This is a genomic window from Bartonella sp. OC16QHHD, assembly GCF_042194035.1.
Classification (GTDB): Bacteria; Pseudomonadota; Alphaproteobacteria; order Rhizobiales; family Rhizobiaceae; genus Bartonella.
Genome location: NZ_JBHIMJ010000080.1, coordinates 1 through 57,671, shown reverse-complemented (window position 1 = coordinate 57,671; position 57,671 = coordinate 1). Strand labels below are relative to the sequence as shown.

The following is a 57,671-nucleotide window of genomic DNA, read 5'->3' as shown; positions in this document are numbered from 1 at the left end:
AAACTGAATTATATACTACAAATTAAATTATAAAGATATCTTGCTAAATCATAGCTGTTAAATTTAGAACTATAAATAAAATGAAAAATAATACCGTTTTGAAAAAGTTATTTTAAATTAATTTTAATAAGAAAATAAATAATAAAAAAACAGTTTTATTTAATCAATATATTTTTAAAAATTTTTATTGTTAAGTATAATATTAAAAATAAAATCATCTTTGGAACCTGTTAGTAACACAGAGGTTAATGAAGTGTTGTTTCAACAAATGGTAACAAGATGACACTAAATAATTTTTTGAAATTAAGTACTTTTTTTATAATGATTGCATGTGTCTCGTTGATAGTCACGACTTCAATAAGTGAAGTTTTTCACCTTCCTTATTGTCAAACCTTTACCTATAGCTCTACTCAAAAGGTCACTAAAATAGGTCAGAACTCATTTACTGCCTCACAAGTTAAAAATTGTCTTATGCAAAATGGTTTTGAGAATATTAAACGATTGCGCTTAGATGACAATGGTATCTGGCGTGCTTTAGTAAAATTTAAAAAGTCCCATTTTTTCGTATCCGTTGACTATTCAGGAACAGTTAGCATTCAAAATGAAAGAAAAGAATATGATTGATTTAAAAACTTACAGCAACGTTTCTTTTCACAGCTGTAAGAAAAAAAAATTAAAAAAGTACTGCCATTCTATTAAAGAATTTGCTTTCATTGGCGGTTTAAATGGTAGCATATCAGGAGCTATCGCGGCAATTCTTGCAGCTTATGGTTATATTGCTCTTCCTGGATTTGGTCCAGTTATCGCAATGGGTATAGGAGTAGCACTTTCTTCTGGAATAATAATAGGAGCACTGATAGGATCAGGAATGGGAGGGAGTGTCGGTATATGCTGTATTTTATTGGGAAATTTATATGAATCATAATAATTTTTTCTCTTATAAATTACATAATGCATAGAAATTTCTCGTCATTTTTTCTATGAAAAACAATTAAATCATCAACAAATTATATGTTCTTTTTTTGATGAAACGATTATCATATTATAAATGAAATAACATCTAACTTACTAAAATTCCTTATTTAATTTCTTATTATACCTCAAAAAGTAGATTTTTTAAAAACATCTCTTGAAGAAATGTAAGTGAGATATAATTATCCATCCATAAAAGCTGTATTTTTTATAGATCAAAAAATAAAAGTTATGTTCAGAAATATATATAAACATACTTTAATTTATTTGCTCTTTATAAAAACTAATATTTCTATGTAAATTATTTTTCTTAAAGTTCAATTTAAGACACTTATATAACATATAATTAATATAGATTATTATTTATAGATAATAATCTATTTAAAGATAAGTATAAAGGTACTTCATGAAAAAAATATTATTATCATTATTGTTTTTTATGGCATTTTTAATTCATAAAAATTCTGCATTAGCACTATCAAAACAAGTAAATATTTATAAATTAGAAGATAACAATTCCAAAAAGGCTATTGGTAGCATTAAAATTGAAGAAACCACATACGGTTTGATTTTCATCCCTAATTTATCTACTTTATCAGAAGGAATGCATGGTTTTCATGTACATGTAAATCCTTTATGTGATACAAAAGATGGTATAATTGGTGGAAGCGCAGGTGGACATTATGATCCGGAACATACCGGAAAACATTTAGGACCTTATAATGTCAATGGTCATCTTGGTGATTTACCAGCACTTTATGTTGATAAGCAGGGATATGCCATAATGAGCGTTCTTGCTCCACGATTAAAAAAAATCTCTGAAATTAAAGGGCGCTCTTTAGTCATTCATTTAGGGGCTGATAATCAATCAGATAAACCATTACCGCTTGGCGGAGGTGGAGCACGTTTAGCGTGCGGTATTATTGAAAAATAAAGAGAGTATTGTGGCAGACTGCGACAGTACACACTCCCTTTACCATAAGGTGTGAGAGAAATTTATTTTTTTAATCTATTTCAAGAAATTGAGTAAACTATGTGAATATTTTATAAAATTAATGTTTTTTTGAATGTTTACTTCGGATAACAAAAAGCTTAATAATCATCAAAATGAACAGTAATGGAAATTAAAGAAATAGTAGTGTAAATTCTCCGTAAGAAGACTTCAATATGAGGAAGTAATATTTTCCATGCTTGATGTAAACAAAGCAAAAAAGTCGAATTTCACCCTCTATAATAGCAAATTTATAATAAATTATAATCATTAAGTCTAGTATCTAATGGAATCACGCTCAATGCACAAAATAGAACAGGACTAAAACAGAATTTTTACTCTTCCCCTACTCAACCCTACTCATGAGGTACGTGAGAAAAATTTTAATTGATACAATATCAATATAATAAGTCAAACAAAATAGTTAGAGTAATTTTTCATCACTCTGAAAAAAGGCTTTTAAACAATAGAGTCTTTTTAAAAATACCCCTTATAGATACATATGATCCCAATCTAGTGGACGTATCTCACCAGTTTGATAAAATTGACGAATGAGCTTAATATAATCAAGAAAATCTTTGTTTTCCTCCACTAATCTATTAGCAGTATCCCAATCAATATCACTACGTTCTTTGGCAGGAATTAAGATCTCACTCTCGGAAGAGTTTTCCTTATTAAGTCTTATAAATCCAATTCCATGCAAACTTGAAAGCATCCGAAGCTCTTTTAATGTATCAACTCCTTCAATTTCACTAGCAACTAAATAACTCAAATTAGCCCATGAAGAATTACTAACTGTTTGAAAAAATGCTTTTCGTAAATTTGAACGATTGATGAGAATTTTTACTTCAAAAGACCAAAGCTTTGTCTTTTTATCAAAATATTGCAAAACACAGTCTTTGATTTCACGATTCCATTCCTTGCTTAAATCTTGCATCCCTACGAGATCTGGATAAAGCCATTTATTTCCGCCTGCACCATGTTTATTACGAGAACATTTCTCATTAATGCGTTTGCTATAAACTGCAAGTTCTGACCATAAAAATTTAGATAATAACGGATAAAGATCATGCTCTTTAACAGAGCCATCTTCTGTTCTACTCTTTGCATTGTCCTCTATTGCATCAATTTCAGCACTATCTGTTTGTTTAGTAAAATAATATTGTCGCGGTCGTCCTTCAGTGGTTTTAATTTCTGGATAACGCTTTTGTAATTGAGGGCGCTGCGATCCTATTTCAGCAACAATTTGCTGAATAAGAGCTGCATCACTATTAAGGGGATTGATTATCGCCGTTGAATGCTTTTGTTTTTGACGGCATTTTTCTGGGTAATTTTCAAATATCCATTGAGCAATTTCTCGAGCTGTAAACTTTTTTGTCGGGTTTTTCTTTAAAAAATTAAAAACAGTGTTTGTTAAATTTAAAGTCATATGAAAAACTCCCCCTTTTATCCTCTGAGTATTTCATTATATTCAGGCGTTTTAAATGAAAGAACAATAAACTGTTTAAGTTTTTTAAAAAAAGAACATTTATCAAATTACTCAATAAAATTAAAGTATTTTTTTAATTTATGACTATAACTCAAAGATCTTTTCACATAACGAAAATAAGATTGTACTTTTATAAAAAATTGTAAATGTACTACAAATCACCATAAAAAAGCATAATCTTGTGTAACTTTTCTATACATTTTTCCTTTTATTTTAACGTCGTTAGAAAAAAGTTAAAAATAATTATTCAAACATTTGATTAAACCTCACACCCGTCAATTAAAAAAACTTATGTGTTTTATTTTTGAAGCAAAAAGTTATAAGCTCTCAAGTATAGATTCTGAAATGGTAAACTCTGCACACAAACCTTCAAAACTACTATTTGCTTTAATAACATCATGGGGAATAAGAACATAATACCATTTTTTATCGCCATAAGTCGCTGCATAGCGCGTTGCATGACAACACCATTGAACTGCAGCTTCTCTCTTTTTTAAAACAATAGGATTTTGCATTTCAGAGGCTTTTTTAGGCTCACAAAGATATTTGGCATCCTTCGTTTCTACAACAAAGTCTGGTTCATAGATTGATCCTTTATCATATTCTATCTTGAAAAAACCTCGAGCGGGTTTCATCCATTTCAAGACTTGTTCATCATCCTCTAATATTTGAGCAAATCGTAATTCCCCTTCTACTGAATCAAACTTTTGTAAAGGATAACAGCATTTTCTAAAGCCGCTGAATACAAGTTTTTTAATATCGCTTTTAATGGCAGGAATATTACGAAAATAAAGAGGAGACGTCCCTTGCGGCAACACATAATGGATAGGTTGTAAAGTTGTAAAACCTCGTGTAACTTTAACCGCATAATCTTTTTGCGTTTCCCATTGATGTTCTCTTAATTGCGCAACAATAAAACTAGTAAGCTTGTGCTGATAGTGAATTAATACGTTCTCAACAGCTGTATCATTGGGTAAATAAGATCGGAAATGTTCTACTATCTGACTAGCTAATTTTCGTAATAAGAGCGTATGGTTATCATAATCGACAAAGTCATTATCAATCAAACCACGAATGATGTAGTTTTCAAGATAAGGCTCTTTGACATATTCATTCTTAGATGTGAGAAAAATGCTTTTATGGGTACGCAATTCTCGAATTAAAAGTTCTTTACTAACAGGTTGAAAATTTAAGTTTTCTAAATTTTCCAAATCAAAATCATAAAAACCATAAGTAACATCACGCGAAGGTATGAGTATAATATTTGGAATATCTATTATCAGTTCTGTTAATTGTTTTGTCAGAATTGTCACCACTTTTGATACAAGAGACTTTTGTGATGAAGGCTTAATATTCATAACTTTATTAGCAATTTTTTCTTGTATCTGTGCAGAACAAAGCATTTGAGAACTTGGCAATTTATCATTCTCTTTGATAAGATCCCACGCGATCGCTGCAATATCTTGCTCTTCAGGCGTTAATGTAGGGGAATCTGTATGACGTAATATGATACCTTGTAAATCAGAAGATGCTCCATTTATATCGGAATTACGTGTTACCATCGTTTGCATCAATAAAGCTTCTACTTGACTTGGAACTGTCATTATATCTGTCTTTTCAGAGGATATATCACCCCCTGTTCCAATCTCAATATGCTTTTTTATAATTGAGTTTGGATCGTTCCCACGATCAATAATATCTTGAAAACGATCATGCGCAATAATTGTTAAACGATCAATAGCTTCCACGCCTGTTCTATACCCATAAGGCAAACGCAATCCACGCCCAATTGTTTGCTCTGTTAAAATTTCTGAAGCCGATGCACGCAACGGTACAATAGTATAGAGATTCGTAACATCCCACCCCTCCTTTAATTTATTAACGTGAATAACAATTTCTGTTGGGTCATGAGAATCTTCAATTGCAATCAGCTTTTGAATATTTTGATCTTCTTCTATATTCGACTGTTTTGTATGAATCTCTATAACTTTTCCCTTATAAGCTCCTGCAAAAAAATCATCTGATTCCAATAAATCACACAATTTCTGTGCATGATTTGTATCTTGAGCGACAACTAAAATAAAAGGCTTAACAAACTTTTTGTTATAATCTTTGGCATAGGCAATTAAATCTGCTTTCACGTTTTCATGGGCATGAATTGCATCTTGTAATTTGATATGTTCTAATTGTTCAGATGTATAATTTTGAGGTTGAAAATCTTTACGTGTAGCAACAGCAGGCTCTTTTACAAAACCATCTCTCATAGCCTCTGCAAGTGAATAACTATAGACAACATTTTTAAAATCTACGGGTTTTGCACCTATTGTTTTTGGTGTCGCTGTAAGCTCTATTCCTAAAACAGGTTTTAACTCATTAATTGCTGCCGCACCAGCAGAAGCTCGATAACGATGTGCCTCATCCATTAACAAAACTAAATCAGGAAGATTTGCGAGATAATCAAAATAACTTTCGCCAATTGTCTCTTGTAAGCGTTTAATCCTCGGCATACTAGATTTTAGTGCGCCTTTTTTATTATCTGTTGTATTAATTTTAGAAATATTAAAAATATTGATAAAGGCCGTATCTCTATTCTCAAACAAACGCTTTTGTCCTTGAAAATGGTGTTCATCAACGCGAATACCTTTACCACTTTCATAATCTTCACCTGTAATAATAACGGGTCTATTGGCAATAAATTCACTCATTCCACTGAAAACATACTTCGGACTTTGGGGACTAAAATCCTGTTTTAACTTTTCATAAATAGTCAAATTTGGCGCTAAAACAAAAAAATGGCGACTGCGACCTGTTAAATAAAGATAGCTGATAAAAGCCCCCATAAGTCGCGTTTTCCCAACACCCGTTGCTAAGGCAAAACAAAAAGAGGGAAAGTTTCGTTCAAAATCTTGTACAGAAGGATAAAGATTTTTTATCACTTCTAACTCTGCAACCAAATCAGCATTTTTAGAAAGCTCTATATTTTCTAAGATTTTTACCAAAATATTTAAAGATTCACGTTGAGGATTACGTAACGATAAGCGAGCAGAAATCCTTTTTTCAACAGTGTTCATGAAAAACTCCGCTTTTTATATATTATTCAAATAGATCTAATTCTGCTTGCGCAATATCTTTATTTTTGCTGTTTTCTTTTACCACAATCACTGGTTCAAGATTGGCTACATTTAAACTGTAATCGTCCCTTCCCCATTCGCATTTTTCTAATATTGCACGGGGGATTTTAGTGAGTGTCAGATTTTCAAAGGATGCTGATTTTGTATCAAAGGCTGTACCACAAATCAGCAACGTGCGATGAGAGCCTACCTCTTCACTCATTATACGGAGTTGTTCATGGGTCATAGCGCTTGTTGTGACATAAATATAATCTGTTTCGGTTGAATACCCTTGCATCCAATAATGATTTTCATCAGGTGCATAGGTAAATCCCATATGTTTACACATTGCTTCTGAAAGCATCGCAGCATTATATTCGCGACTAATAATCCATTGTCCCCATGGATCTTTTTGCAACAGAGAAGGTGCAAGGCGATAATAACGGAATCCACCGCCACCTTGCCAATTGACACTTTTGGAAATTCCCCCTTGATCAGTTCCATCAATGACTTGTTTTAAACGAGGGATAATGTGGGTGTGACAATGCTCACCAAGTTCAATCATAATCCACTTCCTTCCCATTTTATGGGCAACAGCACCGGTTGTGCCAGAACCAGCAAAAGAATCCAGTACAAGATCACCGGGATTAGTGGCAAGTTGAATAATGCGTTCCATTAAACGTTCCGGTTTAGGAGTTGTAAAGACACTATCAGAATTGAAGACTTTGGCTTCTTTTTTTGCATCTTGATTATGGCCAACTTCCTGATAAGGCCAAATGGTCATTGAAACCATACCATTTTTTACCTCTGATAAAAAACGTTTCATAGAAGGAACATTACTTCCTGTTGGACCAAACCAAATACGATTATCATTCAATAATTCAAAGAATTTTTTTTTATTCATAGCCCAACTTCTACCATTAGGAGGCATTACCTTGCGTCCAGAAGGTGTGATGATTTCATAAATATCCTTAGGTGTTACTCTTTTTACAGATAAATCTCCAGATTTCCAAGGACCGCGAGGATCATTATCAGGATTTTTATAGCGCGCATCCATATCGTTTGAACGAGGAAGCAATTGAGGGCGCCAAATCGTTTTGTCTTTGGCATAAACCATTATAAAATCATGATTATCAGAAAGCCATTTTGTATCATTTTGTGGAGCATATTTCTTTTGCCAAATAATATTGTTGATGAAATTTTGGCGACCAAAAATTTCATCCATCATCACTTTAAGATAGGCTTGTTCATCATCATCAATTGATATCCAGATACTTCCATCATCCGCCAGTAAATGATGTAACAATTCTAGCCTGTCTCTCATAAGGCTTAGCCATAGGGAATGCTCCAAACCATCTTCATAATGTTCAAAGGCATTGCCTGTATTATAAGGCGGATCGATATAGATACATTTTACCTTCCCCATATATTCTTGTTCAAGCGCTTTGAGTGCGAGTAAATTATCACCAAAAATGAGTTTATTATCAAAAATATCTTGGGTAGATACTTGGTGCGGAGCGTGATAAGATTTTTCAAGATCTTCCAATAAAATACGAGGCTCTAGTTTTGGGCGTTTTTCTTTTCCAATCCAAGTGAGTTCTAGTTTTTGTTTATTATAACTCATGCGATCGTCCTTAAATTTAAACGCTTATGAAAAGTAAACAGCTTATTCATGAATGGCTAAATTAGAGTCTCTTAACAATACTTTTAGTACCATCCGACAGCAATTTGAGCTTCTTCTGACATACAATCAGGTGTCCATGGTGGATCAAAAGTCATAGTGACTTCAACATACGAAACCCCTTCAACTGCACTGACTGCATTTTCTACCCACCCCGGCATTTCACCTGCAACAGGACATCCCGGTGCTGTAAGAGTCATTTCAATTTTTACTGAACGATCATCGTCAATATCAATACGATAAATCAATCCTAGCTCATAAATATCAGCAGGAATCTCTGGATCATAAACTGTTTTGAGAGCAGCAATAATATCATTTGTCATACGATCAATTTCGTCTGCTGGAATTGCTGATATGTAAGATTTTTTATTTTCGCTTACAGTTTCAACGGATTCTGTAGAATGACGCTCTTCAATTGATTCAGCCATTAAAAAATGTCCTTGTTTCTTGCAATGCTTCTACTAATTGATCTATATCCTCTTGAGTGTTATACATGGCTAACGATGCGCGGCAAATAGATGTTAGACCAAAGCGCTGTAATAAAGGCTGTGCACAATGGGTTCCCGCGCGGATTGCAACTCCTTTTCTATCAATAAACATAGCGATATCATGGGCGTGAATCCCTTCAATTGTAAATGATATAATAGCTCCTTTATTGGGAGAATGACCATAAATACGCAATGACTCAACCATTTTAAGTTTTTCCTGCGCATAAGCTAAAAGGGACCTCTCATGGGCATGAATCGTGCTACGACCTTTCTCTTGTATATAATCAATAGCCGCAGTTAATCCAATAGCTTCAACGATAGGAGGAGTGCCTGCTTCAAAACGGTAAGGAGGAGCATTATAAAAAACCTTATCGGTTGTTACCTCCTCGATCATTTCCCCTCCCCCTTGAAAAGGACGCATTTCTTCTAATCTATCTTCTTTACCATACAAAACACCAATACCAGTGGGACCATAAAGCTTATGACCTGTAAAGACATACCAATCACAATCGAGATCTTGTACATCAACGGTTAAATGTACTGCTCCTTGAGAACCATCAACAAGAACAGGAATAGAATTTTGATGTGCTAGCTTAATAATCTCTTTAACAGGAGGCACAGTTCCTAATATATTGGACATATGCGTTATAGCAACAAGCCGCGTTTTTTCGCTTAAAGCCTTTTGGAAATCTTCAATGTGCAGAACACCATTTTCATCGACAGGAACAAAAATAAGTTTAACACCTTTTTGTTCACGGAGAAAATGCCAAGGAATAATATTTGAATGATGTTCCATGATCGTTAGAACAATCTCATCACCTTCTTTGAGTTTTGGCATCGCCCAACCATAAGCAACAGTATTAATAGCTTCTGTTGCATTTTTCGTAAAAACAATTTCTTCAGCTTTTTGAGCATTTAGAAAAACACGAACGGTTTCACGAGAATTTTCATAGGATTGTGTTGCTATATTGGCTAAAAAATACATTCCCCTATGCACATTAGCATAACTATAGTGATAATAATTATTCATTGCATTGAGTACTGACATTGGTTTTTGGGCAGAAGCACTACTATCAAGATATGCTAATCGCTTTCCATAAACTTGATGGTGCAAAATAGGAAAATCACGCCGAATTTCTTCGACATTATAAGTAAATGTTTGTACGTTATTTTCCATTTTTTCTACCTTAAACATTTTTTTCAAGCCATTTACTAATGATATTCTCCAAAACGATTTGAATATTATCTTGCTTGATGTCATCAATGAGCTCAGAGATAAATCCTTTAATCAAAAGCGCACGAGCCGTTTTAAAAGGGATACCACGTGTCATAAGATAAAAAAGATAATCATGATTAATATTAGCAACTGTTGCACCATGACCACATGCAACATCATCAGCAAAAATCTCCAGTTCAGGCTTTGCATTAAATTCTGCATCATCTGAAAGAATAAGGCTATTACAAGCCATGCGTGCATCTGTTTTTTGCGCTTTTTGAGAAACACGTATTATTCCTTGGAAAACACCAACAGCCTTATCTGTAACCACATTGCGTATAATTTCGGTTGATGTTGATTTTTCTTCCACGTGACGAACAGTCATTGTAAGATCACTATGTGTTTGTCCTGATAATAAATTTATGACGCGTAATTGAAAATCAGATTCTTCTCCCTGTAATTCAATATTGATTTCTTGGCGATTTAATTGACTCCCTATATTAATGACATAAAGTGATAACTTCGCTCTTTGATCAAGAACAGCACAAAATCGACCAAATTGTGTAGAATTAAAATCACGATTGCGAATGAGAATCCACGTAACATCACTATCAGCAGCAACACTTAATGAAAATATTGAACTGACAAAGGTATCTTTATCATTGCCAACCTGATGTTCAATAAACATAACTTGACTATTTTTATCAACTTTTATATCCGAAAAAATATGAGATTGTCCCCCCATTTGTATATTTTGTAATTCAATGGGGATATTTAACTTTGTATTTTCAGGGATGTGAAAAAGCCAACCATCTGTAACAAAAGCTGTATTTAACTGTCCAATAAAATCTTCATCAGAAATGTTTTGATTTATCTGTACAGAATTATCTTCTAATGCGTCTGAAAGGCGTTTTACTGCAATGTTGTCTACCTTTGACTCTATCGATGTTTTTCCATTGTTTATGGAGAAAACAGCACTTTCTGAAAGCAATGCATCAACCAATTGATTGTCTTGAACTTTTGAAAAATTGCTAATAGACTTCAGTAAGGTACGCAGATTGGTATAATGCCAACTTTCTATTTTACGGGAAGGAAGCCGTGTCGTTTGAAACTGCTCAATAGTTTTCTTGCGGATTTCTTGTACAGCTTTATCACCAGGTAAGTGGTTTACATACTGATTAAAATTACTGAGTATATTTTCTTCAACCGTTAACAAGTTTTGCTGTGCATTCATATTTAATAACCTCAAACCGCTTCTCTAATAAGATCAGCATACCCATTTTGCTCTAAATAAAGCGCTAAGGATTTATCACCGCTTTTGATAATTTGTCCTTTATAAAGAACATGTACCGTATCAGGAATAATATAATTAAGCAGCCGTTGATAATGGGTAATCACCAAAAATGAACGTTTTGAATCCCGAAGCTTATTAACACCATCTGCAACAATTTTTAGTGCATCAATATCTAAACCAGAATCCGTTTCATCTAAAATGCAAAGTGTAGGTTCAAGAAGTGCCATTTGTAAAATTTCAGCGCGTTTTTTTTCTCCACCTGAAAAACCTACATTTAATGGACGCTTTAGCATATCCATATCTATTTCAAGTTTGGCTGAAACTTCTTTAACACATTTTATAAATTCAGGAATTTTAAGTTCTTCGTCACCTCGCGCTTTGCGTTGAGAATTCATCGCAACTTTTAAAAATTCCATTGTTGCTACCCCTGGTATTTCCATTGGATATTGAAATGCAAGAAAAACACCATATGCAGCACGTTCTGCTGGATCCATTTCTAAAAGTGATTGTCCATTATAGAGAATATCTCCTTCTGTTATTTCATAATCATCACGACCAGCAAGCAAATAAGATAAAGTTGATTTTCCGGCTCCATTTTGTCCCATGATAGCAGCAACTTCTCCATCTTGAACTGTCAAGTTTAAACCACGAATAATTTCTGTATCGGTTTCAGCAATACGGGCGTGCAAATTTTTGATCTCTAACATAATTTAATCCTGTTTTGGCTGTTTTTCAGATATCAATGCGTATTATTTTACCTTAGCATCCATCTACTTTTGTAATTACCATAGAGGTCATTTTTAGCATTATGTGCTACCGTTACAGCCTTTTTACATAAAGTCTTCTATTTATCTAATTAAATAAAATTATCCAACACTACCTTCAAGGCTAATACTAATAAGCTTTTGTGCTTCGACAGCAAATTCCATGGGAAGTTTTTGAATGACCTCTTTTACAAAACCATTTACAATTAATGCGATAGCTTCTTCTTCGGGAATTCCTCTTTGCATAACATAAAAAAGTTGGTCATCAGAAATTTTTGATGTTGTGGCTTCATGTTCAAACTGAGCTGTTGCATTTTTTGCTTCAATATAAGGAACTGTATGCGCACCACAATCATTTCCGATTAACAAACTATCACATTGCGTAAAGTTACGCGCATTTTGTGCTTTTCGATGAGCTGTGACTTGTCCTCGATAAGTGTTATTTGAAAAACCTGCAGAAATACCTTTGGAAATAATGCGACTGGATGTATTTTTTCCCAAATGAATCATTTTTGTACCAGAATCAATTTGTTGATAACCGTTTGCAACAGCAATAGAATAAAATTCTCCACGCGCATTATCACCACGGAGTAAGCAGGATGGATATTTCCAAGTAATCGCAGAACCAGTCTCAACTTGTGTCCATGAAATTTTAGAGCTATCACCTCGACAATCTCCACGCTTCGTCACAAAATTATAAATACCGCCCTTTCCATCTTTATCGCCAGGATACCAGTTTTGTACTGTAGAATATTTAATCTCTGCATTTTCAAGGGCAATAAGCTCAACAACAGCAGCATGAAGTTGGTTTTCATCACGTTGGGGTGCTGTACACCCTTCAAGATAAGAAACATAGGAATCTTCAGCGGCGATAATCAATGTTCGTTCAAATTGGCCAGTGTTGCGTTCATTAATCCTAAAATAAGTTGAAAGCTCCATAGGACAACGAACCCCTTTGGGAATATAAACAAATGAACCATCTGTAAAGACAGCTGCATTTAAGGCCGCATAATAATTATCACTTATAGGTACAACTGTTCCTAAATATTCTTTAATAAGCTCAGAATGTTCAATAATCGCCTCTGAAATAGAACAAAAAATCACACCAGCACGTGCCAGCTCTTTTTTGAATGTTGTTACAACAGAAACAGAATCAAAGACTGCATCAACAGCCACCTGCCCCGATACAGACATACTATCATCAAAAGTGGAGGGATCAGACTGTTTTCTCACTCCTGCCAAAATCTCTTGTTCTTTAAGGGGAATGCCAAGTTTTTCGTACGTTGCTAATAACTCAGGATCCACTTCATCCAAAGATTTTGGTCCTGTATGATTTTTTGGAGCAGCATAATAATAAAGCTCCTGAAAATCAATTTTAGGATATTCAAGACGCGCCCAATGAGGCTCTTGCATTGTCAGCCAACGGCGGTAAGCTTTTAAGCGCCATGTTAACATCCATTCAGGCTCATTTTTTTTAGCGGAAATAAATTTGATAATACCCTCATTTAAGCCTTTTGGAGCTTTATCGGTTTCAATATTGGTTTCAAAACCATATTTATATTGGTCAACATCTATTTCACGTACTTGGCGTATCGTTTCTTGTACTGCCGGCATAAATTTTCTCCATTTTTTGGCGTCAAAAACCGGTAACTAAAGTCTTGTTTTTTACAAGATTAAAGTAAGCAAGTTATCTCCTAGGCTATAGGTAAAGTGCAAAAATTTCAATCAAACTTATTTTATTTTTAAAATAATTCTAATTTTTATAACTTTCTGATGATAAATCTTCCCCTTTTCTCCTGCTTATAATTTGAGAAAAAAACGACAGAAAATCATCAATATCTTCAGAAGTTGTGCCACGCCCTAGCGAAATGCGAATGGCACCATTTGGAACATGATACCCCATTGCCTCCAACACTTTGCTTTGTTTTACTTTTCCCGAAGAACAGGCAGAGCCGGATGATAAAGAAAACCCTTCTAAATCAAAAGCAATTTGCATCGTTTCAGCTTTTATATTTTTCACGGTAAAGTAAGTTGTATTTGGCAAACGTTGAACTCTTTTGCCAAAAATCTCAACATTTTTACTTATTTTTTGTAGTCCATCTTCTAATTTATTGCGTAAATATATTAACTGTTTTATTTCCTCCTGTGTGAAGCAATCAGCCATTGCTGCCCCAAAAGCAGCAATAAGGGGCAATGCTTCTGTTCCTCCACGGAGACCTTTTTCTTGTCCTCCTCCAATAATAAGAGGGTGTGGCATGAGAAGATTACCACATGAAACAAAAGCACCAATTCCTTTAGGACCGCCAATTTTATGGGCAGACAGTATAAAAAAGTCTCCTCCTAACTGATGAATATCCACAAAATTTTTATCTACATATTGTGTCAAATCAACTATAAGAGTGCCTCCTAAATCCCGAACAATAGCGGCGATTTCTGTTAACGGTTGAATAACACCCGTTTCACTATTTGCAGCTTGAATAGCAACAAGAGGTAAACCTTTTGTTTTATCGTGAACCGTTAAGAGTGATGTTAATTTATCTTGTTGTATGAGCCCATCTTGATCAACATCAATGACGCTTATCAATTCTTTAGAAAAACGTCCTCCCTCTGCAACAGAGGGATGTTCAGTCGCTCCAAGGTAAAGATGAGAAAATTTAACTTTTGCTTTCCCCATATTGTAAAAAGGTGTTAACAAAGTCATTGCGGCTTCACTCGCACCAGAGGTAAATACCACGTGATCTGGATCTGTTTTAAGATTTTCAGCGATTTGCCGACGGGACTTTTGCAACAAAGTTTTAGCGGCACGCCCTTCCTTATGAACCGATGATGGATTACCAAATATCTCTAAAGATTCCAGTAACGCTATCCGTGCCACTTTTTTGAGCGGTGTTGTTGCGTTATGATCAAAATATCGGCGTTTTATAACCATTTTACATCGCAATCATTAATCTTATGAATTGATTGAAAAAATAGCGCATTTTTCTTGAAAAGTGCACTAAAAAAAGAATATCTAATAATTATTTAAGAGATTCTATGGTAAAAGTCGACCAGGGTCAAAGAGAGCCTTTTATTGCATTAAGGAGCATTTTATGCCAGAAATTATTTTTAACGGTCCCGCGGGTCGGCTCGAAGGGCGTTATCAACCTTCACAACAAAAAAATGCACCCATTGCGATCATTTTGCATCCTCATCCCCAATTTGGTGGAACTATGAATCATAAAATTGTCTATGACCTCTTTTATATGTTCCAACAACGTGGCTTTACAACTTTACGTTTTAACTTTCGTGGTATTGGTCGTAGTCAGGGTGACTTTGATTATGGAATAGGAGAACTTTCAGATGCTGCTGCTGCTCTCGATTGGGTGCAAACACAACATCCAGACTCTAAAAATTGTTGGGTAGCAGGATACTCATTTGGAGCATGGATTGGTATGCAGCTTTTAATGCGCCGACCGGAAATTGAGGGATTTATCTCAGTTGCCCCTCAGCCTAATGTTTATGACTTTTCATTTCTTGCACCTTGTCCCTCTTCTGGACTTATCATTCATGGCGGTATCGATAAAGTTGCCCCTCCAAAAGATGTTCAAATACTTGTCGATAAATTAAAAACACAAAAAGGTATCATCATTACACAAGAAATATTGGAAGAGGCTAATCACTTTTTCAGTGGATGTCATGAAAAACTTATTGAACGATGTGCCCACTATTTGGATAACCATATCTCCAATGAACTTCTCGCTCCTCCTTCTGAAATACTTTCACTAACTTAGGAAAATACGATAGATTTATAAAAAATTAGCAAAAGCCGTTTCTGATCATAACAAAGTAATTTTTTCAGTTTGCATTTAAAATTTTTCTAAATTTTATTTCAGGATAGAAATGAGAATAACAGCATACCTGTTTTCTATCACTGAAAAGTCTCTTTTTAGCGTAAAAAGGAAATAATACCTGTATTATTATCTTTATATTACCAATAGGTCTCTTTCTCTTGTGAGGTGTGTGTCAGTTATGATAGATAACGCATTAATAATTCATTATATAATCGCCTATTATATAAAATAATGCACTCTTATAATTAGGAAATTAAATCTGTGTTTGCCTTTAAATCTGATTTTTTACACATTATGAGCGAACGTGGTTTTATCCACCAAATTTCAGATGAAAAAGGCTTAGATGATCTTTTTTCAAAAGAAACTGTAAGCGCTTATACTGGATTTGACCCAACAGCATCGAGTTTACATGCTGGAAGTCTTCTTCAGATTATGATGCTTTATTGGTTACAAAAAACGGGTCATCGCCCCATTGCTTTAATGGGCGGAGGGACCGGATTGATTGGTGATCCTTCCTTCAAAGACGAAGCGCGACGCCTTCTGACACAAGATGATATTGCTGCAAATATTGATGGTATTAAAAAGGTATTTGCTAACTATTTGACATTCGGTGACCGAGAAACCGATGCTTGTATTGTGAATAATGCTGAATGGTTATGCAATTTAAACTACTTAGAATTTTTGCGTGATGTAGGAAAGCATTTTTCTGTCAACCGTATGTTGTCATTTGATTCTGTCAGACTCAGACTTGAGCGTGAGCACTCTTTGTCATTCTTAGAGTTTAATTATATGATTCTGCAAGCTTATGACTTTGTTGAACTTTATAAACGTTATGGGTTGCGCATGCAAATGGGGGGCTCTGATCAGTGGGGCAACATTATTAACGGAATCGAATTAGGACATCGTTTAGGAACACCGCAATTATATGCGTTAACATCACCATTGCTGACAACCTCTTCCGGTGCCAAAATGGGTAAATCATTGAATGGGGCTGTATGGCTGAATGCGGATAAGCTTTCACCTTATCAATTTTGGCAATACTGGCGCAATACAGAAGATGCTGATGTAACACGATTTCTAAAGCTCTATACTCCATTGCCGATGGATGAGATTCTTAAACTTTCTCTATTACAAGGAACTGAAATTAACGAAGCAAAAAAAATTCTTGCAACAGAAATTACAGCAATGTTGCATGGACGTGTTCTTGCTGATGCAGCAGCAGAAACGGCTCGCAAGACGTTTGAAGAAAAAACTCTGGGAGAAAATCTTCCAACTGTTGAAATTAATGCCTCAGAATTAAAAAAAGGTGTTGGATTGCTCACTCTTTTAGTACAAGCAGGACTCGCTAGATCTAATAGTGAGGCACGCCGACACATTCAAGGTGGAGGTGTCCGTGTAAATGATCAAATTATTGAGGATGAAACACATCTTATTATTGAAGGGGATGTCAGTGCAGAAGGAACCATTAAACTTTCTTTTGGTAAGAAAAAACATGTTGTGATGAAACCAGTATAATCTTTTGCTGTTTTGTTTATGTTGTTCACGTCGAGCTTGTTCTTTCAATTCAATCGTTGTGATAGGGCGAGTTTTGTTAGGAAAATAAAGGTCTCTTCAAAACAATAATATTTCTAGAGAGTTGAATAGTTCTTTTCTTCTGTGTACTCTGATATCTTATACCTGTTACACAAAAAAGAAAGATGAAAACAATGACAAGACCAATGAAAGGTGCTCTTGCTCCTGATTTTACTTTGCCGCGCGATGGAGGAGAGACAGTGTGTCTTTCTGACTTTAAAGGAAAGCCTGTTGTTTTATATTTTTATCCAAAAGATGACACCAGTGGTTGCACAAGTGAAGCACTTGATTTCACAAAATTAAAGATGAAATTTGATGAAATCGGTGTTGCTGTTATTGGAATCTCTCCAGATAATGTAAAAAAACATGATAAATTTAAAATAAAATATGAACTTGATGTCATCTTGGTTTCTGATGAAGAAAAAACGACCCTCGAAGCTTATGGTGTTTGGGTTGAGAAAAGCATGTATGGACGCAAATATATGGGAGTTGAACGGAGCACTTTTTTAATTGATGCAAATGGAATAATAGTAGAAGAATGGCGCAAAGTAAGCGTATCTGGGCATGCTGAAAATGTTTTAGCTACTGCAACACTTTTATATCATAATGGTAACTTGTAAATTGAGTGTTTGATTTACCTTCAAAAGCAAAAGTTATTCCCCCTAATTGATTTTAGTTTTTAAATGGATTCAATTTTTACAATATATTGATTTATAAGGATAATGAATTGTTTTACATTTATATTAGTCCCCTGAATATCGCAAAATTTTCTTATTTCAGATTCTTCCTATCACTTGCAATATCATAAGCAGAATTAGCGTGTGAGAAAAAATTGAAGAAAGAAACAAGAAAATCCTCCTTTAAACCTTTAAAGTATCAAAGGCTATATAACATCACAGCATCAATAAAACGAACAGCTTAAGAAAAAATCTATATGGCTTGAAGGAAGGATATATATTTAACGAATATCCTCAATTTTTTTGTCTTGTCCATAAATGCGCCGTGCGAGTGCTGCTTCTATAAATGCATCTAAATTACCATTAAGTACGGATTGTGGATCCGTATTTTCAATTCCTGTACGCAAATCTTTGACAAGCTGATAGGGTTGAAGAACATAAGATCTAATTTGATGTCCCCATCCGATTTCTGTTTTAGAAGATTCAGCAGCATTGGTTTCTTCTTCTCTTTTTTTAAGCTCTTCTTCATAAAGCCGTGCACGCAACATCGACCAAGCCGTAGCGCGATTTTTATGTTGAGAACGTTCTGTTTGACATTGAACAACAATACCCGTTTTTATATGTGTGATGCGAACAGCAGAATCTGTCGTGTTAACATGTTGTCCTCCTGCTCCAGATGCACGATATGTATCAATACGCACATCTGCCTCTGAAACATCAACTTCAATATTGTCATCAATAACTGGATAAACCCAAATGCTCGCAAAAGAAGTATGGCGCTTTGCATTCGAATCAAATGGAGAAATCCGCACTAAGCGATGAACGCCTGATTCTGTTTTCAACATTCCATAAGCATTATGCCCTTTTACAAGAATAGTCGCTGACTTTATTCCTGCTTCTTCTCCATCATGAATTTCTAAAATTTCAACCTTCATTTCATGCTGTTCAGCCCATCGCATATACATACGTAAGAGCATAGAAGCCCAATCTTGGCTTTCTGTTCCCCCTGCTCCAGCATGAACTTCTAAATAGGTATCATTCGGATCTGCCTCTCCTGAAAGAAGTACGTCAATTTGCCTTTTATCTATCTCATTTTTAAGATTACGTATTGATCTTTCTGCATCAGCGATAATTTCAATATCACTTTCTTCTTCGCCCATCGCAATAAGCTCAATGCATTCTTCAAGTGTTTTTGTAAATGATAAAAGACCATTGATTGAATCATCGAGACGTTGACGCTCACGCATCATATCCTGTGCTCGTTGTGCATCATCCCATAATGATGGATCTTCCGCTTTTTGATTAAGATATTCAAGACGCTTTAGTGATTGATCCCAGTCAAAGATGCCCCCTTAGCAATTGTATTGCTTTCTGGATTTCATCAACTAATGTTTCTATTTCTGCTCGCATAATTTAACACCGTATTTTAAAAAACTCTTTTTGGTTGTGTCTCTTAGCATTTTATACAAATTTAATAGCTGCTATCAGAAAATGGTACAATTCTATCACTCTATTTACAGAACTGACATTGTAAAAAAGAGATAAAAACCATGACTCATGGCGAAAGGAGATTTTGTTGATTAATAGAGCCCACCTGTCCCACTTTCAAGGGCTTTATTGACTTGTGGAGAAGTCGTTACTGCAGGAACACCTTCTTGAAAAGAATTTGTACTCCCAATAACTTGATATATATCAGCAGGACCAGTCCCTGGTTTAAATGCTTCTATAATGACATCTTGATCTCCTCTTTCCGCAAGCATTCCTGTTTTCCGATTAATTGGCATTAAAATCATACCCTTTGGCATCTTAAAGGGAACATCTGGCTTTCCTTTAAGAGCATCTGCCATAAACTCACCAAAAATAGGTGCAGCTAATGAACTTCCTGTTCCATTATATCCTAACGGAGCTGGTTGATCATAACCGACAAAAATACCAACGACAATGTCAGGAGTAAATCCCATAAACCAGACATCCTTAGAGTCATTGGTTGTTCCTGTCTTAGCGGCAATATGTCGATTAAGATAACGTAAACGTGCTGCAGTACCACGCTGAACAACCCCTTCCATCATCGATGTAATTTGATAAGCTGTCATAGGGTCAAGAACTTGATCTCGCTCATCAATCAATGTGGGTTCACGTTGATTATTCCATGAATTCGTATTACAATTTTCACAAATACGATCATCATGACGATAAATTGTCTTTCCATAACGATCTTGAATTCTGTCTATCAGAGAAGGCTTAATAGAGCGTCCCCCATTGGCAATAACTGAATAAGCTGTAACCATTCGTAATACTGTTGTTTCACCAGCCCCTAAAGCCATGGGAAGATAAGGCTGCAATTTATCTACGATCCCAAAGCGTTCTGCATATTCAGCGACAAGAGGCATTCCCATATCATTGGCAAGCCGTATTGTCATAAGATTACGAGAACGCTCAATACCATAACGCAACGTTGAAGGTCCTGCAAAGGTACCTCCATAATTTTTGGGTTGCCAAACTTCACCATTATATTGACGAACTTCAATGGGACCATCTAAAACAACGGATGCTGGTGTATATCCGTTATCAAGAGCTGCTGCATAAACAAAAGGCTTAAAAGCAGATCCCGGTTGGCGATAAGCTTGGGTTGCACGATTGAATTCAGATGCGGCAAAAGAAAATCCTCCCACCATAGCAAGAACGCGCCCTGTATGAGGTTCCATAGCAACAATTGCACCTTCAACCTTTGGAATTTGTTGTAAACGATAAGTGTTATTTGTATTGGATAGTTTTTCAACAAAAATGACATCCCCAACTTGCAGAACATGAGATAAGCTCTGAACAGTTTTTCGATAACCATTTTCTTTTACAACATGGAGTGCCCATTTTGAATCAGCTTCAGATAAAACAGCAATTTCCCGTTTTTTTGATAATATACCTGAAGCTTCGCGCTGTGGCTGTAAACCAATCTCTACTTTGTTGGGATTAGTAGAAAGAACAACAGCTAAACGCCATTCAGGAACATCACTTAGCCCTGTGATATCTGCAAGTTCTGTCCCCCAATCCCCTTTCTCATCAATATGCGCATAAGCTCCACGCCATCCTTGCGCATGATCAAATCTAATTAATCCATCGTGTAAAGCACGTCGCGCAATAAGTTGTAAATGCGGATCAAGCGTTGTACGAATCGAAAGCCCACCTTCATAAAGTGTTTTAGCCCCATAGCGATGTATTAAACGACGCCGCACTTCTTCAGTAAAATAATCAGCCGCAAAAACATAGCTATCACTCCCACGGATTGTCGCTCCTAAAGGTTTAGCTTTCGCTTTTTCACCTTGTTCACGCGTTACATATCCATTTGCAATCATCCGGTCTATAACCCAATTACGCCGATCAATAGCACGTTGTGTATTCTTAAATGGATCATAATTTGCTGGTCCTTTTGGAAGAGCAGCCAAATAAGCACATTGTTCTAGCGTCAGATCATTGACGGATTTATTGAAATAGGTCAAAGAAGCAGCTGCTATACCATAAGTGCCACGCCCCAGATAAATTTCATTGAGATAAAGTTCGAGAATATGATCTTTTGAATAAGTTTTCTCAATACGCATTGCTAAAATAGCTTCCTTAAATTTACGTTCTAACGTTGTTTCTGAACTTAAAAGGAAGTTTTTAGCGACTTGTTGCGTTATAGTTGATGCACCCTCTGGACGTCTTCCAGAACCAATATTACGAATATTATTGATCAAAGCTCGAGAAAGTCCTTCAGGATCTAAACCAAAATGATGATAAAAGTTTTTGTCTTCAGCCGAAATAAAAGCATTTATAACAAGCTTTGGTATTGATTGAATCGGTAAATAGAGGCGATGTTTTGTTGCAAACTCTGCCATAAGACGGCCATCAGAAGCATGGACGCGGGTCATTACCGGCGGCTCATAAAGTGAAAGAACTTCATAATCAGGGAGTGCATTTGCTTGACCACTGGTCATAACACCCCACGTTATTGCACCACAAAGTCCAATAGCAATAAAAAAACGAAGAAGATATCTTAAAAAAATCATCATAAAAACGGCTATCGCTTTCTTAAGAATTAATTAAAGAAAAAAATACGTTACTTCAAACACACCAAGTGGATATCACCACAAGATTGAGATCAAGAGAAATCGTTTTCTATCTTTTATTTATACTAGGGTACACTAGAAGCCCATATAGATACTCTATTTTCTCACAAATTTAAAGAGGCTGTATCATTTTCTGCCTATAATCAGCAAATTGACGAATAGAATGAGCAATAGAGGCTGCCATTTGTTTTCTCCAATGAGGATCATTTAATAACTTTTCATCCTCTTTATTGGATAAATAACCTATCTCTATCAAGACTGAGGGTATATCTGAAGCTCTTAAAACTTGAAAATTAGCATAACGATGTGGGTTATTAATCAAGTTAATATGATTCTTTGATAAACTTGAAATAACACTATTTGCAAAATTAACCGAAAATGTATGTGTCTCACGTCGTGTAAGATCCATCAAAATATCTGTAACTTCGAGCGTTTCATCTGCAGGCAAACCATCAAGCAAATCAACTTTATTTTCATTTTCAGCTAAAGATTTTGCAATGGCATCAGAGGCTTTGTCTGATATGGTATACACTGTGGCACCGCGAAGAGAATGTAGATCAATCGTATCCGCGTGAATAGATATAAAAAGATCAGCATCAAACTCTTGCGCTTTTTTAACTCTTTCACTTAGTCTTAAAAAAATATTGGAATCTCGTGTTAAAGCAACGGTAATATGAGAATCCTTTTGTAATTCGTCTCGCAATGCACGCGCAAAGTCTAAAGTCACATCTTTTTCTAAAATTCCAGTAACCCCCCGCGCACCACCATCAATACCACCATGACCAGGATCAAGAACAACACGGAAATTATATGCTGGCATTAACTGTGTTTTTGTATCAAAATTGATCCTTTGCTGTTTTTTTAATATCTCATCAAATTTTTCTTGTGTACTTTTACGAATATCAATCAGCAACTGCCATAAACCATTATTTAATTTTTTTACGACATTTTTTTCAACTACAAAAGCCGTTTTACTTGTCAAAACAATGCGTGAAGTCTGTATGTCAGAGAAAGCGTAACGCACATCTGAAAGCATAACGGATAATGTATTCCTTTTCTTTAAAGGCGTATTTTGCATCGAAAAGTCAATTGTAGGTAAATTGATAACCAAACGTGCTGGCCTGTCCAAAATCTGTAAACGAACATTTGGTTTTGAATTAAAAACCGCAATAATACGCGTATGAACACTATCACCAATGGTTCGAAAATTAATAAGTCTCAGAGGATCTCCGGCTTGAAGACTGGTTTGGAGTAGCAAAAAAGATAATAAAAAGTATGTGACGAACACAATAACATGCCCATAAGCTGTTTTCAGCTTTTTGGTAAAAAAAACTCTTATCATAAGCAAAATACTCTACATTACCTTTGTAATAATTTATCTTGGTTACATAAAACGATACACCAATTTATTATCTATTTTTCAATAAAAGCTAAATAAACACCTCAAAACGAAATTAAGGTCATAAAGATATTATAATTATACATGATTTACATTGTTACTTGCCAAACGCATGATATCAACATAAAAGAATATTTATGCTTCCTAGCTGATAATAGTCATCTAAATTATCTGTAACTCATATTAAGTTGTCTTTAGAAGTTTTTTGTCTATTATGCGTTGAGACTTTTTTATGGATGAAAAATTTCTATGTTGTAACATTAGGATTGCATTACTTAAGATTCGTTGGTTCGGATATCCGAACTGTTTTAAAGATTATTTTACCGGAGACTTTTAAGAAATATGAGTCATAAAAAACAGATGGAAATAATGATGAGAAATGGTGTAAATGCAGTCATGCCTTTGCACGTGGTGTTCCGTCCTGTTTTTCTGGTACCTCCCTTTTATGGCAGACAGCCTTTTATATTTACGAATAGTTATAGCATTCGTTTGAATAAAATTGTGCATGTCGCCTTCAGGATATTAACTTATGTCAAACAAAATGCTTATAGATGCCTCCCATCCGGAGGAAACACGTGTTGTTGTTGTTCACGGCAACAAAATTGAAGAACTTGATTTTGAATCAGAACATAGAAAACAGCTCAAGGGGAATATTTATCTCGCACGTATTACGCGTGTAGAACCGTCTCTCCAAGCGGCTTTTGTTGAATATGGTGGAAACCGACATGGTTTTTTAACATTTTCTGAAATTCATCCTGATTATTATCAAATTCCTATTGCTGATCGCCTTGCTCTTCTTGAAGAAGAAGAAAAAGAAGCTGTAGGAGAAAATTCTGTAGATACCTTTACGGAAGAAGCAACTAAAAATAAAAAACGCTCCAGAAGAACAAAAAAAAGTGAAAAAAACAATGTTATAGCAGCCGATATTGAAAATGATATCACATCTGAAGCGATAATAATTGATAATACAGAAGAAGCATTAAATGCCAATATCTCTTATGATGAGATTGAAATGGTCGGTGCTGAGGACATCCGTGAAGAGCTCCCGATTTATCAAAGAAAACAAGGGCGCCAGTATAAAATTCAAGAAGTCATTAAACGACGTCAAATTTTGTTGGTACAAGTTATCAAAGAAGAGCGTGGTAATAAAGGTGCTGCCCTTACAACATATCTATCTCTAGCTGGTCGTTACTCTGTTCTAATGCCCAACACAGCACGTGGTGGTGGTATTTCACGAAAAATTACGAACGTACAAGACCGTAAGCGTCTTAAAGAAATCGTAAAAGAATTAGCCGTTCCAAAAGGTATGGGCGTTATCTTACGAACCGCTGGTGCCAATAGAACAAAAGCTGAAATTAAACGTGATTATGAATATCTTATGCGGTTATGGGATACTATTCGCACTTTGACACTCGAGTCAACGGCGCCATGCCTTGTCCATGAAGAAAGCAATCTCATCAAGCGTTCTATACGAGATCTTTACAATAAGAACATTAGTGAAATTCTTGTCTCTGGAGACCAAGGATATCGTGAAGCGAAAGACTTTATGCGTATGCTCATGCCAAGTCATGCAAAAGTTGTGCAACCTTACCGTGATCCTACGCCCATTTTCGCAAGAAATAATATTGAAATTCAACTTGATAAAATGTTGCAACCACAGGTTTCTTTAAAATCTGGTGGTTATCTTGTTATTAATCAAACAGAAGCACTTGTTGCTATTGACGTAAATTCTGGCCGCTCTACGAAAGAATTCTCTGTCGAAAAGACAGCCTTACAAACTAACCTTGAAGCTGCTGAAGAAGTAGCGCGTCAATTACGCTTGCGTGACCTTGCTGGTTTAATTGTGATTGATTTTATTGATATGCTTGAAGAACGCAATGTGAAGCTGGTCGAAAAAAAATTAAAAGATTGTTTAAAAAATGATCGTGCTCGTATTCAAGTAGGTCATATTTCACACTTCGGCCTTTTAGAAATGAGTCGTCAACGTATTCGCATATCGGTTTTAGAAAGTACGACACAGCCCTGCCCACATTGCGCAGGAACAGGAAATATACGTTCTGAATCATCAATTGCGTTACATGTCATGCGCTCAATTGAAGAATATCTTCTTCATAATTCGCAACATAATATTATCGTGCGCACCCCCGTAGCAACAGCGCTTTATGTATTAAATCATAAACGCAATATTCTTGTTAATTTAGAAGCTCGCTTTAAACTTAATATTAGTATTGAAGCAGATGATAGTATTGGAACACAACATCTTGTTATTTCTAAAGGCTCAATAGCAGAGAGAATTTTTCAATCTTCATTGGAAGATGACAATAAGCAAGAAATTGAAGATTCTGTTTTCATAAAAAGTGAATCTATTGAAAATCCTTCTCCCATTGAAACAAACCAAAAGCGTCGGCGCAAAAATCGTCACGGTGAAATTACTGATCATTCTCTCTCCAACGTTCATAAAAAAGAAGATACCTTGAATGATGATTCTTATCGTCGAGGACGTCGTCGAGGACGTCGTGGTGGTCGACGCAATCAAGATAATAGTTTTCATCAGATTCGCGTTCCTTATGCAGAACCGGTGGGAGATTTTGCTAAGCAAGCTTTAGCAGAAATTAAAGCAGCGCATCGCAAACGTCGTGTTTCACCTGCTAAATCTTTTGAACTTGAAGAAACAAAGAATAATACACAAGCTCTAGATATACAACAACAGAGTGAATCTGAAAAAAATGATACAAGTATTAAACCTAAAAAACGTAAAACACGTTCTTCAAAAGTAGTAGAAAATCAACTTTCTTTAGAGAATGATCAAAATATTGCAGAACAAAAATCTCTTGAAGAAAAACCTACAACCAGTTCGGTGCGTAAAACTAAAACAAAAAAAGCAGACAAAGCTATTCATGAGGTAGAAGATAAAGCTCTTGAAAAGAGTAAAAAATCAACACGTGGAACACGTAAAAAATCATCTTCTAAAGAGACAACGCAAATACAAAAAATATTAGAGCAAGAAACTGTAATCGAGATGGAGAAAGTTATCGAAACCTCTCCTTCCCAAATTGAAGAAACAATTAATCAACCCGTTGTTATTTCATCAACGCCTAATGATTCTTCCAAAACTGAACGTATTGGTTGGTGGAAACGCAGAATTCTTTCGAAAAATTAAGGATTAAAAAAACCGCCACAGAAAATTGTGGCGGTTCAAATAAACAATTATAGAAGACGTTTTGACCAACTTCTATGGTGTGGGTTTATTACTTTTGTTTTGCTTTTTCTTGCTCATCCCGCATACGCTCTTCAATTTCTTTTTGCTTTGATTGAATGGCTTGCTGCAGCTTTATTTGTTCTTGTTGAAAATCTTTTTCCTCCATACCAGGACCGGTATAGGCTGCTGTAAACCCATTAAGAGAAAACTCAATAGGATTAGCTGAACCACGGAAATTAACTGTGGTTACAACCATTTTTGTACCACTTTTCATAGCTGCTATAAGCTTATCATCTAAGACATCATTAGCAATACAACTTGGTCCATTACAAATAATATAAGGAATTTTTTTAGAGAACTCGTCACCAATTTTAATGTGAACACCTTCTGGCAAAAAACGACCTGTAGGTACTTGAATACCTATACGTTTCTCATTTTGCTTCCCTTTTATTTCAACAAGATTAAAAGCCGTTAAAGGTTGTCCCGTATTCGATAATACAGTATTCATTGTATTACAAATATCAACATCATGCTGCTTACTGCAAACTTTGTACCAACCTTGTGATAAAGTTTGCGCATTTGCAGAAATACCAGCTATAAGAAAAAGGGCAGCGGCTCCAACTAATACTGAAACAGCAGAATAAACATTTTTATGCGACATGATTAAGTTAATCCTTTCAACGCGCTCTTAAGTAACTTCAAAAAAATATTAAATATAATTCCAACTTAATTTATTAAATTATAATGAAATAACAATTAATTTTACTATTTTTACTTCAATATAAAAAAAAAAAGTCAAATTTAGAGAAAAAATACGACGAGCCATTCTAATTTTTATACACTCATATCATTTCCCCTCTTCATCACATTGGTATTTGATGCAATCTATCCATAAAACACCTCTGTGCATTTAAACTAAGATTACACAAACGAATCAATATTGCAATGCTAATTAAAATAAACTCTGATACTACTCTAAAAAACTTACTAATTAAAATTTTTACATTTATTACTCTTCATGTTAAGCTTATAGAACATTAGCAACAGGTGTTGCAATGCATTAAGCTCCAAAATATCAGATAAGTTTTACAGTTTTCCTTATGTGCCTCGTGTGATACACAAAAACAAAATCATCTACGGTATTATTGAAACATTTGATGAATTAAAACCACTGATTGTCTAAAATTTCTGCCCTTGTTTACAAAACAATGGTGATACGCTTTTGTAATAAAAATTTTATATTCTATAGCGTTTAACTAAACAGTTTAGTTTAAAAATACGCTACTAAAGAAGCGCTTTTTTCTTAATTAAACAACACATTTTCTTAGAGAGAAAATCTATAACTGCTGAAAATATTTTATTTATAATAAACTTTCTTAAAATATAATAACATATTAATTTATAATAATAATTTATCTTTTTTCTATTTCTATATTGTATGAAAGATCCTAATAGCGCAAACCTCTCTTATATTGAATCAATAAAATTTATTCCACTTGTACATCACAAGCAGAGTTAGTTTTATAGATAAAACTACTGAACAAAGGGATTCCCCCTATGAATCATCTCACGTGCCTAAAGCCATAATAAATTTATGCTCATATATTATACATCTATTATTGCACTTCTGTACAAATATCATCTCTCAGCTTTATAACATGAATAAAAAATATAGCTTTTATCAATTTATTTTAAGTTATTTCTCAAATAAAATAATTTACTAAAATGATAAATTCTTTTCATCTTTTACAACATCAAAGATATAAATCGTTAATGATTTAAGTTTTAAGAAAAAATGAATTCAAAATATCATTTTATTTTCCTATATAACACAACTTAGAGCTATAAAACATCTCTCTTATCGTATTAATAAAACAAGATTTAAGATATGAAATGTATCGTCATTAAAATAATTAAACAGATAAAAATAAAAAACTACAAGCACAAAAAATCATGCATAAAAAGAAAACATAAAAAAGATATATGAGTTTATTATTTAATATATATATTAAAGCTTATATGATAAGAATAATAGATAATATCTTATGTGTATAAATTACTTTATTATAAATAATGATAAAAACAAAAAATTAAAATATATTTTACTAACATATTTAAACTATTATTTAGTATATTATCTTAATTTCTCTGTATTTGTATAATTAATTTTTTAATTGAATAATTCTTCAACATGAGAACGCATACGATCTATAATATTCTTTTTCTTGTTTGGCAGCATTATATTATGTACTTCTTTAATGGTTCTACAAAGCTCAGGTGCATTTTTAACAAACCAATTATCTCCTGTAAGACTATTTTTTATATCGTCAAATATTTGTTTTTCATAACTATAAGAGCCATCTGTTAGTAATTCTTTAATATCCCTGACTAAACTAGGACTTATTGAATTATTTGCGCCTTTAGCCCAACTAAAATCTTTATCTTTCCAATCAAAACCTTTGCGCAAAATAGCACCTATATCACTCTGCAATATATCCGCTAACGTGTTGCAAGCAATAATAAACATGAGATAATTTTTCATTATCTCATCATCACCTCCACTTTTCTCATTCATTCCCCATTCATTAAACATTTGAGTTTTTTTAAATAGTCTTTTGTTTTAATCAACTTTTCTTCATACTCCCCTACTTCGTACTCTCTCGCTATATGTATTCTAGAGATAATTTTTTGTTTTTTTTCAGCTAGATCCTGTAATTTCGAACCAAGATTATAATATTCATCCTTCAGAGTTTTCAGTTTTTTGTATAACTTATTCTGTTTCTGCAAACGCTTATAGTATTCTGCTTTAGAAATATTTTTTTCCAAATATCTAAATGAGACATACTTTCTTCAATAAATTGTATGCTCTCTTTAATATTCTTTCTTTTGTTTTTTAAATGTTGGTATTGTTCATCAGAAGATAACTCAGCATAAGCGTGTTTTTCGCCATGTATTAAAGTGAGTAATAAAAAAACTATCGTTAGCAACTTTTGTAATGAAGAAAGCATGTTATCTTTACCTAAATTTTTTCTTTCTAAAAAATTTACAGGAGCTTATTAGCTTATTATATGAAAGTACTATTTATTGCAGTTAAACCGTCTAATCTATTTTCTTCATTAATATCAATACGTATATAAAAAAACCAAATAAATATATAAATGCTTCTTTATTATAAACTTAAATTTTATTCTTATACAAAATCAATAACTGTTTGTTTTTATAGAATGTTTATAAAAATGAGTAACAGTTCTGAAACAATAAAGAAATTTTTTAAACAGAATGTTGTTCTGCCATTTCGACAAGCTGTGTCATAATATTCGCTGCTCCAACAAGCCTTTCATCCGCTGTGGACCAATCACGAATAAGAGCAATACTTTGATCTGGTCGAATTTTTGCCATTGAACCTTGTTTCCCCACCCACTGAACAAGAGCAATGCTATTTGCGAAATAGTTATTACGAAACTGTATAACAATCCCCTTTGGTCCTGTATCTAATTTCTCTACATGCGCTTTTCGACACAATATTTTGATATAAAAGACTTTAAGAAGGTGTTGAACCTCAAGGGGTAAAGGACCAAAGCGATCAATTAACTCCGCTGCAAATTCATCAATTTGTTCTAAATCATCAAGTTCTGTTAAACGATGATAAAGTCCCATACGTAATGATAAGTCAGGCACGAAACTTTCTGGTATCATCACTGTTGTACCAAGTGAAATTTGAGGGGACCATTGCTTATCTTCATTTAGCTCTCCATCTTTTAATTCAGCAACAGCTTCTTCAAGCATTTTTTGATAGAGTTCAAATCCAACTTCTTTGATATGCCCCGATTGCTCTTCACCTAAAAAATTGCCTGAACCGCGGATATCCATGTCATGGCTTGCCAATTGAAAACCGGCCCCTAAGGTGTCAAGAGATTGTAAAACCTTAAGACGGCGATCGGCAGCAGCTGTTAAAACTTTACCAGCAGGAAATGTAAAGAGAGCATACGCACGTTGTTTTGAACGTCCTACCCTACCACGTAACTGATAAAGAGCAGAAAGGCCAAACATCTCAGCACGATGCACAATTAGGGTATTGGCTGTTGGAATATCAAGCCCCGATTCAATAATGGTTGTTGAGAGCAGCACATCATATTGCCCATCATAAAATGCATTCATGATATCATCAAGTTGTCCAGCCGGCATTTGTCCATGAGCCACAACGAATTTCAGTTCTGGCACATGTGTTTTGAGATATTCTTCTACAAAAGCCAGATCAGAAATACGAGGACAAACATAGAAACTTTGTCCACCACGATAATATTCTCGAAGCAGAGTCTCTCGTATAACAAGTGCATCAAAGGGTGAAATAAAAGTACGAACCGCCATTCTATCAATGGGGGGTGTTGTTATCAATGAAAGTTCACGTACACCCGATAAGGCTAACCCTAAAGTGCGTGGTATGGGAGTTGCTGAAAGTGTGAGAACATGAATATCACTTTTAAGCTCTTTTAAACGCTCTTTGTGTTTGACACCAAAATGCTGTTCCTCATCAATGATAAGAAGGCCTAACCGTAAAAAATTAACTGCACCACTTAATAATGCATGGGTTCCAATGACAATATCGATTGTACCATCTGAAACACCTTTTTTTACTCGTGCAAGTTCTTTCGCTTTTACAAGCCTCGAAGCATGTCCAATTTTAACTGGTAATCCTTGAAAACGCGCAATAAATGTTTTGTAATGTTGACGTGAAAGCAAAGTTGTTGGTACAACAACCGCAACCTGATATCCATTTAATGCTGCAACAAAAGCACTTCGAATGGCTACTTCAGTTTTTCCAAAACCAACATCACCGCATATCAAGCGATCCATCGGCTTGCCTGAGGCTAGATCATCCAAAATAGCATCAATTGCATTCATTTGATCTTCCGTTTCTTCATAGGGAAAGCAAGCAACAAACTCATCAAATGGTCCAACTGGTGGAAGTAAAGCAGGCGCAGCACGAGTCATACGCTCTGCAGCTATACGGATTAATTGCCCTGCCATTTCCAATAAATGTTTTTTAAGCCGAGCTTTACGTGCTTGCCAAGCAACACCTCCTAATTTATCTAAAGTTACCTCTGTTCCTTCTGAGCCATAACGTGAGAGAAGCTCAATATTTTCAACAGGTAAAAAGAGGAGATCACCTCCAGCATATTTAATTTCAAGGCAATCTCGTAAAATTCCAGTGGTTGTGATGGTTTTAAGACCAACAAATTGGCCAATACCGTGGTCGATATGCACAACAATATCACCAGAATTTAAAGCAGAAACTTCAGAAATAAAATTTGTATTATTCTTACGCCGCTTTGGCGATCTTATAAAACGATCGCCAAGGATATCTTGCTCTGCTATAATAGCCAAATCTTCAGCCACAAAACCATGTTCTATCATGATAACAGCTGCTAATATGCGATCTCGAGGTGTTGCTTTGACAGTTTGCAAAGATTTTGCAACATCTATTTTTTTCAATCCATGCTCGTCGAGAACTTGTACTAAACGATTCAGAGATCCTTCACTCCAACACGCTAAAAGTACTTTTTTGCCCGCAGCGCGTAAAGATGCGATGTGATCAATAACACTTGAAAAAACGTTTTTTTCCTGCGCATTACGCTCTTTTACAAAATCATATCCCTGTTTAACATGTGCGTGAATAACAGTTTGTTCCAAACTTTGTGGAATATTAAAAGGCGAAAAATCAATACGCTGTGAAGATTGTTGCACACATTCTAAAACACGCTCTGGCGTTAAATAGAGAAGACTAGGGTCTATTGGATGATAAGAAGTAGAATTTTCTTTATCATTTTCGCGCTCTTTGCGCGCATTATAATAGTCTTCAATAAGATGATAGCGCTCAATGAAGACTTCTTCTATGAGATGCTCAAAAACTATCGGTAAGTTGCCACAATGGTCAAAAAAGCTATCAAGGTTTTCATAAAAAAATGGAAGCCAATGTTCCATACCAACAAAACGCCGACCTTGAGAAATTGCTTCATAAAGCATGTTATTTTTTTGTGATACACCAAATGTACGGGTATAATTGCTTTTAAAACGGCTGATGCGTTCTGGTGTAAGAACAACCTCACTCATTGCCTGTAATAAAAGTTCAGTTTTTTGGCCTGTTGTCCTTTGACTTTCTGGATCAAATACGCGGATACTTTCTAGGGTATCTCCAAAAAAATCAAGACGTAAAGGTTCAACATCCATCGGAGAAAAGATATCAAGTATTCCTCCTCTTACAGCAAACTCACCAACATCACGGACAACCGTAACACGTTCAAAACCATTGGTTTCTAGAAATTGAATAAGATTTCCCATGTTATTGCGCTGGCCAACACGTGCGTGAATAAGCTGAGCTTCTATCATTTCACGAGGAGGCAACTTTTGCATAATTGCATTTGCTGTAGTTAATATAATTGCAGGATGTGGATCTTTCCGTAAATTTGCTATGTGTGCCAATGTTGATAGTCGACGTGCCATAACAGCAATTCCTGGTGATACGCGATCATAAGGCAAACAATCCCATGCAGGAAATTGAAGTACGGGTAAATTGGGTTCAATAAAATTTAAAACTTGTTGTAAATGCGCAATTTTTGTTCCGTCACGGACAACATAGATGAGCGGTTTACCTTGTGCAATTTCTGAACTTAATTTAGCAAGCGCAAAGGCTTCAAATCCATCAGTAACGCCATCTAAAATCATACGAACAGAATTATTTTTGGGAATAACAATTTTTTTAAATATAGGCATCGGGATTAATAACTTAAGCAAGTACGATAATTGGCAATATCACGGAAAAGTGGACTATCAACTTCAGAGGGGGGCAAAATTTCTCCAGTAATCCATGTGAGTAAATCACGATCATCAAAAGACATAATATACTCAAGCTCAGAGAGCGTTCTATCATTCATCTCAGTGATATGAGCATCGACATAATGTCCAAAAATGAGATCCATTTCACGAATACCGCGATGCCATGCACGAAAAATCAATCGACGACGACGAGCATCTAATTGATTTTTGTCAACGACAAAAACTGTCATAAACAATCTCCTTGAATAAAATAATATAAACTATTCAATTAGTCGTAAAAATTTGTACCTTGCTTTAAGGAAGTTCTATAATCTTTTGTTCTTTAAGTGTAATTCGACGATGCATTTGCTTAGCCAAAGCGTAATTATGTGTTGCAATAAGAGCAGAAAGACCAGACTGACGAACAAGGATAGATAAAGCTTGAAAGACATAAGCTGAAGTTACTGGATCAAGATTTCCTGTAGGTTCATCAGCCAAAAGAACCGAAGGGCCATTTGCTACTGCACGTGCAATAGCAACACGTTGTTGTTCTCCTCCCGATAACTCTGAGGGACGATGGTTCGCACGATGAGAAATACGCAGATACGTTAATAATTTGCGCGCACGATCTTCTGCTATGGATTTTTTTAATCCTGCTATCATTTGCGGTATCATGACATTTTCTAACGCCGTAAACTCTGGAAGTAAATGATGAAATTGATAAACAAAACCAATATCATTTCGTCTTATAGCTGTTCGCTCACTATCAGAGCGCTTTGCACAAGAAACACCCCGTAACATCACATCACCAGCTGTTGGTTTTTCTAATAATCCAGCAATATGAAGAAGTGTTGATTTTCCAGCACCAGATGGTGCAACAAGTGCGACAAGCTCTCCACGATTAAGAATAAAATTGGCTTTATCTAAAACAATGAGAGGCTTATGACTCTCGAAAAAGTGTCTTTCAATCTCTACAAGCTCTAAAATAGCTGTCATTATTCATACCTCAAAGCTTGTACGGGATCTAGCTTAGCAGCACGCCATGCCGGAATGAGAGCAGCAAGAAACGACAAGAATAAAGCCATCATAGCAACCAAGACGGTCTGTTTCCACTCAATTTGTGCAGGCAATTTTGTTAAAAAATAAAGTTGAGGATTAAAAACGTCGACATTAAATAACCAAGATATAAAATCTTGGATATGATTAATATTCGTGGTCGCGATAACACCTAAAACTAACCCCAATATAGTTCCAATAAAACCAATCATCATTCCTGTAATGATAAATATACGCAAAATTGCACTCTGTTGAGCCCCCATCGTGCGTAAAATTGCAATATCATGACTTTTATCTTTTACAAGCATAATCAGCCCTGAAATAATATTTAAAGCAGCAACAAGAACGATCAGAGAAAGAATGAAAAACATAACATTTCGTTCAATCTGTAAGGCTGAAAAAAAAGCCTGATTGCGTGTACGCCAATCAATTAAATAGACCTGTTGATCAACTGCTTTTTCTACAACAGGTTTTATTTGATCAACAGCATCAGGATCATTTAGAAATAATTCTAAAGACTGAACCTTATCTCCCAAATTAAAAAACATTTGTGCTTCATGGAGAGGCATAAAGATAAATATTGAATCATATTCAGACATACCAACTTCAAAAATAGCAACGACTTTATAAGCTTTCACACGTGGGGTAACGCCAAAAGGAGTCTCATCACCATCTGGAGTAATAATACGAATATCTCTTCCAACTGTCAGTCCTAATTTTTCTGCTAAGCCACTTCCAATTGCAACACCTTCTTCTTGATCAAACCGAGAAATCGATCCTAATTTAATGTTTTGAGAGACTGTTTTAAGCTTTTCTAGATCTTGTTTGCGCATACCACGAACTAACGCGCCAGAGCCACCTTGAACTTCACCTTGAACAAGCGCTTGACCTTCAATAACAGGTAAAGCAAACTTCACACCATTTGTAGTTTCTAAAGAAGAAATAAGAGTCTTATAATCAGAAAAACCAGAATCAACTGTTTGAATAATAAGATGCCCATTCATACCAAGAATACGATTGAGAAGTTCTGTACGAAAGCCATTCATCACCGCCATAACAACAACCAGAGCAAATACGCCCAACATAATCCCAATAAGAGAAATAATTGAAATAACAGATGCAACGACATGTTTTTTATTGGGAATCATATAACGAAAAGCGATCATCCACTCATAAGATAAAAAGCATTTGTTTTTCAGCCTCTTCATAATATTTCCTATTAAATTATAGAAAGTTGGCTGAGCACATCTTCAACCTTTAGAGATTTTTTTATTCCTGTTTTTCGATCTTTAATTTCAACTTCATTTTGTGCAATGCTGTTAGGACCAACAATGATTTGCGTTGGCAAACCAATCAAATCCATTGTTGCAAATTTTGATCCAGGGCGTTCATTTCTATCATCTAATAACGGATCAAAACCAACCTTCTTTAATCCCTGATAGAGAAACTCACATGCCTGTGTGCATTTTTCATCATCGGGCTTCATATTGATAATCCCAAAATCAAACGGTGCCATCGACTTTGGCCAAATAATACCATTTTCATCATGAGAAGCCTCAATAGCGGCCGCAACAAGACGCGAAGGCCCAATACCATAAGATCCCATAGAGACCACATGCTCTTTTCCATCTTGTCCCATAACTTTTGCTCCCATTGGAGCGGAATATTTAGTACCAAAGTGGAAAATATGCCCTACTTCAATACCACGCGCTGAAAGACGATTATGATCAGAAACTTTAGCCCACTCCTCTTCGTTATGCATTTCTTCCGTTGCTGCATAAAAAGATGTCCATTGCTTAACAATATCATCTAAAACAGCTTTATCACTAAAATCGATTGAACTATCTGGAACGGTAAGTTCAAGAAATTGTTTATCACAGAAGATAGCACTCTCTCCTGTTTCAGCCAAAATGATAAATTCATGACTGAGTTCCCCCCCTATTGGACCTGTATCTGCACGCATAGGAATTGCTTTTAAGCCAATGCGAGAAAAAGTGCGTAAATAAGCAACAAACATACGATTATAAGATGTTTCAGAGCCTTCATAATCAAGATCAAAAGAATAAGCATCTTTCATTAAAAATTCTCGTGCTCGCATCACACCAAAACGTGGACGAATTTCATCACGAAATTTCCATTGAATATGATATAAATTAAGCGGAAGATCTTTATAAGAACGAACATAAGAGCGAAAAATATCTGTTACCATCTCTTCATTGGTTGGACCATAAAGTAAATCACGCTTTTGACGATCTTTAATGCGGAGCATTTCCAAACCATAATCATCATAACGACCGCTTTCACGCCAAAGATCAGCAGACTGAATTGTAGGCATCAATATTTCTATTGCACCCGCACGTTCTTGCTCTTCACGAATAATTTTACAAACTTTATCAAGCACTTTTTTTCCCAAAGGAAGCCAAGAATAAATCCCTGATGTTTGTTGTCGAATCATTCCAGCGCGCAACATGAAGCGATGAGAAACAATTTCTGCTTCTTTAGGATTCTCTTTTAAAAGTGGAAGGAAATATTGAGAAAGACGCATTGAAATAATTAACTCCTAATCAGACCTATCATATCGGAACAATTTATCACACCCTCTATTCATCTATAGCCGCATTCTGAATACTTGCAAATATAACGATCTTATCATTTAAAAATTTATTGTGCTTTATTCTCTATTTTTCTTATTTAGCAATAAAATAAAAATGCTCTTCTCTTTTTAAATAACGTAATAGGAAAGTTTTTTTATTTTGACCGATGTAAAAAAACTGTACAGATAGGTTTTTTTTGCCAAATTTCATGAACAGCCGCTCTTACTGCACGTCGTGTTGCCTCTCGAATAAGTTCATTATTTTTCTGTTTCATGCGTGGGATATTATAAACTGTATTTTCTACGATATCTAAAAGAATATCTTTTAAACTTTCCCCCTTTCCATTACTTTCAGGTAACCCGAATGTTGTTAGACCTATATCCCCTAATAATTCATGCTTACTATTTATATGGAGAGAAATAGTAACATGACCAGCATAACTTAGTTTGCGGCGTTCACGAATCCCTAATTCATCTTCATCTCCAATTAGGCAACCATCCTTATAGATGCGGCCAACAGGAACTTGATCAATAACTTCTACAGGCTCTGGTGCAAGACGTAACATATGGCCATTTCTGATATCCATAACAGTTTTAATACCCGCTTGACGTGCTAAAGTTGCCTGAGCCTTAAGATGCATTGCTTCCCCATGTACAGGGACAAGTATTTGTGGCTTTATCCAATCATACATCTGTAAAAGTTCTGAACGACGGGGATGACCTGAAACATGAACAAGTGCATCTTCATTCGTAATAATTTTAATACCCAAATCAATGAAACGATTTTGTACCTCAATAATCGCTTTTTCGTTTCCTGGAATACTTCGTGATGAATAAATAACGGTATCACCAGCGGAAAGTGCAATACTTTTCATTCCATCACGTGACAGTTTAGCTAAAGCAGCACATGGCTCACCTTGGCTCCCTGTGACAATTAAAACAAGATCTTTTCGCGAGATGTAGCCATAATCATCTTCCGTTACAAATGGTGCTAAACCATTCATATAACCAAGCTCTTGTGCAACCATAATACTTCGCTTAAGGGAACGCCCAATGACAAGCACCTTACGTCCAGCAGCTTCAGCTGCAAGAGCAATAGAACGTATCCGACCAATATTAGAAGAAAAAGTCGCTATCGCAACACGCCCTTCAGCTTTAGAAATAATCTCTGAAAGACTGGCTTGAACTTGCTGTTCTGAAGGAGATATACCATCCCGACATGCATTTGTGGAATCACAAAGTAATGCTAAAACACCTTTTTTGCCTAAAGCACGAAATCTTTTTTCATCGGTTACAGCCCCGAGTGAAGGGGTATAATCAATTTTCCAATCACCAGTATGAATCACAGTCCCCAAAGAGGTTGTAATTGCTAAAGATACAGATTCTGGTATTGAATGGTTAACGGCTATAGCCTCTACAGCAAAGGAACCTACCTGAAAACAATCACCAGCTTGAAAAATATTGAGTAAAATTTTTTGAGATTCAAAATCTAATTGTTTTTTAGTTTCCAATAATCCTGCCGTAAAAGGCGTACAGTAAATCGGCACTTGTAACTTTGGACATAAATCAAGAACGGCCCCATAATGATCTTCATGTGCATGTGTTAAAACAAGACCCCGTATATTATGTTTTTCACTTTCTAGAAAACGAATATCAGGCAAAACAAGATCGACACCTGGTAATTCAGAACCAGCAAAACTAATCCCCATATCAACCAGCAGCCATTCACGAAGATTTTGGGGACCAAATCCGTAAGCAGCTAAATTCATCCCTATTTCACCTACACCTCCCAGAGGTAAAAAAACAAATTCACATCTATTGGCTGCAACCATAAACATCTCCCAAATCATTAAGGTATCTGATGATAAAATAATTTTTTAATAACGACCTGCATTAATAGAAGCAGCCGAACCAAAATGAACATCTCCAGCTGTTATAATGGCTGTCTGACCATTTTTTTGCTTTATGATGCAGTTAAAATCACTATCAAGACCATCAAAAACACCCTCAATGACTTTTTCATCATTCACCACTTTGACATGTTTCCCAAGATGAGCGGAATATAAAAGCCATTTTTTTCGGATTATTTCACATCCTTTTGGTTGTTTCCAAAGAAGGTAATTTTTAGAAAAACACTCCGTCAAAACCGTAAATAATTGTTCTGCATCAATACGCAAACCGATATTCTTTAAGCTTGAAGTGGAATAGGGTGCATCTTCATAATTATATTTCACATTTATTCCAATACCAATAACCAAGGCATATTGTTGTGATGACAATTTAAAAATCTCAAGCAAAACTCCAGAGCTTTTTTCTCCTCTGAGCAAAATATCGTTTGGCCATTTTAAGCTCACAATATTGTTTGTCTGCTTTTCCTCTTTTATCAATTGTTTTATTGCCTCTGCCACACTTACTCCAGCAACAAAACCAAGTTGAGCTGCAGTTTGATGAACAATATCATCAATTAATAAAAGACTAGAATAAAGGTTCCCTTTTGGACTAGACCAAGTCCTCCCTCTTCTTGCTCTTCCCTGTGATTGTTCTTGTGCAACAATCCAAAGATTACCTTGATGACCAGTTAGCGCTTTTCGTTGCGCAATGAGATTTGTTGAATCAACACTATCGTACGCTTCAATAGTGTATCCCTGTTTTTGTGCAAAATCTGATAAAGTATAAACCATATTCATTAAAACAATACTGTTGCTGCTTTTTCTGCTAGCTCAGCGAACCAAACTCCAAAAAGCGCGTAAAATAAAATAAAGAATACAGAAAGACCAAGACAAAATTGAAGCTCTTTCGATAAAGCAACAAAATGCGCTTTTGCATCATCAAACCACATAATTTTAATGACTCGCAAATAGTAAAAAGCCCCAACAACAGACGCTATCATCCCAACGACAGCAAGTGGCGTAAGTCCAGCGTGGACAGCAGCAGAAAATGTATACCACTTTCCAAAAAAACCAGCCATAGGAGGTATGCTTGCTAAAGAAAAAAGCTGTATTGTCATCACAACAGCCATAAACGGATTCGTCTTTGCTAACCCTGAAAGATCATAAATATTTTCAACATTTCCATTCTGAGAGCGCATTCCAAGAATAAAGGCAAATGAACCAATCGTCATTCCAAGATAAATAGTCATATAAAGGATAACGCTTTTTATCCCAAGCATATCTCCAGCAGATAAACCAACAAGTGCATAACCCATATGACTGATCGACGAATAAGCCATTAAGCGCTTAATATTATTCTGACCGATTGCAGCAAAAGCACCCAGTATCATTGATGCAATCGCCATGAACACCAAAATTTGTTGCCATGCAGGCATCACGTTATCAACACGCCCTAGGGGAATAAAGGTCACCACAATAATACGGATGATTAAAGCCATTGCAGCAACTTTAGGGGCACCAGCAAAAAATGCTGTAATCGGTGTGGGCGCTCCTTCATAAACATCAGGTGTCCACATATGAAACGGAACAGCAGAAATTTTGAAAGCCAAACCAGCTAAAATAAAGACAATTCCAAAAATAACCCCCAATTGTACATTTTTATCTTTTAAAGCAAGAGCAATTTCGTGAAAACCAATTTGACCGGTAAAACCATAAAGCAAAGAAATACCATAAAGAAGCAACCCTGAAGATAATGCTCCTAAAACAAAGTATTTTATACCGGCTTCAGAAGATTTTACATTATTACGATTAATCGCTGCTAAAACATATAAAGCTAAAGATTGCAGCTCTAACCCCATATAAAGCGACAGCATATTACCCGCTGAAATCATAAACATCATTCCAAGGGTTGCTAAAAGAACAAGTACTGGAAACTCAAATATATTAAACTTTTGTGCATTGGCAAAACCAACAGACATGATAAGAGAAAAGAGTGCACCAATAAGCATTAAAATTTTCATATAACGACTAAAGGAATCGATAACGAGCGCATTGGTTTGAAATGAACCATTTTTCGGAAAAATTATAAGAATAATAATGGTTGCCACAAGAAGTGCTATGGCTAAACCTGTCACTGTTAAAGAAGCACGTGTATTGGAATAAACACCAATCATAAGCAGCACGACAGCTCCTAATGCAATTAAAAGCTCTGGAAGAATTAAGACTAATTGCGCTATTATTTCAGTTTGCATGTGCATTCTTCCCTTATCTAGTGCAGTTTATTGATGAGGGTTTCTACAGAAAACGCCGTTGCCTTAAGAATAGGCGTTGGATAGATACCAAAGAATATTGTAAGAATAACCATTGGATAAAGGAGGAATTTTTCTCTTAAAGAAAGATCTATTAATACTTTTAAATTCTCTTTATCCAAGGAACCAAAAACCACACGCCGATAAAGATAAAGGGCATAGGCTGCCGATAAGATAACACCTGTTGTTGCTAAAACAACAACCAATTTATTTACTTGAAAAACACCTATTAAGGTTAAAAATTCACCCAAAAATCCTGAGCTTCCAGGCAAACCAACATTTGCCATGGTGAAAATTAAGAAAACAACAGCATATTTAGGCATATTATTCACTAAACCACCAAACGCTGAAATTTCACGTGTATGCAAGCGATCATAGATAACCCCAACACAAAGAAACAATGCTGCTGAAACAATTCCATGGGATAGCATCTGATAAATAGCCCCTTGTATCCCCTGTTCATTCGCAGCAAAAATACCCATCGTTACATATCCCATATGCGCTATTGAGGAATATGCAATAAGTTTTTTGATGTCACTTTGAACAAGTGCAACCAGTGATGTATAAATAATAGCGATAAGCGATAATGTGAAAACAAAAGGCGCAAAATCTGCTGAAGCGATAGGAAACATAGGCAAAGAAAAACGAAGAAAACCATACCCACCTAATTTAAGTAAGACACCAGCTAAAATAACAGAACCCGCTGTCGGTGCTTCTACGTGAGCATCAGGGAGCCATGTATGAACTGGCCACATTGGCATTTTAACTGCGAAAGAAGCAAAAAATGCAAGCCATAACCATATTTGCATATGAGCAGGAAACTGATAATTGAGTAAAGTTGGTATATCAAGTGTCCCAGCCTCCCAATACATAACCATAAGAGCAACCAGCATAAGCACTGAACCAAGTAGAGTATATAAGAAAAACTTTATACTTGCATAAACACGACGTGCTCCTCCCCATACACCTATAATGATAAACATTGGAATGAGGCTGCCTTCAAAAAAAACATAGAATAGCATTGCATCAAGAGCACAAAAAACACCAATAATCGCAACTTCTAGAAGAAGAAACGCAATCATATATGCTTTTAATCTCTCTTTAACATTCTCCCAACTTGCTAAAATACAGAAAGGCAAAAGAAAAGCCGAGAGAACAACAAAAAGAATAGAAATACCATCGACCCCCATATGATAGCTAATACCACCCCCTAACCAACTGGATTTTTCAACCATTTGAAAATTTTGGTTGCTAGAATCAAATCCTATCCAAATAATTAAAGAAATAATAAAAACAAATAGAGTCGTAAAAAATGCGACATTACGTATATTATGGCGTGCTACTTCACTATCATCTTTGATAAACAAAATCAGAAGAACACCAACAAGCGGCAAAAATGTAACCGTAGAAAGAATAGGCCAATCGGTCATTAGTTTACGCCCCCGATCATCATCCATGTAATGAGCAATGCAACGCCGATAAGCATTGCAAATGCATAGTGGTAAAGATAGCCTGTTTGCATTCGAACAACTCTATTTGTAATATCAACAACACGCGCTGCAATACCATTGGGACCTAGACCATCAATAATCTTACCGTCTCCCACTTTCCAAAGAAAAGAACCAATTCTAAAGGTAGGACGAACAAATAAAAAGTTATATAATTGATCGAAATACCACTTTTGGTAAAGAAAGTGATACACTCCTGGCATAATACGCGCCATTTTCTTGGGAAGAGAGGGAGCCACAATATAAAATAAATAAGCCAACATAAACCCAAGAATCATTGCTATAAAAGGCGACCATTTTACCCAATTAAAAACATGGTGAGCATCATGAAGAATATGATTATGGCTGCTTGTAAACAATGCTCCCTTCCAAAAAGCATTATACAAGTCACCAAAAAAGTAAGGTTGGAAAACGACACCAGAAAATATTGCTCCAATAGATAAAAGAAAGAGTGGAATCAACATAACTGGAGGCGATTCATGAACATGATGCATCACATCAACTGTTGCCCGTGGTTTACCATGGAATGTCATAAAGATAAGTCGCCATGAATAGAAACTTGTTAAAAAGGCAGCAAAAACAAGAAGATAAAAAGCATATCCTGAAGCAATATTATGAGATGCAAAAGCAGACTCTATAATCGCATCTTTTGAGAAAAAACCTGCAGTCCCGAAAAGTGTTCCTGGAATTCCAACTCCGGTCAAGGCAATGGTCCCGACCATCATCATCCAATAGGTGATCTTTATATGTTTGCGTAACCCACCCATTTTTCGCATATCTTGTTCATCAGACACAGCATGAATCACAGAACCTGCACCAAGAAACAATAAGGCTTTAAAAAAAGCATGCGTAAAAAGATGAAAGACAGCAGCGCCATAAGCTCCAACACCTAATGCCACAAACATATAACCAAGTTGAGAGCATGTAGAATAAGCAATAACACGCTTAATATCATTCTGCACCAACCCCACAGTTGCTGCAAAAAACGCTGTTGTTGCACCAACAATAATAATCACGGTCAAAGCAGTTGAAGAAAGTTCAAAAATTGGCGACATACGCGCAATCATAAAAACACCAGCCGTTACCATTGTAGCGGCATGAATAAGCGCTGATACAGGGGTTGGCCCTTCCATTGCATCAGGCAGCCAAGTATGTAAAAGAAATTGTGCGGATTTTCCCATCGCACCAATAAATAATAAAAGACATGTAATGGTAATTGCCGTCTGCCCATCAAATTGCCAATCTAAAAATGTCATATTTTGTATAAAGCTCTTGTCGGCAGCTTTTGCAAAAATAGAGGCAAAATCAACCGATTGGAACAAAACAAAAATACTAAAGATTCCTAAGAGAAAACCAAAGTCTCCAACACGGTTAACTACAAAAGCTTTCATTGCGGCCTTATTAGCAGAATCGCGCTGAAACCAAAAACCAATGAGTAAATAAGAAGCAAGTCCGACACCTTCCCATCCAAAAAACATCTGAATCAAATTATTGGATGTGACCAACATAAGCATCATAAATGTAAACAAAGAAAGATAAGAAAAAAAACGAGACCTTGAAGGGTCATGGTGCATATAACCAATTGAATAAATATGCACTAATGCCGAAACACTATTCACAACAATAAGCATAACAGCTGTTAATGCATCAACATGTAAAGCCCAATTAAAGCTTAAGTCACCAACAGTCATCCAATGTAATACCAATACATCAATCGCTGGAATATGACCAAGTGCAGTACTGAAAAATACTATCCACGATAATATGGCAACAACAACCATAAAGCTACATGTTATCAATTCACTCGCACGATCTCCTATCGTTTTTCCACCTAGTGCAGCAATTAAAAAACCCAAAAGCGGAAGAAAGACAATCGTATAATACATCACTGGTTAGCCTTTCATTACATTAACATCTTCAACCGCAATGGAACCACGATTACGGAAAAAAACGACCAGAATTGCTAAACCAATGGCAGCTTCAGCAGCTGCTACGGTTAAGACAAATAAAGCGAATACCTGACCAACGAGATCATGAAGAAATGCTGAAAATGCAACAAAATTGAGATTAACTGAAAGCAATATAAGCTCAATGGACATCAAGATAATAATCACATTTTTTCTGTTGAGAAAAATTCCAGCAATACCAATTGTAAACATTAAAGCAGAAACAGTGAGATAATGTGTAATATCAATATACATCTGCATAGCCCCCCTTACATACCTTTGCCTGATTCAACTTGTTTGATTTCAATGGCACTTTCTACCGTTCTAGAAACTTGCTCCGCAATAGATTGCCGCTTTACTCCTAATTTATGACGAAGTGTTAAAACAATAGCTCCAATCATTGCAACCAATAAAATCATTCCAGCAATTTGAAAATAGAAAACATAATCCGTATAGAGAATATCACCTAATGCTTGTGTATTTGTTCGCTGCGCTAAATCTGGCATTGGTTGCGTAACATGCGTTCTCAAGACTGGAGAAAAATAGCTACTCATAAAAACAACAATCAATTCTACAGCGATAATAACACCAATAAGAGCTCCAATAGGAGCATACCGAAGAGTTCCACTCTTTAACTCAGCAAAATCAACGTCAAGCATCATAACGACAAATAAAAATAAAACAGCGACAGCTCCAACATACACAACAAGCAGAATAAGCCCTAAAAACTCTGCTCCTGCAAGTAAAAACAAAGCTGCTGCATTAAAAAATGCGAGGATTAAAAACAAAACAGAATGCACTGGATTGCGTGCTGTAATAACAATAACTGCACTTGTTAGCATAATAAAAGCAAACAAATAGAAAAATGCCGCCGCTAGATCTGTTAGCATAGGCTTCTCCTTAATTATTCAAACAATTGGTATAAACTTCATACCAGATTACAATTTATCGGAAAAATATCCGACACCTCATTTAACGATACACTTAACGATAAGGCGCATCCATCAATATATTTCGAGCAATTTCTCGCTCCCATCGATCTCCATTCAATAAAAGTTTTTCTTTATCATAATAAAGTTCTTCACGTGTTTCCGTCGCAAACTCAAAATTTGGACCTTCGACAATAGCCTCAACCGGACAGGCTTCTTGACAAAAACCACAGTAAATACATTTAACCATGTCTATATCATAACGGATAGTTCTACGTGTACCATCATTGCGCCGTGGCCCAGCTTCAATTGTAATCGCTTGAGCAGGACAAATCGCTTCACATAATTTACAAGCAATACACCGTTCTTCACCATTTGGATAGCGACGCAATGCATGCTCACCGCGAAAACGCTGAGATACAAAACCTTTTTCATAAGGATAATTAATCGTGGGTTTTGGTGAAAAAAATTGACGCATAGCTAAGAAAAAAGCACTCACAAATTCCAATAGAAGAAGTGACTTTGCCGCCTGAATAAAACCTGACATCGTAACATCTCCTCTTAAACGAAATCCGTAAACTTTAAAAAAGCAGCAGTTATCACAACCATTGCTAGTGAGAGAGGAAGAAAAACCTTCCAACCAAGCCGCATAAGCTGATCATAGCGATAACGTGGAACAAATGCTTTGACCATAGCAAACCAAAAAAATACAAAACAGACTTTTAAAACAAACCAAATGATACCAGGAACCCAATTAAGCCACCAAACATCTAAAGGAGGCAGCCAACCGCCTAAAAATAGAATAGTTGTTAATGCGCACATTAAAACAATCGCAACATATTCACCAAGAAAAAAGAGCATGTAAGGCGTTGAAGAATATTCAACCATATGACCAGCAACAAGTTCAGATTCTGCTTCCACCAAATCGAATGGAGGACGGTTTGTCTCTGCGAGCGCAGAAATAAAAAATATAATAAACATTGGAAAAAGGACCAACCAATTCCAATCGAGAAAGCTGTTAAAAGGAAGACCAAGAGTTGTACCAATTCCAGAACTTTGTTTATGAACAATTGTTGTGAGATCCAACGAACCACTTATTAAAATGACAGTCACAAGCACAAAACCAATGGAAACTTCATAAGAAACCATTTGTGCCGCCGAACGAAGAGCTCCTAAGAAAGGATATTTTGAATTTGATGCCCATCCCCCCATAATAACACCATAAACTTCAAGAGATGAAATGGCTAAAATATAAAGCAAGCCAACATTAATCTTTGCAACCTCCCAACCCTCATTGACAGGAATAACAGCCCAAGTTGATAAAGCAAGTGTCGCTGAAACAAAAGGAGCTAAAAGAAAAACACCCTTATTTGCACCTGCAGGGATAATAGGCTCCTTAACAACAAATTTAATTAAATCTGCAAAAGACTGTAACAAACCCCATGGTCCAACAACGTTTGGTCCACGACGCAATTGTACCGCTGCCCAAATTTTTCTATCTGCATAAAGAAGATAAGCAACTAAGACCAAAAGAACGACCAAAAGAAGAAGTGTTTTTCCGATTATAATGAGTAATGGCAACAGCCAAGTCATAAAGAAATCATACATCATTATTCCTTTTCCTTTGCCCTTACTTTACTGTTTGTGTAGCATGGTTTTTTGCAAGAGATGAACATTCAGCCATAACAGCAGAAGCACGTGCTATCGGATTTGTTAAATAAAAATCTTTAACCATAGAAGTAAATGCTTGACTCTCGAGAGAAACCATTTTTGAACCAAGCGCCTTAAGACCACTTATATCAGAAGGCACTATATCATCAACAGCACAAAGGTGTGGATAATCGTTAAACAAGCATTGCCTTAATTCAGAGAGAGAATCAAAAGGGAGCTTTTGTCCTAAAATATCCGATAAAGCACGCAAAATAGCCCAATCTTCTTTTGCTTCACCTGGAGCAAAACCAGCCCGATTTGTCATTTGAACACGTCCTTCTGTATTCACATAAAGCCCTGATTTTTCAGTGTAAGCAGATGCAGGCAAAATAACGTCAGCAGCATGTGCACCATTATCACCATGGCTCCCAATATAAACTGTAAAAGCTTTTGTATTGGCTAATTCTAGTTCATCAGCACCAAGCAAAAATAGAACTTCACAGGTTTTAAGTATATTTGCAACCCCAAGCTTAGAAGTAAAGCCTATGTCCAACCCTCCAACAATCGATGCTGCATTATGAAGAACCCCAAACCCATTCCATGTCTCACTAAGAGCACCAATATTATCAGCTAATTTAGCAAGACTTTTTAAAACAGATAAACCTTCATTTCCTGAAACCGCTCCCTCTCCGATAAGAATAAGGGGCCTCTTCGCTTCTTTTAAGACATTAAAAAAAACATCCTCTCCACGAATAAGTGTCGTTAATGTATCACTCCCAGATCCAAGGTAAGAATAAGGATAACGTAAATCGACTTTCTCTCCAATTAATGCAATAGGAAAATTGCCCATCCGTTGGCGCTTTAAAATACGCGCATTTAAAACAGCTGCTTCATGACGTGGATTAGATCCCACAATAAGCAGTGCATCAGCCTGTTCAATACCTACAATTGTAGGATTAAAAATATAACTCGAGCGCCCAAACTCTGGCGATAAAGCCCCCCCTCTTTGACGACAATCAAAAAGCGTTGAGCCCAAAGAGCTCAATAATGCTTTAAGGGCATACATTTCTTCAACAGAAGCAAGATCCCCCGCAATGGCTCCAATTTTTTCTGGAAAAATTTTAGAGATTACCATTTTGATTTTTGCAAAAGCTTCTGTCCAACTGACAGGTTGAAGCTTTCCATCTTTGCGTACATATGGCTTATCAAGCCGCTGAGTCCGTAATCCATCCCAAATAAAACGCGTTTTATCAGAGATCCATTCCTCATTTACATCTTCATTTGTACGCGGCATAATCCGCATAACTTCACGGCCGCGGCTATCAATACGGATAGCACTACCAAGCGCATCCATCACATCAATCGATTCCGTTTTTACCAATTCCCATGGACGGGCATGAAACGCATAAGGTTTTGAAGTTAAAGCTCCCACTGGACAAAGATCAATAACATTTCCCTGTAATTCAGATGTCATAGCTTTTTCAAGATACGTCGTAATTTCAGCATCTTCACCACGACCGATCAAACCAAGCTCAGAAATACCTGCAACTTCCGTTGTAAAACGAACACACCGTGTACAATGAATACATCGTGTCATAACAGTTTTGACAAGAGGTCCAATATATTTATCTTCTACAGCACGTTTATTTTCTGTATAACGAGAACAATCTCGTCCATAAAGCATTGCTTGATCTTGAAGATCACACTCTCCCCCTTGATCACACACTGGACAATCCAAAGGATGATTAATGAGAAGAAATTCCATAACACCTTCACGTGCTTTTTTTACCATCTCCGTATTGGTAAAAATCTCAGGTACCTCACCGTTAGTCCCTAATCGTAAATCACGAACCCCCATAGCACAAGAAGCCTGAGGTTTTGGAGGACCACCTTTAACCTCAACTAAACACATACGACAATTTCCAGCAATTGACAAAGATTCATGAAAACAAAAACGTGGAATTTCTACCCCAGCCACCTCAGCAGCCTGAAGCAACGTGTAGTAATCAGGAACTTCAATCTCTTTGCCATCAACTTTGATATTTATCATCACCCATCCAACCTGCAGATAACCCACTTAAAATTTGCATTCGGTTGCTCTTAAAACAAAATCCTTTATTAAACCGCTTCTAAAGCAATATTTTTGCTTTGGACTACATTTCGCGTGTATTCATCAATTCTACGCTCGATTTCCGGACGAAAATTACGTATCAACCCTTGTACAGGCCATGCGGCAGCATCACCAAGCGCACAAATAGTGTGTCCTTCAACCTGTTTAGACACTTCAAACAAAAGATCAATCTCGCGTTTTTGCGCTCTTCCCTCAACCATACGCCCTAAAAGACGCATCATCCATCCCGTCCCCTCACGACACGGTGTACACTGACCACAACTCTCGTGCTTGAAAAAAGCAGCTATACGCCAAATTGCCTTGATAATATCGGTTGATTTATCCATAACAATCATTCCCCCTGTGCCAAAAGAAGACCCGACATCTCGCATCCCATCAAAATCCATGATCGCATCGATAATATCCTCACCACGAACGACTGGACAAGAAGCCCCCCCTGGAATAACTGCTAAAAGATTATTCCATCCACCACGAACACCACTCGTATGTTTTTCAATTAATTCACGGAATGAAACACCAAGAGCGTCTTCAAATGTACAAGGTGCATTAACATGCCCTGAAACCATAAATAATTTCGTTCCAACATTATTTGCTCGTCCGATTGATGAAAACCACGAAGCCCCCCGCCGCAAAATCGTTGGAACAACGGCAATAGACTCTACATTATTTACTGTTGTTGGACAGCCATAAATCCCCATATTGGCAGGAAATGGCGGTTTAAGCCGAGGTTGTCCCTTTTTCCCCTCAAGACTTTCAAGAAGAGCCGTTTCTTCACCACAAATATAAGCACCAGCTCCATGATGAATAACAATATCACAAGCATGCCCATATTTCGTTTTTTTACCAAGTAAACCCGCATCATAGCATTCATCAACGGCAGCTTGAAGCGCTTCACGTTCACGAATATATTCACCACGAATATAAATAAAAGCAACATTGGCTCCCATAGCAAAAGTAGCGATTGCACATCCTTCAATCAAAGTATGGGGGTCATGACGTAAAATATCACGGTCTTTACAAGTTCCAGGTTCAGATTCATCGGCATTGACAACCAAATAATGAGGACGCCCATCACTCTGCTTTGGCATAAAGGACCACTTCATTCCAGTAGGAAAACCAGCACCACCACGACCGCGTAAACCCGATGCCTTCACTTCATCAATGATCCAATCACGACCTTTGTCAATCATTTCTTTCAGACCATTCCAATGCCCACGCAACATCGCAGCCTTTAATGATTTGTCTTTTAAACCATAAATATTGGTGAAGATACGATCTTTATCAGCTAGCATACCCCACCTTTTTTTCTATTACCCATAGCATTTTCCGCTTTTCCTCAAATGCAATTTTTAAATATCTTTTCAAGACTTCTTACTTTTCGTTAAATGTTGCCATCATGGGTAGAATAATAAAATATTTTCTCAAGAAAAATACTTAATTATGTTCCCCATTCTTTCCTTATCCTTTTTTGGTGAAGACTTGAGAGATCTTTTTTTCTTTCTCATCATCAATAAGAGAAGTTAAACCACTAATCGGTTCCGACGATTTACGACTATTTTGCGGACCAACCGCTATCTCAGAACCCTTCCCTGCTTCAAATGCATCAATAATTTCTTCAAGGCGTTCAGCTGTAAGATCTTCATAAGTATCTTTAAAAATCATAATCATCGGAGCATTCACACAAGCACCAAGACACTCTACCTCTTCCCATGATAAGGTTCCATCCTGATTGGTCGCAAAAGGTTCATGATGAATTTTTTTCTGACAAACTTTAATCAATTCATCAGAACCACGTAACATACAAGGCGTTGTACCACAAACTTGAATATGCGCTTTTGTTCCAACAGGCTTAAGCTGAAACTGAGTATAAAAAGTCGCAACTTCTAAGACACGGATATAAGCCATGGAAAGAATCTGAGCAATATGCTCAATTGCAGCACGTGTCACCCAACCATCTTGCTCTTGAGCACGCATTAATAATGGAATTACAGCAGACTGCTGACGCCCTGCAGGATATTTTTTTATGGTATTTTTTACCCATATCTGATTTTCTTTTGTAAAAGAAAACTCCGCAGGCTGATAAACATCATCTGCAAGACGGCGTACGGACATTAGCGATCAACCTCCCCAAAAACAATATCAATCGAACCCAAAATAGCTGTAGCATCTGCTAACATATGACCTCTGGTTAAAAAATCCATAGCTTGGAGATGAGCAAACCCAGGAGCACGCAACTTGACACGATAAGGCTTATTGGTTCCATCAGAAACAAGATAAACACCAAACTCACCCTTCGGAGCTTCCACAGCAACATATACTTCTCCAGGAGGTGTATGAAAACCTTCCGTATAGAGTTTAAAGTGATGAATCAGTGCTTCCATCGAGCTTTTCATTTCACTCCGCGTCGGTGGTACAATTTTGCGATCCAAGCTCGAAACCGGTCCATTTTTTTCAGTACTCAGTAAACGCTCCACACATTGGCGCATAATTTTCGCTGATTGACGCATTTCTTCCATACGAATAAGATAGCGATCATAACAATCGCTATTTTTACCTATAGGAATATCGAATTCCATTTCATCGTAACATTCATAAGGCTGACTTTTACGCAAATCCCATGGAACACCAGCTCCACGAATCATAACCCCAGAAAAACCGCGTGCCCAAGCTTCATCAATACTTACAACGCCAATATCCACATTACGCTGCTTAAAAATCCGATTTGGGGTCACAAGCGCATCAAGTTTTCCGAGAGAAACAAGAAATGGATCAATAAAATCACCAATATCCTCAACTAAAGATTCTGGTAAATCTTGATGCACGCCACCAGGGCGAAAATAATTTGCATGAAGACGAGCACCACAGGCACGCTCATAAAAAATCATCAATCTTTCACGTTGCTCAAATCCCCAAAGCGGTGGTGTTAAAGCACCAACATCCATTGCCTGTGTCGTTACATTAAGCAAATGATTAAGAATACGCCCAATTTCAGAAAACAAAACACGTATTAATTGCCCTCTTTTAGGAACTTTTATATCTAATAACTTTTCAATAGCAAGAACAAAAGCATGTTCCTGATTCATAGGAGCAACATAATCCAAACGATCTAGATAAGGACCAGCTTGGAGATAAGTCTTTGTTTCCATTAATTTTTCAGTACCGCGATGCAACAACCCAATATGTGGATCTACACGCTCAACAACTTCACCATCCAGCTCCAGAACCATGCGCAAAACCCCATGCGCGGCAGGGTGCTGCGGACCAAAATTGATATTAAAGTTTCGAACATTGACCTCAGCCACAATCAACCCCTTGCTTTTTAAAAAACTTCATATCAAATATCAAAAAATCTATCACGCTAAAAAATATTTAATTATTTAAGAAATACAGTACTCTAATATAATGCCTTATCAAAACCAATATTATTTTTTTTCATCTGCTTTCCCATCACATGGCAAAGTATACTGTCCTCCTTCCCAAGGAGAAAGAAAATCAAAATTACGCATCTCTTGGCGCAAAACAACAGGCTCATAAATCACTCTCTTTGCTTCATTATCATAACGGCATTCAACAAATCCTGTCACAGGAAAGTCTTTGCGTAAAGGATATCCTTCAAACCCATAATCTGTTAAAATCCGTCTCAAATCCGGATGTCCTGAAAATAAAATCCCATACATATCATACGTTTCACGTTCATACCACTCTGCGCCAGGATAAACCGTGCAAGCTGAAGCAACAGGAGTATTTTCATCTGTACGAACTTTTACACGTAAGCGTAAATTCTCACGAGGAGATAACAATTGGTAAGAAACATCAAAGCGCTTATCGCGAGAAGGATAATCCACACCACTAATGTCTGTAAGATTAATAAATTGACAGCGAGAATCATCACGAACAAACATTAAAACATCGATAATTGCATCAAGACGTACCACAATGGTCAATTCACCAAAAGCAAGAACAGTCTCTTCAAGCTTATTTTTTAATTTGTTTTCCAAATAAGCAGCAAGCTCAACCAATGTTTCATCCACCATGACAAGAAAACTCTCTATCGCTCTATGGATCCGGTACGACGGATTTTTTTCTGTAGCAACAATATGCCGTATAATAATGCCTCTGCTGTAGGTGGACACCCTGGGACATATATATCGACAGGCACGATACGATCACATCCCCGCACTACTGAATAGGAATAATGATAATATCCCCCACCGTTTGCACATGATCCCATAGAAATCACATAACGTGGCTCTGGCATCTGATCGTACACTTTTCTTAAAGCAGGGGCCATCTTATTTGTTAGAGTACCTGCCACAACCATCACATCTGACTGGCGGGGTGAAGCTCGTGGTGCATATCCAAAACGCTCATTATCATAATGAGGCATTGAACATTGCATCATTTCGATAGCACAACAAGCCAAACCAAAACTCATCCACATTAAAGAACCGGTACGTGCCCAAGTAATCAAAGCATCTGCCGAGGTAACTAAAAAACCCTTATCTGACAATTCAGCATTGATATCACGAAAAAACTCATCGTCAGATCCTATCAGCCCACCAGTATTTGGATCAATGATTCCTTTTGGTTTTAGAGCCTCAATCGTTGAATTATTAGATCTTAATTCCATTCAAGGGCTCCTTTTTTCCATTCATATATAAATCCAATAGTCAAAATCGCTAAAAACACAATCATCGACCAAAAGCCAAACATACCTATTGATTCGAATGAAACAGCCCAAGGAAAAAGAAATGCAACTTCAAGATCAAAAATAATAAATAAAATTGATACCAAATAGAAACGAATATCAAACTTCATGCGTGCATCACTAAATGAATTAAACCCACATTCATAAGCCGATAATTTTTCAGGATCGGGGGAACGATATGCTACAATATAAGGTGTAATCAACAAAACTCCAGCAATAACCGCTGACACAATAATGAAAATCAAGACTGGCAAATAAGAGCTCAATAAATAAGCCATAACCCTCTTCCATCGTAACGAAATGCCTGAGTTTAACACAATGATTCAATATTGCGTGACCAAACAGACAAATTTAACAATCGCTCTATTAACTCTATTCATACTGCTTCAAAGGCATACAGAGCGATACTTTTCTTATCGGCATAGGTAACGCAGAGCAAAGAAAGACGCAAGCCCTATTCTTATAAACCATATAAAAAGAAAGAAAATATTATTCCCCAATCAAACACTCCACCACATTACTCATAGCATATGGATATTTTAAAAAGGAAATTTTATAAGTAATCACGAAATGGCGCGAGTGACGGGGCTCGAACCCGCGACCTCCGGCGTGACAGGCCAGCACTCTAACCAACTGAGCTACACCCGCGCATTTTTTTTCGAACCAATTTAATTGGGTACAAGCGGTCGTGTAAGGGGTTCATGCGTTTATGTCAAGAAGGATTATGCATTTTTAAAAAAAATTATCAAATCCTATCTTTATTCTTGCGTTTAGAAAAATTTTTCCTTAAAGAGTTTCCATTCAATTGCTGATCATTGCATTGGGCGATTAGCTCAGCTGGTAGAGCGCCTCGTTTACACCGAGGATGTCGGGAGTTCGAGTCTCTCATCGCCCACCATATAGCTTTATATTCCTATTCAGTTATTGATTCTTCATATATTTTTTAAAGATTAAGGGATGCCTAAATAAAGTTAGGGGAATATGGTTTTTACTCTTTCCTTTACAAAGCGCATTCTTTTTGCCAGCTTTCTCTAACAATTTTTTAATAGTTCTAAATCTTCTTGTGAAATAATGTTTATCAGTCTAGCAAACATACCAACAGCTTCACATCTAAATATATCAGAAGACTTTATAGTGAAACTTTTACAACAAGAATCCGATTCTCTTTTCAAAATTTCTGCTACCTCTTGATCTAAATCATAGAGTTCAATGATCTTTTTTTCCATGCCAATAGGTAGAGATTTTTTGCTAATCTCTACAGAAGATAAAAATGATACAGATATGTCTAATTTCTTAGCCATATCTAAGAGACGTTCGGAGTGATCAATACGAAGTTTGCGTAAAGTTTTACAAAAGGGTGTTAGCATTTAAATAAAACTCGTAAGAGTATAAGCTTTACGGCATAAACTGAGAAAATTATCCACCAATAATATGTTTCACGCAATCAGCAATGTGATTTACTTTCTTTGCATTAGCAGCAACTCCATTAAATTTTTTTATAATCCAATCAGCTCCTGTTCCAAGGTGTGTAATCCATGTTTTTTGAACAATAGGCTCAACAGCCCTCACAGTTTCTTCAGTAGATGTAGTTAATTCCAGAAATCTTTCACAAACAATTCGAGGCGCTTCAAAATCATTTGCTTCATTACGTACGGTAAACAAATTATCCAAATTATCGTCGTTAATAAGATAAGGGGAATGCGTCGAATAAATTACTTTATTGCCCTTTATGCTCGATAAAGTTTGTAAGGAGCTTAATATTTTTCTCTGTGGGTGAATATGTAAATTATTTGCTGACTCATCCAATAAAAAATTATTCCATTTTTGCTTCTATGCCTGCGAACTTCTGTAAGGACTTAAAAACAAAAAACCAACTAACCCCTTTACTTCTCTCATGTAAATAAAAAAAGAGGTTATTTGCTTTAATTTGTAAACAATAATCTACAAAACCACTATTAGATTTTTCTATTATACAATCATCAAAAGGCTCTTCCCTTCAGTAATATCCACCCAACCTTCCTTCACTACTGACTTCAAATAACCATTGATCAATCCTATACGCTGCTTAACAGCATCGTTGTCATCACAATCAACAATATCTTCCTGAAAACCAATACCAAGATTTTTTTCTTATTTTGTACTCGATTGGATGAGCCATAAACATACCGACATGCTTGGCTCGCATCTCCAAGGCAAGTATGGAGATTGTAAGTATTTGTGAACATGTTCCATGTTTCTTTCCACCAGTTACTGCCAGCAGGTATTGTCTCATAAGTATAGCCATTGCCGCTAATAATTCTGCTTACAAAGTCATATCTATTCCCATCAAAACCAATAGTGGTTTGTTTGCCATCACTCACATAACCTAACAGACCGGATGCAACTAAAACATTAGCCGCTGGTCCATGGAAACTGATCGTTGTATTGCCAGCTATATCATTTACACCTTCTTGTTTGAAAGAATTCATCATAATTAAAGCCTGTCAAACTGCCACGACTATGGGCATCAAAATGCAATCCTGTGTTACCATAGCGAGACATTATATCTTTTGCTTCTTGTGTTGAATTGGTCAAACCCCAAAAGTTATTTTCCATAAACTTCTGATAGCCCGCGACCAGAAGTTCTGAGATAGCAGAATTGGCTTCTGGGAACACAACAAAATAAAGCGGTGCATTTTTATCCTTCGCATATTGAACCGCATAAACAGCGGCTTCCTCTGGTGGAGTAAAGATGCCATTAAAGGAGACATGAACCTTGCCATCAGAACCTTTTTGTAAATTCTGTTGTTTTTCATCCGTTAAATAATGATATTGCAGCTGTGGGTTTCCATGACTGTCTCTTATAGGATTTCCATTTTCATCGTGATCCACGGTAGCTAGATGACAAGACATTGATTTATAATGATAATTCACTGTTTTGTATGTTGAATGAGAGTCTCGAATAACGTAAGATTCTCTCATTTCAAAGCTGTTTATGTTGAAACAATCAAAATCATTCGCTTGCACGTCAAAAGCAGGATGAATGTGTGGATCAAATTTGTATAAGAAAAGACTAAAAATGGCTCTTATGAACCGTCTTAACGCAAGGGCTGTCGCAACATTGGGGGCTGGCAAATATAATGATGGCGCCGGCTTGCTTCTTCATAAGCGTAAAAATGGAGGTGCTCAATGGATTTACCGTTATACCATTCACGGTCGGCGCCGTGAAATGGGCTTGGGCGCCTTAAGACATGTCTCTTTAAAAAAGCCCGTGAATTGGCAACTAGGTGGCGGGCTGTTTTACATGAGGGTCGTGACCCCATTAAAGAACGCGATAAACAAAAGCGTGAGGCAATGCGTAATCTTCATTATTTA

44 protein-coding genes, 2 tRNA genes and 3 pseudogenes are annotated in these 57,671 nt (G+C 36.2%); 9 read left to right on the top strand and 40 right to left on the bottom strand.

All coding sequences use genetic code 11. From position 1 onward, the window contains the following. Positions 1-279: 279 nt before the first annotated feature. The 3 genes from ACFIK1_RS07900 to sodC all read left to right on the top strand — a co-directional run bounded on the left by ACFIK1_RS07900 (position 280) and on the right by sodC (position 1,906). Positions 280-624, top strand: a complete 345-nt coding sequence (locus ACFIK1_RS07900; RefSeq protein ID WP_375611907.1) for a hypothetical protein — start codon at positions 280-282, stop codon at positions 622-624. After that, positions 602-925 (top strand): hypothetical protein, encoded by a 324-nt coding sequence (locus ACFIK1_RS07895; RefSeq protein WP_375634660.1) that lies wholly within the window; start codon positions 602-604, stop codon positions 923-925. The genes ACFIK1_RS07900 and ACFIK1_RS07895 overlap by 23 nt, the downstream gene beginning before the upstream one ends. 453 nt (positions 926-1,378) lie before the next feature. Further along, complete coding sequence (gene sodC / locus ACFIK1_RS07890) at positions 1,379-1,906, top strand: superoxide dismutase [Cu-Zn] SodC (RefSeq protein ID WP_375634661.1); 528 nt, start codon at positions 1,379-1,381, stop codon at positions 1,904-1,906. 547 nt (positions 1,907-2,453) lie between these two features. Here sodC and ACFIK1_RS07885 read toward each other — a convergent pair. The 9 genes from ACFIK1_RS07885 to ACFIK1_RS07845 all read right to left on the bottom strand — a co-directional run bounded on the left by ACFIK1_RS07885 (position 2,454) and on the right by ACFIK1_RS07845 (position 14,934). Next, positions 2,454-3,392 (bottom strand): COG2958 family protein, encoded by a 939-nt coding sequence (locus tag ACFIK1_RS07885; protein ID WP_375643112.1) that lies wholly within the window; start codon positions 3,390-3,392, stop codon positions 2,454-2,456. Between the two features lie 377 nt (positions 3,393-3,769). Then, positions 3,770-6,523, bottom strand: coding sequence for a DEAD/DEAH box helicase (locus ACFIK1_RS07880; RefSeq protein WP_375662531.1), 2,754 nt, complete (start codon positions 6,521-6,523; stop codon positions 3,770-3,772). Positions 6,524-6,545: 22 nt separating this feature from the next. Continuing rightward, on the bottom strand, positions 6,546-8,186 hold the full coding sequence (locus ACFIK1_RS07875) for a site-specific DNA-methyltransferase (RefSeq protein ID WP_375662530.1): 1,641 nt from the start codon (positions 8,184-8,186) through the stop codon (positions 6,546-6,548). Between the two features lie 83 nt (positions 8,187-8,269). After that, a complete protein-coding gene (locus tag ACFIK1_RS07870) occupies positions 8,270-8,671 on the bottom strand; it encodes an SUF system Fe-S cluster assembly protein (RefSeq protein WP_375628101.1) in 402 nt (133 codons plus the stop codon). Further along, positions 8,664-9,908, bottom strand: a complete 1,245-nt coding sequence (locus ACFIK1_RS07865) for a cysteine desulfurase (RefSeq protein ID WP_375618154.1) — start codon at positions 9,906-9,908, stop codon at positions 8,664-8,666. Before ACFIK1_RS07865 ends, ACFIK1_RS07870 begins: the two co-directional genes overlap by 8 nt. 10 nt (positions 9,909-9,918) lie before the next feature. Further along, complete coding sequence (sufD, locus tag ACFIK1_RS07860; RefSeq protein WP_375662529.1) at positions 9,919-11,181, bottom strand: Fe-S cluster assembly protein SufD; 1,263 nt, start codon at positions 11,179-11,181, stop codon at positions 9,919-9,921. Positions 11,182-11,192: 11 nt separating this feature from the next. Continuing rightward, positions 11,193-11,948, bottom strand: a complete 756-nt coding sequence (gene sufC / locus ACFIK1_RS07855; RefSeq protein WP_375618156.1) for a Fe-S cluster assembly ATPase SufC — start codon at positions 11,946-11,948, stop codon at positions 11,193-11,195. Positions 11,949-12,107: 159 nt separating this feature from the next. Then, complete coding sequence (gene sufB / locus ACFIK1_RS07850) at positions 12,108-13,619, bottom strand: Fe-S cluster assembly protein SufB (protein ID WP_375662528.1); 1,512 nt, start codon at positions 13,617-13,619, stop codon at positions 12,108-12,110. 139 nt (positions 13,620-13,758) lie between these two features. Beyond that, entirely contained in the window at positions 13,759-14,934 is a 1,176-nt protein-coding gene (locus ACFIK1_RS07845) for a cysteine desulfurase family protein (RefSeq protein WP_375662527.1), read from the bottom strand. Positions 14,935-15,094: 160 nt separating this feature from the next. Here ACFIK1_RS07845 and ACFIK1_RS07840 point away from each other — a divergent pair, with 160 nt between their 5' ends. The 3 genes from ACFIK1_RS07840 to ACFIK1_RS07830 all read left to right on the top strand — a co-directional run bounded on the left by ACFIK1_RS07840 (position 15,095) and on the right by ACFIK1_RS07830 (position 18,027). Next, on the top strand, positions 15,095-15,775 hold the full coding sequence (locus tag ACFIK1_RS07840) for an alpha/beta hydrolase (RefSeq protein ID WP_375662526.1): 681 nt from the start codon (positions 15,095-15,097) through the stop codon (positions 15,773-15,775). A 321-nt stretch (positions 15,776-16,096) separates the two neighbouring features. After that, on the top strand, positions 16,097-17,350 hold the full coding sequence (gene tyrS / locus ACFIK1_RS07835; protein ID WP_375662525.1) for a tyrosine--tRNA ligase: 1,254 nt from the start codon (positions 16,097-16,099) through the stop codon (positions 17,348-17,350). Positions 17,351-17,541: 191 nt separating this feature from the next. Further along, entirely contained in the window at positions 17,542-18,027 is a 486-nt protein-coding gene (locus tag ACFIK1_RS07830) for a peroxiredoxin (protein WP_375662524.1), read from the top strand. Positions 18,028-18,365: 338 nt separating this feature from the next. Here ACFIK1_RS07830 and prfB read toward each other — a convergent pair. The 3 genes from prfB to ACFIK1_RS07815 form a co-directional block, all read right to left on the bottom strand. Then, a protein-coding gene (gene prfB / locus ACFIK1_RS07825; RefSeq protein WP_375634070.1) for a peptide chain release factor 2 occupies positions 18,366-19,494 on the bottom strand; the annotation gives its coding sequence in 2 pieces (ribosomal slippage) (positions 18,366-19,424 and positions 19,426-19,494; 1,128 coding nt in all). Between the two features lie 170 nt (positions 19,495-19,664). Next, positions 19,665-22,130 (bottom strand): penicillin-binding protein 1A, encoded by a 2,466-nt coding sequence (locus ACFIK1_RS07820; RefSeq protein WP_375662523.1) that lies wholly within the window; start codon positions 22,128-22,130, stop codon positions 19,665-19,667. A gap of 169 nt (positions 22,131-22,299) precedes the next feature. Continuing rightward, positions 22,300-23,529, bottom strand: a complete 1,230-nt coding sequence (locus ACFIK1_RS07815) for an N-acetylmuramoyl-L-alanine amidase (protein ID WP_375662522.1) — start codon at positions 23,527-23,529, stop codon at positions 22,300-22,302. Positions 23,530-24,115: 586 nt separating this feature from the next. Here ACFIK1_RS07815 and ACFIK1_RS07810 point away from each other — a divergent pair. Continuing rightward, positions 24,116-26,746, top strand: coding sequence for a ribonuclease E/G (locus ACFIK1_RS07810; RefSeq protein WP_375662521.1), 2,631 nt, complete (start codon positions 24,116-24,118; stop codon positions 26,744-26,746). Between the two features lie 88 nt (positions 26,747-26,834). Here the strand turns inward: ACFIK1_RS07810 and ACFIK1_RS07805 are convergent, their stop codons facing one another. From ACFIK1_RS07805 to ACFIK1_RS07690, 24 genes and pseudogenes are all read right to left on the bottom strand, one after another. After that, positions 26,835-27,446: an invasion associated locus B family protein gene (locus tag ACFIK1_RS07805; protein WP_375634064.1), complete on the bottom strand. Its 612-nt coding sequence runs from the start codon at positions 27,444-27,446 to the stop codon at positions 26,835-26,837. Positions 27,447-28,955: 1,509 nt separating this feature from the next. Next, complete coding sequence (locus ACFIK1_RS07800) at positions 28,956-29,360, bottom strand: hypothetical protein (protein WP_375662520.1); 405 nt, start codon at positions 29,358-29,360, stop codon at positions 28,956-28,958. A 695-nt stretch (positions 29,361-30,055) separates the two neighbouring features. Further along, on the bottom strand, positions 30,056-33,556 hold the full coding sequence (gene mfd / locus ACFIK1_RS07795) for a transcription-repair coupling factor (protein ID WP_375662519.1): 3,501 nt from the start codon (positions 33,554-33,556) through the stop codon (positions 30,056-30,058). Positions 33,557-33,561: 5 nt separating this feature from the next. Continuing rightward, the gene (locus ACFIK1_RS07790; RefSeq protein ID WP_375634061.1) at positions 33,562-33,849 is read right to left on the bottom strand and encodes a succinate dehydrogenase assembly factor 2; all 288 of its coding nucleotides are present in this window, start codon (positions 33,847-33,849) and stop codon (positions 33,562-33,564) included. A gap of 64 nt (positions 33,850-33,913) precedes the next feature. Continuing rightward, positions 33,914-34,594, bottom strand: coding sequence for an ABC transporter ATP-binding protein (locus ACFIK1_RS07785; RefSeq protein ID WP_375621231.1), 681 nt, complete (start codon positions 34,592-34,594; stop codon positions 33,914-33,916). Next, complete coding sequence (locus ACFIK1_RS07780; protein ID WP_375662518.1) at positions 34,594-35,862, bottom strand: lipoprotein-releasing ABC transporter permease subunit; 1,269 nt, start codon at positions 35,860-35,862, stop codon at positions 34,594-34,596. The genes ACFIK1_RS07785 and ACFIK1_RS07780 overlap by 1 nt, the downstream gene beginning before the upstream one ends. 11 nt (positions 35,863-35,873) lie before the next feature. Beyond that, positions 35,874-37,199 carry a proline--tRNA ligase gene (gene proS / locus ACFIK1_RS07775; RefSeq protein WP_375662517.1) on the bottom strand — a complete coding sequence of 442 codons (1,326 nt, stop codon included), beginning with the start codon at positions 37,197-37,199 and terminating at the stop codon, positions 35,874-35,876. A gap of 203 nt (positions 37,200-37,402) precedes the next feature. Then, positions 37,403-39,079 (bottom strand): ribonuclease J, encoded by a 1,677-nt coding sequence (locus ACFIK1_RS07770; RefSeq protein ID WP_375662516.1) that lies wholly within the window; start codon positions 39,077-39,079, stop codon positions 37,403-37,405. Positions 39,080-39,124: 45 nt separating this feature from the next. Continuing rightward, positions 39,125-39,934 carry a biotin--[acetyl-CoA-carboxylase] ligase gene (locus ACFIK1_RS07765; protein ID WP_375634054.1) on the bottom strand — a complete coding sequence of 270 codons (810 nt, stop codon included), beginning with the start codon at positions 39,932-39,934 and terminating at the stop codon, positions 39,125-39,127. Beyond that, complete coding sequence (gene nuoN, locus ACFIK1_RS07760; protein WP_375643139.1) at positions 39,934-41,388, bottom strand: NADH-quinone oxidoreductase subunit NuoN; 1,455 nt, start codon at positions 41,386-41,388, stop codon at positions 39,934-39,936. Before nuoN ends, ACFIK1_RS07765 begins: the two co-directional genes overlap by 1 nt. 17 nt (positions 41,389-41,405) lie before the next feature. After that, on the bottom strand, positions 41,406-42,875 hold the full coding sequence (locus tag ACFIK1_RS07755; protein WP_273791287.1) for an NADH-quinone oxidoreductase subunit M: 1,470 nt from the start codon (positions 42,873-42,875) through the stop codon (positions 41,406-41,408). Beyond that, a complete protein-coding gene (gene nuoL, locus ACFIK1_RS07750) occupies positions 42,875-44,839 on the bottom strand; it encodes an NADH-quinone oxidoreductase subunit L (protein ID WP_375634676.1) in 1,965 nt (654 codons plus the stop codon). Before nuoL ends, ACFIK1_RS07755 begins: the two co-directional genes overlap by 1 nt. A 6-nt stretch (positions 44,840-44,845) precedes the next feature. Beyond that, a complete protein-coding gene (nuoK, locus tag ACFIK1_RS07745; protein WP_273791275.1) occupies positions 44,846-45,154 on the bottom strand; it encodes an NADH-quinone oxidoreductase subunit NuoK in 309 nt (102 codons plus the stop codon). 14 nt (positions 45,155-45,168) lie between these two features. After that, the gene (locus tag ACFIK1_RS07740; protein WP_375611880.1) at positions 45,169-45,789 is read right to left on the bottom strand and encodes an NADH-quinone oxidoreductase subunit J; all 621 of its coding nucleotides are present in this window, start codon (positions 45,787-45,789) and stop codon (positions 45,169-45,171) included. A gap of 94 nt (positions 45,790-45,883) precedes the next feature. Next, positions 45,884-46,375, bottom strand: coding sequence for an NADH-quinone oxidoreductase subunit NuoI (gene nuoI / locus ACFIK1_RS07735; RefSeq protein ID WP_375634047.1), 492 nt, complete (start codon positions 46,373-46,375; stop codon positions 45,884-45,886). Between the two features lie 14 nt (positions 46,376-46,389). Continuing rightward, positions 46,390-47,436, bottom strand: coding sequence for an NADH-quinone oxidoreductase subunit NuoH (gene nuoH, locus ACFIK1_RS07730; RefSeq protein WP_375618184.1), 1,047 nt, complete (start codon positions 47,434-47,436; stop codon positions 46,390-46,392). A 22-nt stretch (positions 47,437-47,458) separates the two neighbouring features. Continuing rightward, positions 47,459-49,528, bottom strand: coding sequence for an NADH-quinone oxidoreductase subunit NuoG (nuoG, locus tag ACFIK1_RS07725; RefSeq protein WP_375662515.1), 2,070 nt, complete (start codon positions 49,526-49,528; stop codon positions 47,459-47,461). Between the two features lie 68 nt (positions 49,529-49,596). Continuing rightward, positions 49,597-50,901, bottom strand: coding sequence for an NADH-quinone oxidoreductase subunit NuoF (gene nuoF, locus ACFIK1_RS07720; protein ID WP_375662514.1), 1,305 nt, complete (start codon positions 50,899-50,901; stop codon positions 49,597-49,599). Between the two features lie 129 nt (positions 50,902-51,030). Further along, a pseudogene (nuoE, locus tag ACFIK1_RS07715) lies at positions 51,031-51,721 on the bottom strand (NADH-quinone oxidoreductase subunit NuoE). Beyond that, positions 51,721-52,911, bottom strand: coding sequence for an NADH-quinone oxidoreductase subunit D (locus ACFIK1_RS07710; RefSeq protein WP_375613457.1), 1,191 nt, complete (start codon positions 52,909-52,911; stop codon positions 51,721-51,723). The pseudogene nuoE and the gene ACFIK1_RS07710 overlap by 1 nt, the downstream one beginning before the upstream one ends. A gap of 120 nt (positions 52,912-53,031) precedes the next feature. Continuing rightward, complete coding sequence (locus ACFIK1_RS07705; RefSeq protein WP_375662513.1) at positions 53,032-53,643, bottom strand: NADH-quinone oxidoreductase subunit C; 612 nt, start codon at positions 53,641-53,643, stop codon at positions 53,032-53,034. 14 nt (positions 53,644-53,657) lie between these two features. Beyond that, on the bottom strand, positions 53,658-54,239 hold the full coding sequence (locus ACFIK1_RS07700) for a NuoB/complex I 20 kDa subunit family protein (protein WP_375662512.1): 582 nt from the start codon (positions 54,237-54,239) through the stop codon (positions 53,658-53,660). Further along, positions 54,230-54,595: an NADH-quinone oxidoreductase subunit A gene (locus ACFIK1_RS07695; protein ID WP_005773599.1), complete on the bottom strand. Its 366-nt coding sequence runs from the start codon at positions 54,593-54,595 to the stop codon at positions 54,230-54,232. The genes ACFIK1_RS07700 and ACFIK1_RS07695 overlap by 10 nt, the downstream gene beginning before the upstream one ends. A 293-nt stretch (positions 54,596-54,888) precedes the next feature. Continuing rightward, positions 54,889-54,965 (bottom strand) — tRNA-Asp (locus tag ACFIK1_RS07690). Positions 54,966-55,139: 174 nt separating this feature from the next. Here ACFIK1_RS07690 and ACFIK1_RS07685 point away from each other — a divergent pair. Beyond that, a tRNA-Val gene (locus tag ACFIK1_RS07685) sits at positions 55,140-55,215 on the top strand. Positions 55,216-55,238: 23 nt separating this feature from the next. Here the strand turns inward: ACFIK1_RS07685 and ACFIK1_RS07680 are convergent. The 4 genes and pseudogenes from ACFIK1_RS07680 to ACFIK1_RS07665 all read right to left on the bottom strand — a co-directional run bounded on the left by ACFIK1_RS07680 (position 55,239) and on the right by ACFIK1_RS07665 (position 57,278). Next, a pseudogene (locus tag ACFIK1_RS07680) lies at positions 55,239-55,684 on the bottom strand (XRE family transcriptional regulator). Between the two features lie 49 nt (positions 55,685-55,733). Beyond that, positions 55,734-56,123 carry a hypothetical protein gene (locus ACFIK1_RS07675; protein WP_375662511.1) on the bottom strand — a complete coding sequence of 130 codons (390 nt, stop codon included), beginning with the start codon at positions 56,121-56,123 and terminating at the stop codon, positions 55,734-55,736. 248 nt (positions 56,124-56,371) lie between these two features. After that, on the bottom strand, positions 56,372-56,788 hold the full coding sequence (locus ACFIK1_RS07670; protein ID WP_375662510.1) for a hypothetical protein: 417 nt from the start codon (positions 56,786-56,788) through the stop codon (positions 56,372-56,374). Next, positions 56,754-57,278 (bottom strand): hypothetical protein, encoded by a 525-nt coding sequence (locus ACFIK1_RS07665; protein WP_375662509.1) that lies wholly within the window; start codon positions 57,276-57,278, stop codon positions 56,754-56,756. Before ACFIK1_RS07665 ends, ACFIK1_RS07670 begins: the two co-directional genes overlap by 35 nt. Before the next feature lie 97 nt (positions 57,279-57,375). Between ACFIK1_RS07665 and ACFIK1_RS07660 the strand changes: the two are divergent. Further along, positions 57,376-57,671: pseudogene (locus ACFIK1_RS07660) on the top strand (Arm DNA-binding domain-containing protein); the annotation flags it as partial.

What these genes read in the sequence shown, in the direction of transcription:
- ACFIK1_RS07900 (WP_375611907.1), top strand. Translation starts at nt 280, where the DNA reads ATGACACTAAATAATTTTTTGAAATTAAGTACTTTTTTTATAATGATT.
- ACFIK1_RS07895 (WP_375634660.1), top strand. Translation starts at nt 602, where the DNA reads ATGAAAGAAAAGAATATGATTGATTTAAAAACTTACAGCAACGTTTCT.
- sodC (WP_375634661.1), top strand. Translation starts at nt 1,379, where the DNA reads ATGAAAAAAATATTATTATCATTATTGTTTTTTATGGCATTTTTAATT.
- ACFIK1_RS07885 (WP_375643112.1), bottom strand. Translation starts at nt 3,392, where the DNA reads ATGACTTTAAATTTAACAAACACTGTTTTTAATTTTTTAAAGAAAAAC.
- ACFIK1_RS07880 (WP_375662531.1), bottom strand. Translation starts at nt 6,523, where the DNA reads ATGAACACTGTTGAAAAAAGGATTTCTGCTCGCTTATCGTTACGTAAT.
- ACFIK1_RS07875 (WP_375662530.1), bottom strand. Translation starts at nt 8,186, where the DNA reads ATGAGTTATAATAAACAAAAACTAGAACTCACTTGGATTGGAAAAGAA.
- ACFIK1_RS07870 (WP_375628101.1), bottom strand. Translation starts at nt 8,671, where the DNA reads ATGGCTGAATCAATTGAAGAGCGTCATTCTACAGAATCCGTTGAAACT.
- ACFIK1_RS07865 (WP_375618154.1), bottom strand. Translation starts at nt 9,908, where the DNA reads ATGGAAAATAACGTACAAACATTTACTTATAATGTCGAAGAAATTCGG.
- sufD (WP_375662529.1), bottom strand. Translation starts at nt 11,181, where the DNA reads ATGAATGCACAGCAAAACTTGTTAACGGTTGAAGAAAATATACTCAGT.
- sufC (WP_375618156.1), bottom strand. Translation starts at nt 11,948, where the DNA reads ATGTTAGAGATCAAAAATTTGCACGCCCGTATTGCTGAAACCGATACA.
- sufB (WP_375662528.1), bottom strand. Translation starts at nt 13,619, where the DNA reads ATGCCGGCAGTACAAGAAACGATACGCCAAGTACGTGAAATAGATGTT.
- ACFIK1_RS07845 (WP_375662527.1), bottom strand. Translation starts at nt 14,934, where the DNA reads ATGGTTATAAAACGCCGATATTTTGATCATAACGCAACAACACCGCTC.
- ACFIK1_RS07840 (WP_375662526.1), top strand. Translation starts at nt 15,095, where the DNA reads ATGCCAGAAATTATTTTTAACGGTCCCGCGGGTCGGCTCGAAGGGCGT.
- ACFIK1_RS07830 (WP_375662524.1), top strand. Translation starts at nt 17,542, where the DNA reads ATGACAAGACCAATGAAAGGTGCTCTTGCTCCTGATTTTACTTTGCCG.
- ACFIK1_RS07820 (WP_375662523.1), bottom strand. Translation starts at nt 22,130, where the DNA reads ATGATGATTTTTTTAAGATATCTTCTTCGTTTTTTTATTGCTATTGGA.
- ACFIK1_RS07815 (WP_375662522.1), bottom strand. Translation starts at nt 23,529, where the DNA reads ATGATAAGAGTTTTTTTTACCAAAAAGCTGAAAACAGCTTATGGGCAT.
- ACFIK1_RS07810 (WP_375662521.1), top strand. Translation starts at nt 24,116, where the DNA reads ATGTCAAACAAAATGCTTATAGATGCCTCCCATCCGGAGGAAACACGT.
- ACFIK1_RS07805 (WP_375634064.1), bottom strand. Translation starts at nt 27,446, where the DNA reads ATGTCGCATAAAAATGTTTATTCTGCTGTTTCAGTATTAGTTGGAGCC.
- ACFIK1_RS07800 (WP_375662520.1), bottom strand. Translation starts at nt 29,360, where the DNA reads ATGAATGAGAAAAGTGGAGGTGATGATGAGATAATGAAAAATTATCTC.
- mfd (WP_375662519.1), bottom strand. Translation starts at nt 33,556, where the DNA reads ATGCCTATATTTAAAAAAATTGTTATTCCCAAAAATAATTCTGTTCGT.
- ACFIK1_RS07790 (WP_375634061.1), bottom strand. Translation starts at nt 33,849, where the DNA reads ATGACAGTTTTTGTCGTTGACAAAAATCAATTAGATGCTCGTCGTCGT.
- ACFIK1_RS07785 (WP_375621231.1), bottom strand. Translation starts at nt 34,594, where the DNA reads ATGACAGCTATTTTAGAGCTTGTAGAGATTGAAAGACACTTTTTCGAG.
- ACFIK1_RS07780 (WP_375662518.1), bottom strand. Translation starts at nt 35,862, where the DNA reads ATGAAGAGGCTGAAAAACAAATGCTTTTTATCTTATGAGTGGATGATC.
- proS (WP_375662517.1), bottom strand. Translation starts at nt 37,199, where the DNA reads ATGCGTCTTTCTCAATATTTCCTTCCACTTTTAAAAGAGAATCCTAAA.
- ACFIK1_RS07770 (WP_375662516.1), bottom strand. Translation starts at nt 39,079, where the DNA reads ATGGTTGCAGCCAATAGATGTGAATTTGTTTTTTTACCTCTGGGAGGT.
- ACFIK1_RS07765 (WP_375634054.1), bottom strand. Translation starts at nt 39,934, where the DNA reads ATGAATATGGTTTATACTTTATCAGATTTTGCACAAAAACAGGGATAC.
- nuoN (WP_375643139.1), bottom strand. Translation starts at nt 41,388, where the DNA reads ATGCAAACTGAAATAATAGCGCAATTAGTCTTAATTCTTCCAGAGCTT.
- ACFIK1_RS07755 (WP_273791287.1), bottom strand. Translation starts at nt 42,875, where the DNA reads ATGACCGATTGGCCTATTCTTTCTACGGTTACATTTTTGCCGCTTGTT.
- nuoL (WP_375634676.1), bottom strand. Translation starts at nt 44,839, where the DNA reads ATGTATTATACGATTGTCTTTCTTCCGCTTTTGGGTTTTTTAATTGCT.
- nuoK (WP_273791275.1), bottom strand. Translation starts at nt 45,154, where the DNA reads ATGTATATTGATATTACACATTATCTCACTGTTTCTGCTTTAATGTTT.
- ACFIK1_RS07740 (WP_375611880.1), bottom strand. Translation starts at nt 45,789, where the DNA reads ATGCTAACAGATCTAGCGGCGGCATTTTTCTATTTGTTTGCTTTTATT.
- nuoI (WP_375634047.1), bottom strand. Translation starts at nt 46,375, where the DNA reads ATGTCAGGTTTTATTCAGGCGGCAAAGTCACTTCTTCTATTGGAATTT.
- nuoH (WP_375618184.1), bottom strand. Translation starts at nt 47,436, where the DNA reads ATGTATGATTTCTTTATGACTTGGCTGTTGCCATTACTCATTATAATC.
- nuoG (WP_375662515.1), bottom strand. Translation starts at nt 49,528, where the DNA reads ATGATAAATATCAAAGTTGATGGCAAAGAGATTGAAGTTCCTGATTAC.
- nuoF (WP_375662514.1), bottom strand. Translation starts at nt 50,901, where the DNA reads ATGCTAGCTGATAAAGATCGTATCTTCACCAATATTTATGGTTTAAAA.
- ACFIK1_RS07705 (WP_375662513.1), bottom strand. Translation starts at nt 53,643, where the DNA reads ATGGTGGATGAAACATTGGTTGAGCTTGCTGCTTATTTGGAAAACAAA.
- ACFIK1_RS07700 (WP_375662512.1), bottom strand. Translation starts at nt 54,239, where the DNA reads ATGGAATTAAGATCTAATAATTCAACGATTGAGGCTCTAAAACCAAAA.
- ACFIK1_RS07695 (WP_005773599.1), bottom strand. Translation starts at nt 54,595, where the DNA reads ATGGCTTATTTATTGAGCTCTTATTTGCCAGTCTTGATTTTCATTATT.
- ACFIK1_RS07670 (WP_375662510.1), bottom strand. Translation starts at nt 56,788, where the DNA reads ATGATGAATTCTTTCAAACAAGAAGGTGTAAATGATATAGCTGGCAAT.
- ACFIK1_RS07665 (WP_375662509.1), bottom strand. Translation starts at nt 57,278, where the DNA reads ATGAGAGAATCTTACGTTATTCGAGACTCTCATTCAACATACAAAACA.